Origin of the sequence: Microbacterium sp. Root61 (genome assembly GCF_001427525.1) — a bacterium.
Classification (GTDB): domain Bacteria; phylum Actinomycetota; class Actinomycetes; order Actinomycetales; family Microbacteriaceae; genus Microbacterium.
Map to the genome: position 1 here is coordinate 229,605 of NZ_LMGU01000002.1, position 57,671 is coordinate 287,275.

48 protein-coding genes (2 of these 48 cut by a window edge) are annotated in these 57,671 nt (G+C 70.3%); 27 read left to right on the top strand and 21 right to left on the bottom strand.

What is annotated here, in order from left to right; all coding sequences use genetic code 11:
• Both ASD65_RS17330 and ahcY read left to right on the top strand, forming a co-directional pair.
• Positions 1–549: the 3' portion of an ABC transporter permease gene (locus tag ASD65_RS17330; protein ID WP_056225643.1), read on the top strand. Its footprint begins 675 nt before the window's first position; the window shows 549 of its 1,224 coding nt (coding positions 676–1,224); its start codon lies beyond the left edge, outside the window; the stop codon is at positions 547–549.
• 79 nt (positions 550–628) lie between these two features.
• Positions 629–2,092, top strand: coding sequence for an adenosylhomocysteinase (gene ahcY, locus ASD65_RS17335; protein WP_056225646.1), 1,464 nt, complete (start codon positions 629–631; stop codon positions 2,090–2,092).
• A 24-nt stretch (positions 2,093–2,116) separates the two neighbouring features.
• Here ahcY and ASD65_RS17340 read toward each other — a convergent pair whose 3' ends face one another.
• A complete protein-coding gene (locus ASD65_RS17340; protein ID WP_056225650.1) occupies positions 2,117–2,980 on the bottom strand; it encodes an RDD family protein in 864 nt (287 codons plus the stop codon).
• Between the two features lie 16 nt (positions 2,981–2,996).
• Here ASD65_RS17340 and ASD65_RS17345 point away from each other — a divergent pair, with 16 nt between their 5' ends.
• Genes ASD65_RS17345 through katG form a run of 3 tightly spaced genes read left to right on the top strand, consistent with a single transcriptional unit; the run spans position 2,997 to position 6,812 of the window.
• On the top strand, positions 2,997–3,992 hold the full coding sequence (locus ASD65_RS17345) for a stage II sporulation protein M (RefSeq protein ID WP_056225653.1): 996 nt from the start codon (positions 2,997–2,999) through the stop codon (positions 3,990–3,992).
• A 50-nt stretch (positions 3,993–4,042) separates the two neighbouring features.
• The gene (locus ASD65_RS17350) at positions 4,043–4,486 is read left to right on the top strand and encodes a Fur family transcriptional regulator (protein ID WP_156378975.1); all 444 of its coding nucleotides are present in this window, start codon (positions 4,043–4,045) and stop codon (positions 4,484–4,486) included.
• A 31-nt stretch (positions 4,487–4,517) separates the two neighbouring features.
• Positions 4,518–6,812 carry a catalase/peroxidase HPI gene (gene katG / locus ASD65_RS17355; protein WP_056225656.1) on the top strand — a complete coding sequence of 765 codons (2,295 nt, stop codon included), beginning with the start codon at positions 4,518–4,520 and terminating at the stop codon, positions 6,810–6,812.
• Positions 6,813–6,872: 60 nt separating this feature from the next.
• Here the strand turns inward: katG and aqpZ are convergent, their stop codons facing one another.
• From aqpZ to ASD65_RS17385, 6 genes are all read right to left on the bottom strand, one after another.
• A complete protein-coding gene (gene aqpZ / locus ASD65_RS17360) occupies positions 6,873–7,655 on the bottom strand; it encodes an aquaporin Z (RefSeq protein WP_056225659.1) in 783 nt (260 codons plus the stop codon).
• A gap of 122 nt (positions 7,656–7,777) precedes the next feature.
• On the bottom strand, positions 7,778–9,085 hold the full coding sequence (locus ASD65_RS17365) for a DUF58 domain-containing protein (RefSeq protein WP_056225662.1): 1,308 nt from the start codon (positions 9,083–9,085) through the stop codon (positions 7,778–7,780).
• A 6-nt stretch (positions 9,086–9,091) separates the two neighbouring features.
• Entirely contained in the window at positions 9,092–10,069 is a 978-nt protein-coding gene (locus tag ASD65_RS17370; protein WP_056225665.1) for an AAA family ATPase, read from the bottom strand.
• A complete protein-coding gene (locus ASD65_RS17375; protein ID WP_235566825.1) occupies positions 10,066–11,232 on the bottom strand; it encodes a DUF4350 domain-containing protein in 1,167 nt (388 codons plus the stop codon). Before ASD65_RS17375 ends, ASD65_RS17370 begins: the two co-directional genes overlap by 4 nt.
• The gene (locus ASD65_RS17380; protein ID WP_156378976.1) at positions 11,229–11,894 is read right to left on the bottom strand and encodes a DUF4129 domain-containing protein; all 666 of its coding nucleotides are present in this window, start codon (positions 11,892–11,894) and stop codon (positions 11,229–11,231) included. The genes ASD65_RS17375 and ASD65_RS17380 overlap by 4 nt, the downstream gene beginning before the upstream one ends.
• Positions 11,891–13,231, bottom strand: a complete 1,341-nt coding sequence (locus ASD65_RS17385) for a hypothetical protein (protein ID WP_056225671.1) — start codon at positions 13,229–13,231, stop codon at positions 11,891–11,893. Before ASD65_RS17385 ends, ASD65_RS17380 begins: the two co-directional genes overlap by 4 nt.
• A gap of 155 nt (positions 13,232–13,386) precedes the next feature.
• Between ASD65_RS17385 and mtrA the strand changes: the two genes are divergently transcribed.
• The 5 genes from mtrA to hpf all read left to right on the top strand — a co-directional run bounded on the left by mtrA (position 13,387) and on the right by hpf (position 19,029).
• Positions 13,387–14,067: an MtrAB system response regulator MtrA gene (gene mtrA / locus ASD65_RS17390; RefSeq protein WP_056225674.1), complete on the top strand. Its 681-nt coding sequence runs from the start codon at positions 13,387–13,389 to the stop codon at positions 14,065–14,067.
• Between the two features lie 8 nt (positions 14,068–14,075).
• Positions 14,076–15,782 (top strand): MtrAB system histidine kinase MtrB, encoded by a 1,707-nt coding sequence (gene mtrB, locus ASD65_RS17395; protein WP_056225678.1) that lies wholly within the window; start codon positions 14,076–14,078, stop codon positions 15,780–15,782.
• Positions 15,779–17,482: an LpqB family beta-propeller domain-containing protein gene (locus ASD65_RS17400; protein ID WP_056225681.1), complete on the top strand. Its 1,704-nt coding sequence runs from the start codon at positions 15,779–15,781 to the stop codon at positions 17,480–17,482. The genes mtrB and ASD65_RS17400 overlap by 4 nt, the downstream gene beginning before the upstream one ends.
• A 123-nt stretch (positions 17,483–17,605) precedes the next feature.
• Positions 17,606–18,274, top strand: coding sequence for a ComF family protein (locus ASD65_RS17405; RefSeq protein ID WP_056226428.1), 669 nt, complete (start codon positions 17,606–17,608; stop codon positions 18,272–18,274).
• An 89-nt stretch (positions 18,275–18,363) separates the two neighbouring features.
• Entirely contained in the window at positions 18,364–19,029 is a 666-nt protein-coding gene (gene hpf / locus ASD65_RS17410; RefSeq protein ID WP_056225684.1) for a ribosome hibernation-promoting factor, HPF/YfiA family, read from the top strand.
• A 68-nt stretch (positions 19,030–19,097) separates the two neighbouring features.
• Here hpf and ASD65_RS17415 read toward each other — a convergent pair whose 3' ends face one another.
• The 5 genes from ASD65_RS17415 to ASD65_RS17435 all read right to left on the bottom strand — a co-directional run bounded on the left by ASD65_RS17415 (position 19,098) and on the right by ASD65_RS17435 (position 26,802).
• Positions 19,098–20,411: a hypothetical protein gene (locus ASD65_RS17415; protein ID WP_056225687.1), complete on the bottom strand. Its 1,314-nt coding sequence runs from the start codon at positions 20,409–20,411 to the stop codon at positions 19,098–19,100.
• A gap of 89 nt (positions 20,412–20,500) precedes the next feature.
• Positions 20,501–22,225, bottom strand: a complete 1,725-nt coding sequence (locus ASD65_RS17420) for a DEAD/DEAH box helicase (RefSeq protein ID WP_200948744.1) — start codon at positions 22,223–22,225, stop codon at positions 20,501–20,503.
• A gap of 317 nt (positions 22,226–22,542) precedes the next feature.
• Positions 22,543–25,317 (bottom strand): FtsX-like permease family protein, encoded by a 2,775-nt coding sequence (locus tag ASD65_RS17425; RefSeq protein ID WP_056225694.1) that lies wholly within the window; start codon positions 25,315–25,317, stop codon positions 22,543–22,545.
• Positions 25,318–25,459: 142 nt separating this feature from the next.
• A complete protein-coding gene (locus tag ASD65_RS17430; RefSeq protein ID WP_056225698.1) occupies positions 25,460–26,182 on the bottom strand; it encodes an ABC transporter ATP-binding protein in 723 nt (240 codons plus the stop codon).
• On the bottom strand, positions 26,179–26,802 hold the full coding sequence (locus ASD65_RS17435) for a PadR family transcriptional regulator (RefSeq protein ID WP_056226431.1): 624 nt from the start codon (positions 26,800–26,802) through the stop codon (positions 26,179–26,181). The genes ASD65_RS17430 and ASD65_RS17435 overlap by 4 nt, the downstream gene beginning before the upstream one ends.
• Before the next feature lie 241 nt (positions 26,803–27,043).
• On the opposite strand from ASD65_RS17435, the gene secA reads away from it, so the two are divergent.
• From secA to ASD65_RS17450, 3 genes are all read left to right on the top strand, one after another.
• Positions 27,044–29,860 (top strand): preprotein translocase subunit SecA, encoded by a 2,817-nt coding sequence (gene secA, locus ASD65_RS17440; protein ID WP_056225699.1) that lies wholly within the window; start codon positions 27,044–27,046, stop codon positions 29,858–29,860.
• 45 nt (positions 29,861–29,905) lie between these two features.
• The gene (locus ASD65_RS17445; RefSeq protein WP_056225702.1) at positions 29,906–30,541 is read left to right on the top strand and encodes a hypothetical protein; all 636 of its coding nucleotides are present in this window, start codon (positions 29,906–29,908) and stop codon (positions 30,539–30,541) included.
• A 61-nt stretch (positions 30,542–30,602) separates the two neighbouring features.
• Entirely contained in the window at positions 30,603–31,829 is a 1,227-nt protein-coding gene (locus ASD65_RS17450) for a pyridoxal phosphate-dependent aminotransferase (protein WP_056225705.1), read from the top strand.
• Positions 31,830–31,922: 93 nt separating this feature from the next.
• Here the strand turns inward: ASD65_RS17450 and ASD65_RS17455 are convergent, their stop codons facing one another.
• Entirely contained in the window at positions 31,923–32,363 is a 441-nt protein-coding gene (locus ASD65_RS17455) for an Rv3235 family protein (protein ID WP_056225708.1), read from the bottom strand.
• Positions 32,364–32,492: 129 nt separating this feature from the next.
• On the opposite strand from ASD65_RS17455, the gene ASD65_RS17460 reads away from it, so the two are divergent.
• Positions 32,493–33,095 (top strand): hypothetical protein, encoded by a 603-nt coding sequence (locus ASD65_RS17460; RefSeq protein ID WP_056225711.1) that lies wholly within the window; start codon positions 32,493–32,495, stop codon positions 33,093–33,095.
• A 40-nt stretch (positions 33,096–33,135) separates the two neighbouring features.
• Here the strand turns inward: ASD65_RS17460 and ASD65_RS17465 are convergent, their stop codons facing one another.
• The gene (locus tag ASD65_RS17465; protein WP_056225714.1) at positions 33,136–33,417 is read right to left on the bottom strand and encodes a helix-turn-helix domain-containing protein; all 282 of its coding nucleotides are present in this window, start codon (positions 33,415–33,417) and stop codon (positions 33,136–33,138) included.
• 99 nt (positions 33,418–33,516) lie between these two features.
• Here ASD65_RS17465 and ASD65_RS17470 point away from each other — a divergent pair, with 99 nt between their 5' ends.
• Genes ASD65_RS17470 through ASD65_RS17480 form a run of 3 tightly spaced genes read left to right on the top strand, consistent with a single transcriptional unit; the run spans position 33,517 to position 36,954 of the window.
• Positions 33,517–34,146: an SAF domain-containing protein gene (locus ASD65_RS17470; RefSeq protein ID WP_056225717.1), complete on the top strand. Its 630-nt coding sequence runs from the start codon at positions 33,517–33,519 to the stop codon at positions 34,144–34,146.
• On the top strand, positions 34,143–35,408 hold the full coding sequence (locus ASD65_RS17475; RefSeq protein WP_056225719.1) for an AAA family ATPase: 1,266 nt from the start codon (positions 34,143–34,145) through the stop codon (positions 35,406–35,408). Before ASD65_RS17470 ends, ASD65_RS17475 begins: the two co-directional genes overlap by 4 nt.
• A 52-nt stretch (positions 35,409–35,460) precedes the next feature.
• A complete protein-coding gene (locus ASD65_RS17480; protein ID WP_056225721.1) occupies positions 35,461–36,954 on the top strand; it encodes a sensor histidine kinase in 1,494 nt (497 codons plus the stop codon).
• Positions 36,955–37,015: 61 nt separating this feature from the next.
• Here the strand turns inward: ASD65_RS17480 and ASD65_RS17485 are convergent, their stop codons facing one another.
• Positions 37,016–37,264, bottom strand: a complete 249-nt coding sequence (locus tag ASD65_RS17485) for a WhiB family transcriptional regulator (protein WP_055967481.1) — start codon at positions 37,262–37,264, stop codon at positions 37,016–37,018.
• A gap of 247 nt (positions 37,265–37,511) precedes the next feature.
• Here ASD65_RS17485 and ASD65_RS17490 point away from each other — a divergent pair, with 247 nt between their 5' ends.
• A complete protein-coding gene (locus tag ASD65_RS17490; RefSeq protein ID WP_056225724.1) occupies positions 37,512–37,931 on the top strand; it encodes a hypothetical protein in 420 nt (139 codons plus the stop codon).
• Position 37,932: 1 nt separating this feature from the next.
• On the opposite strand, the gene bcp is transcribed toward ASD65_RS17490, so the two are convergent.
• From bcp to aroA, 3 genes are read right to left on the bottom strand one after another with little or no spacing between them, the layout of a single operon-like run.
• Positions 37,933–38,409 (bottom strand): thioredoxin-dependent thiol peroxidase, encoded by a 477-nt coding sequence (gene bcp, locus ASD65_RS17495; protein ID WP_056225726.1) that lies wholly within the window; start codon positions 38,407–38,409, stop codon positions 37,933–37,935.
• Positions 38,410–38,446: 37 nt separating this feature from the next.
• Positions 38,447–39,508: a ribosome small subunit-dependent GTPase A gene (rsgA, locus tag ASD65_RS17500; protein ID WP_056225729.1), complete on the bottom strand. Its 1,062-nt coding sequence runs from the start codon at positions 39,506–39,508 to the stop codon at positions 38,447–38,449.
• Positions 39,509–39,565: 57 nt separating this feature from the next.
• On the bottom strand, positions 39,566–40,921 hold the full coding sequence (gene aroA / locus ASD65_RS17505) for a 3-phosphoshikimate 1-carboxyvinyltransferase (RefSeq protein ID WP_056225733.1): 1,356 nt from the start codon (positions 40,919–40,921) through the stop codon (positions 39,566–39,568).
• A gap of 55 nt (positions 40,922–40,976) precedes the next feature.
• Here aroA and ASD65_RS17510 point away from each other — a divergent pair, with 55 nt between their 5' ends.
• The 3 genes from ASD65_RS17510 to ASD65_RS17520 form a co-directional block, all read left to right on the top strand.
• A complete protein-coding gene (locus tag ASD65_RS17510) occupies positions 40,977–41,696 on the top strand; it encodes a sigma-70 family RNA polymerase sigma factor (RefSeq protein ID WP_056225737.1) in 720 nt (239 codons plus the stop codon).
• Positions 41,693–41,935: a hypothetical protein gene (locus ASD65_RS17515; RefSeq protein WP_056225739.1), complete on the top strand. Its 243-nt coding sequence runs from the start codon at positions 41,693–41,695 to the stop codon at positions 41,933–41,935. Before ASD65_RS17510 ends, ASD65_RS17515 begins: the two co-directional genes overlap by 4 nt.
• 245 nt (positions 41,936–42,180) lie before the next feature.
• A partial coding sequence (locus tag ASD65_RS17520; protein WP_235566826.1) for an HNH endonuclease signature motif containing protein occupies positions 42,181–43,404 on the top strand: 1,224 nt, incomplete at its 3' end.
• 370 nt (positions 43,405–43,774) lie between these two features.
• On the opposite strand, the gene ASD65_RS17525 is transcribed toward ASD65_RS17520, so the two are convergent.
• Positions 43,775–44,680: a diacylglycerol kinase gene (locus ASD65_RS17525; protein WP_056225742.1), complete on the bottom strand. Its 906-nt coding sequence runs from the start codon at positions 44,678–44,680 to the stop codon at positions 43,775–43,777.
• Entirely contained in the window at positions 44,677–46,350 is a 1,674-nt protein-coding gene (locus ASD65_RS17530; RefSeq protein ID WP_082561979.1) for an FAD-binding oxidoreductase, read from the bottom strand. The genes ASD65_RS17525 and ASD65_RS17530 overlap by 4 nt, the downstream gene beginning before the upstream one ends.
• Positions 46,351–46,384: 34 nt before the next feature.
• Here ASD65_RS17530 and ASD65_RS17535 point away from each other — a divergent pair, with 34 nt between their 5' ends.
• From ASD65_RS17535 to ASD65_RS17550, 4 genes are all read left to right on the top strand, one after another.
• A complete protein-coding gene (locus ASD65_RS17535) occupies positions 46,385–46,960 on the top strand; it encodes a TetR/AcrR family transcriptional regulator (RefSeq protein WP_056225749.1) in 576 nt (191 codons plus the stop codon).
• Positions 46,957–48,501, top strand: coding sequence for a glycerol-3-phosphate dehydrogenase/oxidase (locus ASD65_RS17540; RefSeq protein WP_056226436.1), 1,545 nt, complete (start codon positions 46,957–46,959; stop codon positions 48,499–48,501). The genes ASD65_RS17535 and ASD65_RS17540 overlap by 4 nt, the downstream gene beginning before the upstream one ends.
• Before the next feature lie 29 nt (positions 48,502–48,530).
• The gene (locus tag ASD65_RS17545) at positions 48,531–49,832 is read left to right on the top strand and encodes a GNAT family N-acetyltransferase (protein WP_056225752.1); all 1,302 of its coding nucleotides are present in this window, start codon (positions 48,531–48,533) and stop codon (positions 49,830–49,832) included.
• A gap of 88 nt (positions 49,833–49,920) precedes the next feature.
• Positions 49,921–51,213: an APC family permease gene (locus ASD65_RS17550; RefSeq protein WP_082561996.1), complete on the top strand. Its 1,293-nt coding sequence runs from the start codon at positions 49,921–49,923 to the stop codon at positions 51,211–51,213.
• A gap of 58 nt (positions 51,214–51,271) precedes the next feature.
• On the opposite strand, the gene ASD65_RS17555 is transcribed toward ASD65_RS17550, so the two are convergent.
• Positions 51,272–54,979 (bottom strand): multifunctional oxoglutarate decarboxylase/oxoglutarate dehydrogenase thiamine pyrophosphate-binding subunit/dihydrolipoyllysine-residue succinyltransferase subunit, encoded by a 3,708-nt coding sequence (locus tag ASD65_RS17555; RefSeq protein ID WP_082561980.1) that lies wholly within the window; start codon positions 54,977–54,979, stop codon positions 51,272–51,274.
• 156 nt (positions 54,980–55,135) lie between these two features.
• Between ASD65_RS17555 and ASD65_RS17560 the strand changes: the two genes are divergently transcribed.
• Positions 55,136–56,593 (top strand): GuaB1 family IMP dehydrogenase-related protein, encoded by a 1,458-nt coding sequence (locus tag ASD65_RS17560; protein ID WP_056225756.1) that lies wholly within the window; start codon positions 55,136–55,138, stop codon positions 56,591–56,593.
• 24 nt (positions 56,594–56,617) lie between these two features.
• A protein-coding gene (locus tag ASD65_RS17565; RefSeq protein WP_056225759.1) for an amidohydrolase crosses the window boundary here: on the top strand, positions 56,618–57,671 show its 5' portion. Its footprint extends 596 nt past the window's final position; 1,054 of the gene's 1,650 nt are visible here — the first part of the coding sequence; it begins with the start codon at positions 56,618–56,620; its stop codon lies off the right edge, out of view.

Here is a 57,671-nt window from a genome sequence, read left to right on the forward strand (position 1 = left end):
TCGACCGAGGTGTGGGTCTCGCCGGCGGATGCCGACACGATCGGGCCGCTGCTGGGCCAGGACCTGCGCGCCGGTCTCTCCGAGGGGTACGAGGTGACGGTCAATCGAAGCGACTTCGCCGCGCAGATGCAGGGTGATCCGATGCTGATCTTCACCCTGATCACCGGTGCGATCGCCGGCATCGTGCTGCTGCTGGGCGGACTGAGCCTGGTGAACATTCAGCTGGTGGCGATGCGGCAGCGGATCCGCGAGATCGGGGTGCGCCGCAGCTTCGGCGCGACCGGCGGGCGGATCTTCTTCTCCGTGATGCTGGAGAGCGTCGTGGCGACAGTGGTGGCGGGTGTTGTGGGCATCATCGCGATCGTCGTGCTGATGCAGCAGAAGTTCGTCGTCAACGCCCTCGCGCCGGGACTCTCGGACGTGCCGCCGTTCCCGTTCTCCGCCGCGATGACCGGGCTGATCGCCGCCGCGGCGGTCGGCGCGATCGCGGGGCTGATCCCCGCGATGGTGGCCGTGCGGGTGAAGCCGATCGACGCGATCCGGTTCTGAGGCGGGCTCGCCCGGCGGCCGGCTTCCGGTCCCGGGCGACGCCGCCGCAGGGGATCGGCGGGCGTGGAAGAATGGCCGGATGCCTCTCACCGTCAGCACTTCCGCCGCGCTCGACTTCGCCGTCGCCGACCTCCAGCTCGCCGAAGCGGGTCGCCACCAGATCCGCCTCGCCGAGAACGAGATGCCCGGGCTCATGGCCCTGCGCGAGGAGTTCGGGCCGTCGCAGCCGCTGCAGGGCGCGCGCATCGCGGGCTCGCTGCACATGACGGTGCAGACCGCCGTGCTGATCGAGACCCTCGTCGCGCTCGGCGCGCGGGTGCGCTGGGCCAGCTGCAACATCTTCTCCACGCAGGACGAGGCCGCCGCCGCGATCGTGGTCGGCGCCGGCACGCCGGAGGCACCGCAGGGCGTCCCCGTGTTCGCCTGGAAGGGCGAGTCGCTCGAGGAGTACTGGGAGTGCGCCGACCGCATCTTCGACTGGACCGGCACGGGCTTCGACGGCCCGAACCTGATCCTCGACGACGGCGGCGATGCCACGCTGCTCGTGCACAAGGGCGTCGAGTTCGAGGCCGCCGGCGCTGTGCCCGACGCCACGGCGGACGACAGTCACGAGTACGCGGTCATCCTGGACCTGCTTCGTGCGAGCCTCGCGGCCGACCCGCAGCGCTGGACGCGCATGGCGCAGGGACTGCTCGGTGTCACCGAGGAGACCACCACCGGTGTGCACCGCCTCTATGAGCTCGCGGCATCCGCCGATCTGCTCTTCCCCGCGATCAACGTCAACGACTCGGTCACCAAGTCGAAGTTCGACAACAAGTACGGCATCCGCCACTCGCTGCCGGACGGCCTGAACCGCGCCACCGACGTGCTGATCGGCGGCAAGGTCGTGTTCGTCGTCGGCTACGGCGACGTGGGCAAGGGCGCCGCCGAGGCCCTGCGTGGCCAGGGCGCTCGCGTCATCGTCGGCGAGGTCGACCCGATCTGCGCGCTGCAGGCGGCCATGGACGGCTTCCAGGTCGCAACGCTGGACTCCGTCATCGGCGATGTCGACATCGTCGTGACCGGCACCGGCAACAAGGACGTCGTCACCGTCGCGCACCTGCAGGGAATGAAGCACCTCGCGATCGTCGCCAACGTCGGCCACTTCGACAACGAGATCGACATGGCCGGTCTCGCCGCGCTCGAGGGCGCCGTCTCCGTCGAGATCAAGCCGCAGGTGCACGAGTGGCGGATGCCGAGCGGCCGCAGCGTCCTCGTGCTCAGCGAGGGACGCCTGATGAACCTCGGCAACGCGACGGGGCATCCCTCGTTCGTGATGAGCGCCTCCTTCACCAACCAGGTCCTCGCGCAGCTCGAGCTGTTCACGAACCTCGAGGCCTACCCGGTCGGCGTGTACGTGCTGCCCAAGGCACTCGATGAGAAGGTCGCCCGCCTGCACCTTCCCGCGCTCGGCGTGCAGCTGACGCAGCTCACCCCCGCGCAGGCGTCGTACATCGGCGTGCCGGTGGACGGCCCGTACAAGCTGGATCACTACCGCTACTGACGTACACCGAGCGGATGCGGCTGGTCAGCGCTGCGGGAACCCTCGGGGTGCGCCGGTGTCGACCGAGGTGAGGCGCGCCACGCGCTGCGCCTCGAGCTGCAGCGCGTGCAGCTCGCGGTCGCGCCGCACCGCGGCGACGCCGCGCAGCAGCGTCTCCGGGTCGACCGCCGGTACGGGCGCGACGAACGGCGCGGCCTCGGCGGCCAAGGACGCGGCGATCCGCTGCCGTGCAGCGGGCTGCATGTTCTCGGCCTGCTGCACGAACTGGGCGATGCGCCGGGCGAGCCGGTCGGGAAGACGTGCCACGTCGGCGACGGCGACCCACCCGGCCAGCACAGGCGGGGCCGGCGGCGCGGGAGCGGGCAGTCGAGGGGCGCGCGTGCGCTCGGAGTAGGTGCCGGCCAGCACATCGCCGAGGCGCTGGGCGCGCGGGGTGAAGGCGCCGACGATGGCCGCGACGGAGCCGAAGGTCAGCCAGATCTCGAGCACGCCGACGAACGCCCGGATGAACGCCTGGCGGAAGCCTGCGGCGCCACCGTCGGCACGGACGATGCGCCCGCCGGTGGCGAGCTTGCCGAGGCTGCGTCCGCGGGTGGCCGTCTCGACCGTGGTGGGGATGACGACGGCGACCAGGACGAACATCGCCACCGACAGGAGGGGGAACAGCTCGGACATCAGGATGTTCTGACCCATTAGCCAGGAGGCGACGAGTCCGAGGATCACGAAGACCGCGACACCGGCCGCCACATCGATGGCGGCGCCGAGGGCGCGGAGGAAATAGCCGAGCGGCTGGACGTCCAGAGCGACGGCTTCGCCGGTGAGCACCTCGTCCTGGTGGATCTCGACGCGACGCACCTCGAGTGTGGGCTGGGGCGCGTCCAGGGGCATGGGTACAGTAAATCAAATGGATCTCGACGCTCTCACCGCCGCGCGGCGGGACGAGTGGGCCCGGCTCCACGAACTCAGCCGTACGCGTCGCCTCACCGGCGACGAGGTCGACGAGCTGGTGGCGCGCTACCGCTCGGCCTCCGCGGATCTGGCTGACATCAAGACGTCCGCCGGGCGGACGGTCCAGGGCGACCATGTCTCCACCCTCCTGTCCCGCGCACGCCTGCGGCTGACGGGCAGCAGCGAGAACGTGGTGCGTCAGGTGCCGCGCTTCTTCGCCTACCAGCTGCCCGCGGCGCTGTACCGCCTCCGCTGGACGACGCTCGTGATCGCGATCGCATTCATCGCGGTGGGGAGCCTGGTCGCGTTCTGGATCTCGGGGGACCCTGCCCTGGTCGCGACGCTCGGTTCCGAGGCGCAGCTCGAGGAGTACGCCGAGAACAACTTCACCGACTACTACAGCGAGAATCCCGCCGCCGTGTTCGCGGGCACGGTGTGGACCAACAACGCCTGGATCGCCGCGCAGTGCGTGCTGTTCGGCATCACCGGGTTCTGGCCGGTGATGGTGCTGGTGCAGAACGCCATCGGGGTGGGCACGGCCGCGGCGATCATGCTCGCGCACGGACGCGGCGACGTGTTCCTGCTCTACATCCTCCCGCACGGCCTGCTCGAACTCACCAGCATCTTCGTGGCCGGCGCGGCCGGGCTGCACATCTTCTGGGCCTGGGTCGCCCCGGGCAGGCGCACGCGCGGCGAGTCGCTCGCAGCCGCTGGACGATCGCTCGCGACGGTCGCGATCGGCCTCGTGTTCGCACTCGCGCTGTCCGGCATCGTCGAGGGCTTCGTCACGGCACAGCCCTGGCCGTGGCCGGTGAAGATCGGCATCGGCGCGTTGGCGTTGGCGGCGTTCCTGGTCTACATGCTGGTCGTCGGCGGACGCGCTGCACGCCGTGGGGAGACCGGCGACCTGACCGAGTACGAGTCGGGAACCCCCACTCTCGTCGCGGGCTGAGGCGCTGCATCCGCCAGTTTGAGTCATTCAAAACAAGCTAGGATGAGAGCATGACGTCCGGCCGCGCTCTGCCCCTCGAGGGGATGGATGCCGCCGAGCGGATCCGCGCCGCCGGGCTCCGGGTGACCGACTCGCGCAGGGCAGTCGTGGAGGCACTGCACCAGCGCCCGCACGCGAGCGCCGACGAGCTGTACCGCACCGTCGCGCTGTCGGTTCCGCAGACCAGTCTGCAGTCCGTCTACAACGCGCTCGCCGACTTCGTGGATGCCGGACTCGTGCGTCGCATCGAGCCCGCCGGCCGACCCGGTCTGTTCGAGCTGCGCGTGGATGACAACCACCACCACGTCGTCTGCTCCCGGTGCGGCGCGGTCCAGGACGTCGACTGCGCCCACGGCGCGGCCCCCTGCCTGGATCCCGCCGACACCCACGGCTTCACGATCACTGTCGCGGAAGTGACGTTCTGGGGCGTGTGCCCCACCTGCGCCGCCTCCTGACTCCCAGCCCACCTGAAACGGAAGGAAGACCATGACCGACACCAACGACAGCGTGCCTCCCATCGGCGAGCCCGCCAACGACATCGATCAGTCGACGCTCGTCATCGAGACCGATGAGGCCGAGGCCGAGGCCCAGTCCGGGAAGTGCCCCGTCATCCACGCGCAGCCGCACCCCACCGCCGGGTCGGCCAACAATGTCTGGTGGCCGAACCAGCTGAACCTCAAGGTGCTCGCCAAGCACACCGCTGCGTCCAACCCGCTCCGCTCGGACTTCGACTATGCGGCCGCGTTCGAGAGCCTCGATCTGGATGCCCTGAAGAAGGACATCGAGGAGACCCTCACCACGTCGCAGGCCTGGTGGCCCGCCGACTTCGGTCACTACGGTCCGCTCATCGTCCGCATGGCGTGGCACGGTGCGGGCACCTACCGCGTCATGGACGGCCGCGGCGGCGCCGGCAGCGGTCAGCAGCGCTTCGCGCCGCTGAACAGCTGGCCCGACAACGTCAACCTCGACAAGGCCCGCCGTCTGCTCTGGCCGGTCAAGAAGAAGTACGGCCAGAGCATCTCCTGGGCCGACCTCATGATCCTCGCCGGCAACGTCGCGCTCGAGTCGATGGGCTTCAAGACCTTCGGCTTCGGCGGCGGCCGCGCCGATGTGTGGGAGCCCGACGAGGATGTGTACTGGGGACCCGAGACCACGTGGCTCGACGACCAGCGCTACACGGGCGACCGCGACCTGGAGAAGCCCCTCGCGGCCGTCCAGATGGGCCTCATCTATGTCAACCCCGAAGGCCCCAACGGCAACCCGGACCCGCTGGCCTCGGCCCGCGACATCCGCGAGACGTTCGCCCGCATGGCGATGGACGACGAAGAGACCGTCGCACTGATCGCCGGCGGCCACACCTTCGGCAAGACCCACGGCGCGGGACCTGCCGACAACGTCGGCGACAACCCCGAAGCCGCTCCCCTCGAGGAGCAGGGTCTCGGCTGGAAGAGCTCGTACGGCACCGGCCACGGTGACGACACGATCTCCAGCGGTCTGGAGGTCACCTGGACCTACCACCCGACCCGCTGGGACAACGAGTTCTTCCACATCCTGTTCGCGTACGACTGGGAGCTGTTCCAGAGCCCGGCCGGAGCGCACCAGTGGCGCCCCAAGGGCGGCGCGGGCTCGGACATGGTGCCGATGGCCCACGACCCGGCGACCCGCCGCGAGCCGCGCATGCTCACCAGCGACATCGCGCTGCGCGAGGACCCGATCTACGGTCCGATCTCGCGCAAGTTCGCCGACGACCCGGACGCGTTCGCCGATGCGTTCGCCCGCGCGTGGTTCAAGCTGACGCACCGCGACATGGGTCCCATCGACCGCTACCTCGGCCCCGAGGTGCCCGCTGAGGAGCTCCTCTGGCAGGACCCGGTGCCGGCCGTCGATCACGACCTGATCGACGCGGCCGACGCGGCAGCGCTCAAGGAGCAGATCCTCGCCACGGGCCTGACCGGCCCGCAGCTGGTCTCGACCACGTGGGCCGCGGCATCCACCTTCCGCGGCAGCGACAAGCGCGGCGGCGTCAACGGCGCCCGCATCCGTCTCGCTCCGCAGCGGGACTGGGCCGTCAACAAGCCGGCCGAGCTGGCCAAGGTGATCGCAGTGCTCGAGGGCGTCAAGGCGTCCTTCGACGCGGCACAGGCCGGCGGCAAGAAGGTCTCGTTGGCCGACCTGATCGTCCTCGCGGGCAACGCGGGTGTCGAGCAGGCCGCCAAGGCCGCCGGTGTCGATGTCGAGGTGCCGTTCCACGCGGGCCGCACCGACGCATCGCAGGAGCAGACGGATGTCGAGTCCTTCGGCTACCTGGAGCCGGCCGCCGACGGATTCCGCAACTACCTCGGCGCCGCGGCGATGTCCTCACCGCTGCCCGCCGAGCACCTGCTAATCGACAAGGCGAACCTGCTCACGCTGACCGCGCCGGAGATGACAGTGCTGATCGGTGGACTGCGCGTCCTCGGCGCCAACTGGGACGACTCGTCCTACGGCGTGCTGACCGATCGTCCGGGCGTCCTGACGAACGACTTCTTCGTGAACCTGCTCGACCTGGGCACCACGTGGAAGCCGCTGGATCCGGGATCGCACGCGTTCCGCGCGACGGATGACGCGACTGGCGCCGCCCTCGGCACCGGCACGCGCGTCGACCTGCTGTTCGGCTCCAACTCGGAGCTGCGCGCCGTCGCCGAGGTGTACGCGAGCGACGACGCGAACGAGAAGTTCGTCCGCGACTTCGTCGCCGCGTGGGGCAAGGTCACGGAGCTGGACCGCTTCGACCTCGTCTGACGCTCACACATGCAGAACGCCCCGCCTCGAAAGAGGCGGGGCGTTCTGTCGTACCGGGTACTACTTGGTGCGGGCCTCGGCCTGCAGCGGCTGAGCCGGGGTCGGCTCGAACAGTCCGCGGTGCAGGAGGCCGGCCAGCAGACCGCCGACGAGCGGGAACAGGATGAAGACCCAGAGCTGCGCCAGCGCATCGCCGCCGCCGTAGATCGCGGTCGCGATCGAACGGGCCGGGTTGACCGACGTGTTGTCGATCGGGATGGAGGCGAGGTGGATGAACGTCAGCGTGAGGCCGATCGAGATGCCTGCGAAGCCGGTCGCGCCGCGCCGCGCGTGGGTGACTCCGAGGATCACGAGGATGAAGACCGCCGTGAAGAGGATTTCCGCGATGATCGCCGATCCGAGACCGAAACCGCCGGGCGAGTGCTCGCCGTAGCCGTTGCTCGCGAATCCGCTGTCCTGCGCGTTGGCGAGCCAGCCGTCGGTACCGAAGAGGCCGATCAGGACGATCAGGGTCGTACCGACGGCGCCACCGACGATCTGGGCGACCAGGTAGCCCGGGACGTCCTTCCAGGCGAACCTGCCTGCGGCGGCAAGACCGAAGGTCACGGCGGGGTTGAAGTGGCCGCCCGAGATCGGGCCCCACGCGTAGATACCGGCCATCAGGGTGAGGCCGAACGCGAGGGCGACGCCCACGAATCCGACACCGAGAGAGGTCCCGTTCGCGCTGGCTCCGAAATCTGAGGCGAAGAGGGCTGTGCTGATCGATCCGAAAACGAGGACGAACGTGCCGAGTGCTTCGGCGACGAGCTTGTTCGCCGTGCTCGGGGTGGTGTTATCCGACATCGCGGACTCCTTTCATCGTCGCGACTGTATCGCCACGATTGCGCTGTGCGGACGCTATGAGTCGTGTGTCCTGAGAATTCCCTCAGAGTTGGCGTGTCGTGCCGCCGCCGGCCATGCGCGGATCAGAGGCGTCCGGCGGCCTTCAGAGCGATGTAGCGGTCGGCGATGCGGGGAGGCAGCGACTCGGGCGTGTCGGCGATGGCTTCGCCCCCGGCGCGCCCGATCGCGGCGGCCAGGAGCGCGGCATCGCGGAGCGTGCGCTCGGCGGATGCCGCGCGGTACACCTCGTCGGAGGTGGTGCGCTGTGCGGCGATCTCGTGCAGCGCCGTATCGGTCGCGCTGCCCACCAGCACGTGCGCGCGGCGGGTGAGCTGCGGCAGCGATCCGAGCAGCCCGCGGGCCGAGTCCGCCGCGTCCTGTGCGGTCAGGAGAACGACCAGCGATGGGCGGGAGGTGAGCGCGCGCACCTGGGCGAACGCGGCATCCCAATCCGTGTCGATCAGCTGCGGCTCGACGGGCGCCATCGCGTCCACGAGCGCCGGCAGGAGGGCGGCGCCGTCGACGCCGGTGACCCGCGCGCGCACGACGCGATCGAACATCACGAGATGCACGTGGTCGCCGGCGCGGGTCGCGAGGGCGGAGAGGAGGAGCGCGGCCTCCATCGCGGCATCCAGACGCACGGCGTCGCCTACGCGCGCGGCGGAGGTGCGGCCGGTGTCGATGAGGATCACGACGTGCCGGTCGCGCTCGGGGCGCCAGGTGCGCAGCATCGTGCTGCCGGCCCGCGCGCTCGCCCGCCAGTCGATCGAGCGCACGTCGTCCCCGCGCACGTACTCGCGCAGCGAATCGAACTCGGTGCCCTGCCCGCGCACCTGCACGCTGGTGTTGCCGTCCAGCTCGCGCAGCCGCGCCAGGCGGGAGGGGAGATGGCGGCGGGAGGCGAACGGCGGCAGGACGCGGATCGCCCCGGGTGCGACGATCCGGGCCTGGCGACCGGCCAGGCGGAGTGGACCGTCGGAGCGGATCACCACGAAGTCGCTGGACAGTTCGCCGCGCCGCCGCGGGAGCAGCGGGACCGTCACACGACGGTTCTCGCCGGCCGGCACGTCGAGGGGGATGCGTGCGGGCGCTGCTCCGGCGGTGGGCTGCCAGGCATCGCGCAGCAAGCCGTGCAGGCGGCGGTGCGTCGGGTTGTGCACCCGCACGATCGTCTCCACCCGCTCGCCCAGCCTGGCGCGGCGCGGGATCGACCGCTCGATCCGCATCTGGCGCGGGTCGGCGGCCGCCGCTGCGTCGGCGAGTGCGACGCCCAGGCACACGAGCAGCCACGCCAGCGCGGTCAGCCATGCATCCGCACCCGCGAGGGAGAGCAGGATGACGGGCACCACGCCGAGACCGACGAGGAGGGGAAGACGACCGGTGAGGTACACGACGACCTAGATGGGCACGCGGGTCTGCTGCAGCACCGAGCCGAGGACCGCGTCGACCGAGACGCCCTCGAGCTCCGCCTCCGTGCGCAGCCGGATGCGGTGGCGCCACGCCGGCACGACCATGGTCTGCACATGGTCGGGCGTGATCGCCGGGTAGCCGCCGAGCCACGCCCAGGCCTTCGCCGCCGCGAGCAGCGCGGTCGCGGCGCGCGGGCTCACACCGAGCTGCACCGACGGGCTCTGCCGGGTGGCGCGGGCGAGATCGACCACGTATGCGAGCACGTCGTCGGCGACGGTGACGGATGCTGCGGCCCGGCGTGCGGCGCGGATGTCGTCGGCCGTCACCACGCGCTCGAGGCCCCGCAGCTCGCGCGGGTCGAAGCCGGTGGCGTGGCGACGCAGCACGGCGATCTCGGCCTCGCGGGTCGGCACCTCGATGAGCAGCTTGAGCAGGAACCGGTCCAGCTGCGCCTCAGGGAGCGAGTAGGTGCCCTCGTGCTCGATCGGGTTCTGGGTGGCAGCGACCAGGAACGGGTCGGGCAGCTCCCGCGTCACACCGTCAGTGGAGACCTGGTGCTCCTCCATCGCCTCGAGCAGCGCCGCCTGGGTCTTGGGCGGCGTGCGGTTGATCTCGTCGGCCAGCACGATGTTGGTGAAGACCGGTCCCTCACGGAACTCGAACTCGCCGGTCCGTGCGTCGTAGACGAGCGAGCCGGACACATCGCCCGGCATCAGGTCTGGCGTGAACTGGATGCGCTTCGTGTCCAGGCCCAGCGCCCGGCTGAACGAGCGCACCAGGAGGGTCTTGGCTACACCGGGCACGCCCTCCAGTAGCACGTGGCCGCCGGCGAGGAGGGCGATGAGTAGTCCCGTGACGGCACCGTCCTGTCCGATGACGGCCTTGCCGACCTCGATGCGGACGCGATTCATCGCCTCCCGCAGTGCGGCGTCGTCGGGCAGGGCGGGGGAGCCGGGCTCGGTCATGGACGGTTCCTTTCCGGCCGGACGGCGTTGCGCACGGCGGTCTCGAGTTCGTGCAGGCGGTCGCTGAGCGCGACCAGCTGGGCGTCGGTGGTGGGCAGGTCATCGAGGAGGATGCCGCGCACCACGCGCGGATCGGCACCCACCCGGTCGGCGGCGGCATCGGCGATCTCACCGGCGGAGGCGACCGGACCGAGTCCCAGCATCCGTGCGATCCGCTCCAGCGTGCCGATCCGCAGCTGATCCGCGGCGTGCACGGCATCGCGGGCGCGGGCGTACAGGCGCGCGCGTCCCTCGGTCGTCTCGGACGCCCGCACGGTGACGGGGAGCCGCTCGGCCACGAGCGGGCCGAACCGGCGGCCCTTCCAGATCGCGGCCGCCAGCGCGGCACCCAGCAGGAGCACGATCGCGGGGCTGACCCACGGCGGGGTGAGCTCTCCGAGCGAAGCGGCGCCCTCCACGGGATCGACGTCGCCGAGACCGGGCACGTACCAGACGAGACGGGGCCGGCTGCCGAGCAGTCCGACGCCGAGGGCCGCGTTGCCCTCTTCGGCGAGGTGCTCGTTCGTGAGGACCGCGCGCCCGTCCACGGCCGCGCTGCCGTCGCCGAGGAGCAGCCCGAATGCCTCGTCGACGGGGTAGCAGCCCTTCGTGCCGTCGCCCGGGAGGAATACCGTGCCGATCGTGGCCGGGCCGGCGCGATCCGCGACCTCCGCGGAGCACGACGGGTCGACGCCCCCGAGCGGGGCGGCACCGCCGGGCAGCGCGTCGGGGAACAGCAGGCGCAGCCCCCGCGCACGCGGGTCGATGAGCACGACATCGGTCGCGGCATCCATCACCGTTTCCAGAGCGTCGTCGGACAGCAGGGGACTGTCGGCGAGAGCCAGGGTCGCCGGCCCCGCCGCAAGGGCCTCCAGCACGGCCTCGCGGTCGCGGACGACCTCGACCTCGATGCCCTGGTCGCGCAGGATCTGCGCCAGTGCGCGCGTGCCCTGCGGCCCGGCGGAGTCGGGGTCGAGCACATCGCGCTGAGCCCATTGGCCGGCGCCGGACAGCAGGGCCCCGGCGACGCCCACGACGACGAGCGCGACCACGATCGCCGCCCAGCCGAGCAGGCCGCGACGGCGCGAGGGCGGGCGGACCGGATCCGCGATGGTGACCGTCACAGGGGCGCCGCCTCGAGCAGAGCCTGGGCGACGGAGGTCTGGGAGCGGACGGCATCGTCGACGGTCACGACGCGGCGGTACAGCTCAGGCGTTCCGGGACGTCGCAGGTAGCGCACGTCGTCGAAGGCGCTCGCCGCCTCATCCAGATCGACAGCGGATGCCGGGAAGGCTCGGCCGGCGGCGCGGGCGAAGGCGTGCACGGTCGCGCCCGGTGGGGCTTCGACGGCGCCGCGCTCGTCGAGACCGCGGGCCAGCGCCCGGAACCGCAGCACGATCGCCGCATCCCATTCGTCACGGGAGGCGTGGGATGCCGCAGCGCGGCGCAGTTCGTCGGCGGTGCGCCGCTCGGCCGTGCCGAACAGCTCCGCCGTGGCGACGCGCGATCGGCGGAGTGCGCGCGGGCGACCCCAGATCAACAGGGCGACGACGATGATGACGATCACGACGACGGCGGCCACGACGGCCAGGATCGGCGCCCAGCCGCCGGACAGCTGGGTGCCGAACAGGCTCGCGAGGAAGTCGCCGATCGCCCGCGCGATCAGGTCCAGCGGCGTCGGCTGGGCCGCCGTGTAGACGGGGTCGGACAGCTCCTGCTCTGCCCAACGACGGGCCTCGTCGCCGTCGGGTGTCGGAAGCGGCACGGACGCCAGCACGCGGCTCACGCCCACGGCGACTCGGGGTCGATGCCGTCGGTGCCGGGCGCGGTCCAGCGCGTCGGCGTGGGCGGAGCGTCCGTGCTCGGCGCGGCGGGCGGTGCAGGTGGTGCGGGTGGGTACGCAGGCGCGGGCGGACCGTAGCCGGGCGGGGGAGCGGCATAGCCGGGGGCCGGCGGGGGATAGCCGGGACCGGGCTGCGGGTAGCCCGGTGCGGGGGCATACCCCGGCGCGGGCGGATAGCCGGTGTACGCGGGCGGGTAGGTCGGATACGGCGGGGGCACCGGCGTGCCGAGGCGGGGGGCGAGCTCGCGTCCGACGTGCTCGCGGTACGGATCGGGCAGGCTCGTGGCCCCGGCATCCCGCTTCTCCACGTACGCGAGCAGGTCGAGGTCGAGGCCTTCGCGCCGCATGCGGCAGTCGATGTAGATGAGGGAGGTGGCCGTGGCCTGGACTACGACGGCGACGGCCTGGATTGCGAACGTGATGATCTGGGTCAGCAGGGCGCCGATGAGGATCGCGATGAGCGTACCCGGCTCCGGGTCGCCGGTCGGCGAGATCACCGTGGTGAGGCCGCTGGAGAGCAGGGACAGCGGGATGCTGACAGCCTGCGCGATGGCGCCGAACAGGAAGGAGATCAGCACGATGATGCCCAGTGCGGGCCAGAAGCGTCCGCGGATGAGGCGCCAGGCGCGGGCGATCGCGCCGAAGATCGTGGCGTGCTCGATGATGATCGTCGCCGGCACGAGCAGGAGCTTCGTGGAGATCCAGAGGGTCAGCGGGATGGCGGTCAGGATGACTACCACCGTCAGCCCGATCGCCACGGGCAGTGCCGCGAACCCGATCGCCACCAGGGCGCCGACGACCACGGCGACCAGCAGCACGACGGCGAGCGTCAGCAGCAGCGAATAGCCGATCAGCCGCCACACGACCGGCTTGACCCGCTGCCAGATCATCCGCAGCGTGAGCTTCTCGGCCACGACGGCGTGCGCGACCTCGCTCACCACGACACCTTGCACGAGAGTGCTGAGCACTCCGGTCAGCAGTCCCAGGACGAACCCGGTGACCGCGGTCAGCGCGATGGAACCGGCCATGATGGCCTCGAACTCGTCCGAGCCGGGGCGGACCGTGTCGAGCCGGGAGAACGTCAGCCAGGCGACGCCGCCGATGCCGACGATCATCAGGGTGTACGCCAGCGCCTGGATGCCGAGCGCGAACCCGAGCAGGACCCGTGGGTTGTGCCGCAGCGCGACGAACGAGCGTCCCAGGATGGTGCCGAACGTGAGCGGATGGAGGGGGATGATCCCGGGACGGGATGCCGGTGTCCAGGCCGGATACGCGGTCACGGGGCCTCCTCGTGCTCAGACTCGTCACTATCGTGTCACACGCCACCGAACAAGCTGAGCGTGTGTCCAGCCCTGGTCGATTACTCTGTGGAGAACGCACGGGGGAAGCGCGCACCGCTGCGACCCCGGCACGACGCAAAGGACGACGCGTTCATATGACTTCACGCATTCTGGTTGTCGACGACGACACCGCCCTCGCAGAGATGATCGGCATCGTCCTGCGCACCGAGGGATTCGAGACGGTGTTCTGTGCCGACGGCGCCAAGGCGGTCGACATCTGGCGCTCCGAGCGACCCGATCTGATCCTGCTGGATCTGATGCTGCCGGGCATGGACGGCATCGAGATCTGCACGCGGATCCGCGCGGAATCCGGCATCCCGATCATCATGCTGACCGCGCGCACCGACACGGCCGACGTCGTCCGCGGCCTCGAGGTCGGCGCCGACGACTACATCGTCAAGCCCTTCAACCCGAAGGAGCTGGTCGCCCGCATCCGCACCCGTCTGCGTCCGTCCGCGCAGCCGGCGAGCGAGGTGCTGCGCATCGGCGATCTCACCGTGGACGTCGCGGCCCATGAGGTGCGACGCGGCGATGACGCGATCGCCCTGACGCCGCTCGAGTTCGAGCTGCTCGTCGCGCTCGCCGCCAAGCCGCAGCAGGTCTTCTCCCGCGAGATGCTGCTCGAGCAGGTGTGGGGCTACCACTACAAGGCCGACACGCGCCTCGTCAACGTGCACGTCCAGCGGCTGCGCGCCAAGGTCGAGCTCGACCCCGACAACCCCAAGATCGTCACCACGGTCCGCGGCGTGGGCTACCGCGCCGGCGCCGTGGTCTAGAGCACGCCATGGGTCCGGCGACGGCGGCGGTCGCGGCATCCCGTCCGAAGATGGCGGTTTGGCGCGATTGGCGTTCCTGGCCGGAGAACCTCGCGTCGCTGTGGCGCCGATCGCTGCGGTTCCGCACGATCCTCATCACGTTGGCGCTCACCGCGCTGGCGATCCTGGTGGCGTGCATCTGGATGGCGGTGACCATTCAGAACGACCTGTTCACGTCGCGCCGGGATCAGGTGCTGGACGACTCGCAGCGTGCGACCCAGGCGGCCCAGCTGCAGTTGGACAACGCGGCGGTGCAGGGCGATGCCGCCCAGACCCAGCTGCTGTGGTCCAGTGTGCAGCGCACGCTCGGCGAGCGCTCCTCGACGAACTCGATCGCCGCGTTCCGCATCGACCAGACGCCGTCCGCGATCGCTCCGCAGAACTTCACCTCGGGGGCGCTGGAGAGCGTCGACCTCATCTCGGAGTCGCTGCGCAGCGCCGTGCGCGACGACGCGTCCAAGCAGTGGTGGCAATCGGTGGCGCTGCCGCTGTCGGACGGCGGCGTCGAGCCGGGCATCGTTGTCGGTCAGCAGCTGCAGCTGCCGAGCGTCGGCCCTTACGAGCTGTACTTCGCCTACGACCTCGGGAGCGCCCCGCAGACCCTCGGCTTCATCCAAGGCACCCTGTGGGTGGTCGGGATCGGGCTCATCCTGCTCATCGGCGCCATCGCCTGGTTCGTGCTGCGCTCGGTCACGACGCCGATCGGCGAGGCGGCCGAGACCAGTGCGCGCCTGGCGGCGGGCGATCTCGGCGTGCGGCTCCCGGTGCGCGGCGAGGACGAGTTCGCCACGCTGGGCCGTTCGTTCAACGCGATGGCCGACAGCCTGGAGTCGCAGATCAAGGAGCTCGCCGACCTATCGCTCGTGCAGCAGCGCTTCGTTTCGGACGTCTCGCACGAACTGCGCACGCCGCTGACGACCATCCGGCTCGCGGCCGACATGATCAACGACCACCGCGACGACTTCGAGCCCGGCACGGCGCGCGCCGCGGAGCTGCTGAACGCCCAGGTGCAGCGGTTCGAGACGCTGCTGACCGACCTGCTCGAGATCAGCCGCTACGACGCCGGCTCGGTGCAGCTCGAGCTGGAGCCCACGAGCCTGGCACATCTCGCGGAGGACGTCATCGGATCGATGCAGCAGCTCGCCGATCAGCACCACACCGACGTGCGGCTCGTCGCTCCGGGCGGGTACTCCCCGGTGGAGATGGACCCCCGGCGCGTGCGCCGCGTGGTGCGCAACCTGCTCGGCAATGCGATCGAGCACGGCGAGGGGCGGCCGATCGTGGTGACCGTGGACAGCGACCAGCAGAGCGTCGCGATCGGCGTGCGCGACTACGGGCTCGGCATGAAGCCCGACGACGTGGACCGGGTGTTCGACCGCTTCTGGCGCGCCGACCCTTCGCGCAAGCGCACCATCGGCGGCACGGGGCTGGGGCTCTCGATCTCCCTCGGTGACGCACGCCTGCACGGCGGTGAACTCGCGGTGTGGTCGGAGCTCGGACGCGGCACGCACTTCGTGCTGACCCTGCCGCGTCAGAACGGCCGGATCGAGGGCGCCTCGCCCATCCCGGCGGATCCCGGCGAGGACGACATCTCCGCGGTCGACGCGCTGGGTCTGACCCAGCCGATCATCGTGCCGAAGGATGCCTCGTCCACGTCGAAGGGGGGTCGCACATGAGCGTCCGCCGCAGTCTCGTGGCCGTGGTGATGGCCGCGGCGGTGCTCGTGCTGGCGGCCTGCACGGGGCTGCCCACCAGCGGCCAGGTGTACGCCGGGCGGGACGCGGCCGAGCAGGTCGAATCGCCCGACTTCTCGTTCATCCCGGACCGTCCCCAGCCGGGCGCGACGCCCGAGCAGATCGTCGACGGATTCATCCGCGCCGGTTCGGGGCCCGCGGGCGAATGGGCCAGGGCGAACCTCTTCCTCGCTCCGGGCGCCGAGTGGGACCCCTGGGCGACCGTCACCGTCGACGTACAGGGCTCGCGCGAGGTCGTCGAGGTCGAACCGGCGACGGCCTCGCCCGACGACACGCACAGCACCGTCACAGCCGAGATCACCCCCGTCGCGAACGTCGACAACCGGGGGGTGTACAGCCCGTCCGAGTCGGTCGTCGCCTCGACGCTCCCGTTCCAGCTGGAGAAGCAGCCGGACGGCGAATGGCGCATCACCGAGGCCCCCGACGGCGTGGTGCTGGATCAGAACCTCTTCACCACCGTCTACCGGCACTACTCGCTGATGTTCTTCGATCCGACGTGGCAGTTCCTCGTCCCCGACGTGCGGTGGTTCCCCCGGGTGAAAGTCGCCAGCACGATCGCGACCCAGCTCGCGGCGGGGCCGGCGGAGTGGCTGACCGGCGCCGTGGGGTCCGGCTTCACCGACGGCACCCTGGTCACTTCATCGGTGGTCACCTCGAACGTCGCGGATGTGGCCCTGAGCGTCGACGCGCAGACCCTGGACACCGAGACCATCGACCGCATGCAGACGCAGCTCACCGCGAGTCTGGCCGCCGCCGGGGTCTCCGAGGTGCGGATGTCGGCCGATGGGGTGCCGCTGACCGCCTCGATCGTCCCGGTCCGCTCGACCACGGTCGCCGCGGCTCCGCTCGTGCTGACCGAGACCGACTTCGGCTTCCTCGGCGGCGACGCGCTCGTCCCGATCCCGGGGCTGTCCGATGCGATGATGTCGGTCACGCCCGCGCCCGTGTCAGCCCAGATGTCCCCAGACCGCGACTTCGCGGCGGTGCGGCTCGAGGGTGGCGGGGTGTCTCGCGTCGAGGCGCGCGGCGACGTCGTGCCGCTGGACACGCGCGCCGGACTCATCGATCCCACCGTGGATGCGTTCGGCTACACGTGGAGCGTGCCCAGAGACAGCCCCTCGGGGTTGTCGGCGTACGACCCGACCGGCGTGCACATCGACTTCCCGACGGCGTGGTCCAACGCGACGCAGATCTCCGCGATGGCCCTCTCCCGCGACGGGACCCGCCTGGTCGCGCTGCTGACCGGCGGCGGGCGCACCTCGGTGTGGGTCGCGGCGGTCGTGCGCAACGCCGACGGGGTGCCGCAGAGCGTCGGCGTGCCGATCGTGCTCAGCGAGTCGCTGGCCGCAGCAGGCGGGGTCGCGTGGCTCGACGGTGCGACGGTCGGCGTGCTCGGATCGTCCGGCAGTGAGCCCATCGTGCTGGAGCAGCCGATCGGCGGACCTTCGATCGAGACGGACGCTCCGGCCAGCTCGGCCACCATCGCCGGGTCGAACCAGGCCACCACCGTGCGGCTGCGCGGATCCGACGACACGCTGTACGTCAAGCGCGGGACGAACTGGCAGCCGTTGGCCACCGGCATCCGTCTCCTCGCCACCCAGCAGGGCACGCCGCAGCAGTAGCGCCGTGCTCGGGTGGGTATGTCCGGTTCGCCGACTCCTGCACAGACCACGGCGGGGAGCGAGTGATCCACGGATGCCGCGGCCCCCGGCTGCGGGCGCGTCATGCTCGGCGAGCATCGGTCCATGTCGCTTCCCGTCCTCGTCCGCGAGGCCCTTGCCGATGCCCTCGTGCTCGCGTTCCCTGTCGACTGCGCGGGGTGCGGCGCGGAGGACGTCGCGCTGTGCGCGCCCTGCCGGACCGCTCTGGCGCCCCGCGTGACCTCGCGCGTCCTGGAGCCCGGGCTGGCGGTGCTCAGCGGTGTCACCTTCGACGGCGTCTGCGCACGCGTGATCCGCTCCCTCAAGGAGGACGGCCGGCTCGGCCTGGCGCGTGACCTGGCTCCGCTGCTGCGCGCCGCCGTCGACGCCGCCGACGCGGGCGACGCAGTCCTGGTGCCGATACCGACCTCCCGTGCGGCGTTCCGGCGCCGGGGCTACCGCGTCGTGGATACGGTCGCCCGGCGCGCGGACCTGCCCGGCGCGCGGCTGCTGCTGCCGGCCCGGCGCACGTCCGACCAGCGCGCGCTCGGGCGCGAGCAACGCCGCAGCAATGTCTCGGGCAGCCTGCGGGCGACGGATGCGGCGGGTCTGCGCGTGGTGATCCTGGACGACGTCGTCACGACCGGAGCGACGCTTCTCGAGGCTGCGCGTGCCCTGCGGGCGGGTGGTGCGACGGTTGTGGGGGCGGCCACGATCGCCTCCACACCGCGCCGAACAAGGCCGGCGGATGACTCATTGGAAACTGGTAGGTGACAGGGCGGTGTCCGGTGGCTAGCGTGGAGAGGACAAGGCGACTCGTGGTCCGCCCTTGACCGGGTGGACCCGGAACAAGGAGGTCAAGGATGGATACCAGCATCGTCGGCGTGGGCGTGGGGATCACTGATCGTTTCCGCTCGGTGGTCGAAGAGAAGGCCGCCCGTATCGAACTCCTCGCGCCTCGGGCGCAGACCCTCGAGGTCAAGGTCACCCATCGCGCGTACCACAACGGTCGCGTCGAAGACGAGACGGTCGAGCTCACGCTCACCGGCAAGGGCCCCGTGGTCCGGGCCGAGGCCGTCGACGGCGACAAGTTCGCCGCTCTCGACCTCGCGGTCGACAAGATGACGGAGCAGCTCCGTCGTGCCAAGGACAAGCGGGTCGACGCGCGCAACCACCCGCGGGGGGCCAAGTTCGAGAAGGGGAGCGGCCAGCTCGAGGGCATCGACATCCGCCCGGCCAGCGCCGAGGTACTGCACGCCGTGCGGACCGGCGAAGTCCCCATCGTCACCGGTCCCGAGGACGAAGAGGCGTACACACCGGTCGTCATCCGCACCAAGAACTTCGACGCCGAATGGATGCCGGTGGAGGAGGCCGTCGACCGCATGGAGCTCGTCGGCCACGACTTCTTCCTCTTCATCGATGCCCGCACCGATCACCCGAGCGTCGTGTACCGCCGCAAGGGCTGGGACTACGGCGTGATCTCGCTGACGGCGCTCGCACCGCCGCTGGTCGAGGAGCTCGCCTCCTAGACCGGGACATCCGATAGACGGACGAACGCCCCCGGGATGCCGAGCATCCCGGGGGCGTTCGCGTCGATTCAGTCGAAGAAGTCGCCGAGGAGGCTGCCGATGACGAGGCCGCCGAGGATGCCGGTCATGGCATCGTTGCCGCCACGACCGCGTGCAGGGCCGCCGGTCCACCCACCCGGGTCCTGCGGGCGGGACGAGTCGATATCGCGCTGAGCGAGCTGCAGGGCCTCGCTGGCGAGCATCCCTGCGCGACGCGCCATCTGCAGGGATTCCTCGAGGGAGTCTTCGCCGGTGGGAAGACGCTCGATGTCGGCCCGCAGTCGCTCGGCCTCGGCCAGGCGGGTACGGGCGTCGGCGCCGATCCAGCCGCGGTGCCCGGCGATCACGCTGCGTGCGACTGCCAGCTGCCGGTCGGCGTCATCGACGGCGTGACGGATCTGGTCGGGAGTGGGCAGCGGGCGCGCCTCGCGCTCGCGGGCCTTGGCGATCGCGGCATCCAGTGCGCTGTTGGCCTCGCGCAGCTGGGTGAGCTCGGCGAACGGGTCGGGCTTGACCCCTGCTCCGGGGAGTGCGGCGAGGGCCTGCTCGAGCGCGGTGACGGCGGCGCTGACAGCGGGGGTGCGCGGTGCCGTCCGGGCGGCGACGATGTCCTGACGCGAGTCGGCCACCACATCGGCGAGCGTGGACTGCGCGCGCAGCGCCTCGACCTCGAAGTCGTCGACGGCGTCGAACAGCGACGCGGCGCGCCGCACCGCCTCGGTGGAAGTCTCCAGGGCCAGCAGCGCCTGCTCGCGCTGACCGGCCTCGCGGCGTCGCTCCGACACGTCGGCACCATGCTCGGCGAAGTCGAGCAGCTGCTCGGCCTCGTCGGCGTTGGCGGCGATCTGGTGCACGGCATCCGTGCTGTATCGCTCGGATACGCGCGCGATGACGGAACGGGCCTCCGGAAGGCGGGTGCGCAGCCGGGCGGCGTCGGTGCGGACGCCGGCAAGGATCTCGGGCGCGCGGCGCACGGTCGCGATCCGGCTCTCCAGGGCTGACGTGCGGTCCTCGAGCAGGTCGGTCGCCCACTCGCACAGCTGCACGATCCGCGCGTTGCGGGTGCGCAGCTCCTCGCGGGTGTCGGGGATCTCGTCGTGGTTCAGCTGGTGGAGGTGGAACGCCTCGGCCATGTGGGTGCGCACGGCGTCGAGCGCCGAGCGTACTTCCGCTGTGGCATCCCGTCCGAGTTCCGCCTCGGCGAAGATGAGCTCGTCGGCCGTCAGGCGGATCCGCTCGTCGGCCTGGACCAGAGCGGACTGCGCGCGACGATCCAGATCCGCGTCAGCGGCATCCTGCTGCGCTTGCTCTTCTTTGCGTCGTTTGCCCCAGAATCCAGCCATGTCTCGATCCTAGGAGGACCGACGGGCTCCGCCGTGCCTCGTTCGCTGAGGGCGCGGCCGGACGGCCGCACTCTCAGCGAATCCCAAGCTCAGTCGCGGTCGCCGGATTTGTGGCGCGGCTTGCGTGCGAAGTCGGAGCCCGAGCGGCTCGGGCCGCCGGTGTCCAGGCGCATCTGGATCAGCTGACCCGAGATGCGCGTGCCCGACAGCTTGTCGAGGGTCTCGCGCGACAAGTCTGCCGGCAGCTCGACGAGCGAGAAGTCCGGACGGATCTGGATCGCACCGAAGTCGCCCCGGCTGAGACCGCCCTCGTTGGCGAGCGCGCCGACGATCTGGCGCGGTTCGACGCGGTGGCGCTTGCCGACGGCGAGGCGGTACGTGGCCATGTTGGCGTTGCTCGTGCGCGGACGGCGCTCGGGGCGCTCGCCGCGGTCGTCGCGGTCGAAGCGACCCGGGCGCTCGCCACGGTCGCCGCGGTCGTCGAAACCGCGCGCCGGGCGTGCGGGCTCGGGCTCGAGCAGCAGCGGGGACTCGCCCTGCGCCACGACGGCCAGGGCGGCCGCGACATCGACCTCGGGCACGTCATGGTTGCGGACGTAGTGCGCGATGACGTCGCGGAAGCCGTCGATGCGCTCGGTCTGACCGAGCGCCGCCGTGATGCGGTCGTCGAAGCGCGCGAGGCGCGTGACGTTGACGTCCTCCGCCGTGGGCAGCTGCATCAGCGTGAGCTGCTGACGGGTGGCGCGCTCGATCGCGTTGACGAGCCCGCGCTCGCGCGGCGTCACGAAGCTGATCGCGTCGCCGGTGCGCCCGGCACGGCCGGTGCGGCCGATGCGGTGCACGTACGACTCGGTGTCGGTCGGGATGTCGAAGTTGACCACGTGCGAGATGCGCTCGACGTCGAGGCCTCGGGCCGCGACATCCGTGGCCACCAGGATGTCCAGCTTGCCGGACTTCAGCTGGTTGACCGTCTTCTCGCGGACGGGCTGAGCGACGTCGCCGTTGATGGCGGCAGCGGAGTAGCCGCGGGCGCGCAGCTTCTCGGCGACCTCTTCGGTGGCGCTCTTGGTGCGGGCGAAGACGATCATGCCCTCGAAGTTCTCGACCTCGAGGATGCGCGTGAGCGCGTCGATCTTCTGCTGGTACGAGACGATCAGGTACCGCTGGGTGATCGTCGCGGAGGTCGTCGTCTTGGTCTTGACCGTGATCTCTTCGGGATCGTTCAGGTACTTCTGCGAGATCCGGCGGATGGCGGCCGGCATCGTCGCGGAGAACAGTGCGACCTGCTTGGTCGAGGGGGTGTCGGCGAGGATCGTCTCGACGTCCTCGGCGAAGCCCATCTTGAGCATCTCGTCGGCCTCGTCGAGCACGAGGAACTTGAGCTCGGACAGGTCCAGCGTGCCCTTGTCGAGGTGGTCCATGATGCGACCGGGGGTGCCGACGACGATGTGCACGCCGCGACGGAGGGCCGACAGCTGCGTGCCGTACCCCTGTCCGCCGTAGACGGGGAGGACGTGGACGCCCTTGACGTGCGCGGCGTACTTCTCGAACGCCTCGCAGACCTGCAGTGCGAGCTCGCGCGTGGGGGCGAGGACCAGGGCCTGCGGCGTCTTCTGCGAGACGTCGAGGCGGTCCAGGATCGGGAGCGCGAACGCGGCCGTCTTGCCGGTACCGGTCTGGGCGAGTCCGACGACGTCGCGTCCGGCCAGAAGCGTGGGAATGGTGGCGGCCTGAATGGCCGAAGGGGTCTCGTACCCGACGTCGCTGAGTGCCTTGAGCACCGCGTCGCCCAATCCGAGGTCGGAGAACGTCATCGCGGCGGGCTCTACAGGAGCCTCGACCGGGGCGGAAACATCGTCAGAAGACACAGTTCAGGATAGTCCGTACCGCCTGAGAGGAGACAGGATGCGCCGGCCCCGGGCGTTTCCGACCGCCCGAGGCGAGGCATACGTCGACCGCGGCGTCCTCCCGCGGTCAGCCCGCGAGGTTCTGCGCGATCAGTCCGGTGAGATCGATCGGCTCGGTCGGAGGCAAGCTGATCGCGGCGGGGTCGACGGCGGGCACGGAGCGGTTCATGGTGTGTCCTTTCGAGGGGTCCTGCTTGTATATGTCCGGCACATCCCGATTCGTCTCATGTGATCGCTGTTCGGCGAGTGAGCTCGGGATGCCGCGGCGGGACGAGCCACGACACCGTTGCGATCGCCAGCGGCAGGCCGACGGCGAGAGCTGCGAGCACGGCCCACGGGATGTCGGCGACCCGGAGGTCGTGCCCGGATTGGATCGCGAAACCGATCGGCGGCAGGATGCCGGCCGCGGTGCCGGCCAGGGTTCCGAACCCGGCGATCACCAGACCCTGCCAGAACCCGATGCGTCGGCGCAGCCCCGGAGTCCCGCCCACGGCGGTGAGCGTCGCATCGTCGGGGCGGCGTTCGTAGCGCGCGAGTCCCAGCGCGACCGCACTCGCGCCGAGCACCAGCACGGCGACGGCGCCCAGCAGCGGCACCATCCAGGCGGCATCGCTCGGAGGCCCGGACTCGTACCGGGGAGCGAGCGCCCAATCGGCGCTCACCGCGTTCGAGGCCTGCTCCATCAGCCGGTCGAGGTCGACGGTGGAGGGCTGTGCGCTGAATGAACCGATGACTTTGTCCGGTTGGGCCACGACACCCAACCGAGAGGCCGTCTCGGGGGAGATCGCGATGGAGATCGGCTGCCGGGGGAGGTCGACCACGACGGTGTCGAGCTCTTCGGTCCACAGCGGGGCGCTGATGTCGGGCAGCCCCCAGTCGTCGGGGCGTTTGTCGGGGTCCCAGATGTTGTCGGGCGCCCGACCCTCGCTGACATCGGCGACCGTCCAGGCGGCGACGTCGATCGTGCCGTCGGTGACGAACCGCGGGTCGGCGACGAGCGCGGCGCCCTCGCGATAGGCCGCCAAGTCGCCGGGCGACAGCGTCGTTCCGAGCGCGGTCTCCAGGTCGCGCAGCGCGACGACGGAGAGGGGGTTCTGCGGGCTCTGGCCCATCGTCGAGAAGCTGTTGACGACGCTCGGGTCGAGCAGGTGCTCCGCGGGGAGCAGTGCCATCACGTACTCGGCCTGGCGAGCATCTGCGGCGCCGCCGTTGAACCAGGCGTTCAGTTGGCGACCGGTCACTGCCACGCGATCGGCTCCTGCCGCGTCCGCGAGGTCCACGGCCGCATCGGCGGCCAGAGCCGCATTCGCCGCCGTCACGGCCTCCGTTCCGGTGGGCTCGATATCGATCGCGAGGCTGCCGAGCGGTGCCTGATAGAACCATTCGCGTGCGGTGTTCGCCGTCTGCATCGACAGCTGTCCGATCGCGAACACGCCGATGAAGACCGTCGCCGCGATCGCCGCGAAGGCCGGCACGGTGCGCGAAGCGTTCGCCGCGGCATCCCGCGAGGCGATCTTGGCCGACAGGCCGAGCTTCGAGAGGCCGCGCGCGGTCCACCAGAGCAGCCAGGCGCCCGAGATGAGGATGCCGATCTGCACCAGGATCGGCCCGATCACGATTCCGAACGGCGGGATGGCGCGCAGAGGCGAGTCGGACGCGACATCGTCCATCGTGGTCATTGCCGCGGCGGCGATGCCGGAGATGAGTGTCAGGCCGACCCCGACGAGCAGCAGCAGCGATCCCCAGATCGGACGCGATGCGCGAGGGGTCTGCGGGCGCCGGGCGCCGCGGAGGGCGCTGATCGTGTCGCTGCGCGTCACCGACCGCGCCGGAACGAGCGCCGAAGCCGTCCCCACCAGCACGGCGAAGGCGAACACGCCGGCAAGCAGCGCCCACGGGACGTGGAACCCCCAGAACTGGGTCGCGCTGCCGGATGCGGTCAGCTGCATCACGAGCGCCGCGATCCCGATGCCGGCAGCTACGCCGATGCCTCCGCCGACGATGCCGAGCACGGTTCCCTGCAGGGCGATCGTGCGCGAGAGATCGCGGGGCCGCGCGCCGACGCTTGCGGCCACGGCGAGCGAGCGCTGCTGGCGCCTGGCCGACACCGCGAACGCGGCACCCGCGAGCATCACCGCCACGTAGGCGGCGAAGACACCGGCGACGGCGAGCACTGTGACGGTCGCCCAGATGCTGTTCAGCCAGGCATCCCGAGCGCTGGCCGCTTCGACCGTCGTGACGGCCGGTGGATCCAGGACGACCTCGCGCGAATACGCCACGACGCCCTCCTCGTTCAGCCCAACGACGTCGTCCCAGCCGAGCGCGAGCGTGGGGAGATACCACCGGCGCTCGCCGTCGACCAGGGCGGGATCGGGGAGGAACACCGCGGCCGCGGAGTCGGGCAGCGTTGCGGCAGCCAGTGTTCCGACGACGGTGAAGCGCGTCCCCGCGTCGGCGAGCGACAGGGTGCCGCCGATGTCGATTCCGAGTCGCTCGAGCGCAGCATCGGTGACCATCGCCTCACGCGGACCGTCGGGCCGCTCGCCGTCGAGAAGATCGAACCGGCCGGCCAAGCGCGGATCCCATGTCTGGCCGCCCCATGCTTCGAGCGAGGCCGTGCCGCCGAGCGTTTCCGCGAAGACCTGGCCGTGGGTGATCTCGAGGGTCTCGGTGCCCCGCGGAAGGACGCCGAGAGGATCGTCGAGCGGGCTGCCCTCGGGGGGTGCACCCGCCGCACCGTCCTCGTCGAACGGGTAGCCGCTCCATTCCGGCTGCGTCGGCGCCTGCCAGAATCCGGCGCCCGGAACACCCGCCGGCGCCACCCACGCCTGCGTCTGGCCGAGTTCGACGGTGACCTGCTCCTCGGCCGTGCCGACGGAGCTCATCGCCCAGACGGAGTAGGCGCTCATCGCGGCGATGGGGAGCGCGACGAGCATCACCACGAGCGCGCTCGCTCCTTTCGCGCGCCAGGTCTGCCGACGCGCCAGTCGAACTGCCACTCGCCATCGCGACCATCCGCCGCGCCGACGCGGGGCACCGGTCGGTCGTTGCTCCGTGACGACTTCCGCCGCCTCCTGGACCCCAGTCATCGCGCGCTCGCCGGCGCGGAGCCAAGCGAGGCTCGGGCATCCGTCCGACCGATCACCGCGAGCTCCCGGCCAACAGCGTGTCGACGCCGTCGCGCCGCGATTCGTCGACGATGCGACCGTCGCGCAGGAACACGATGCGGTCGGCGAACGCGGCGTGGCGGGCCTCGTGGGTGACGAGGATGCCGGCGGCTCCGGCATCCACCCGGGCGCGCAGCATCTTCAGCACCATCTCGCCGGTCACGGAGTCCAGCGCGCCGGTCGGCTCGTCGGCCAGGATCAGGCGTCGCCCACCGACCACGGCGCGGGCGATCGCGACGCGCTGCTGCTGACCGCCCGACAGATCGTCGGGGTACGAGTCCGCCTTCTCCGCCAGCCCCACCGAGGCGAGGGCATCTCGGCCCGCGCGGCGGGCGACGCGCGGGCGGAACCCGTCCAGTTCGAGCGGCAGCGTCACATTCTCGATCGCGGTGAGCGTCGGGATCAGGTTGAAGTCCTGAAAGACGAAGCCCAGCGAGCGTCGTCGCAACTGTGCGAGCTGTGTCGAGGACTGCTCGCTGAGGTGCGCGCCCTCGATCACGACCTCACCGGTGGTAGGTATCGCGAGGCCGCCCGCGATCGACAGGAGCGTCGACTTGCCCGATCCCGAGGGGCCCATGACGGCCACGAGTTCGCCCTGGCGCACCTCGAAGTCCACACCCGAGAGGGCGGAGACCGCGGTGGCTCCCGTGCCGTACTGCTGCGTGACGCCGATGAGACGCAGCACCGTGTCAGTCATCGCACGGTCCCCGACGGCAGAGGCGCCGGGGGCGCGTCCTTCGCAGGTCGGCCCCGCTTGGGCTTCTCGGTCGACAGCTGGAGCGTCATCGCGTGCTCGGGATGCAGGGCCAGGCGCTGTTCGGTGTGGTCCAGCCAGCGCACCTCGGCCTCGGCCTGGAAGATCATCGAGTCCACGACGAGCGACCAGGCGAGCTCCTCCGGCCCGTCCGGGTTCGCCCCCGCGTACTTCGCACGGTTGAGCGCCTGCAGCTGCGCGAGGGAGGAGCGGCGCTGGGTCTGGATGATCTCCGAGACATCGATGCCTGGGAGGGTTGCGGCGACCGCGAGCTTGATCGCGAGCTCGTCCCTCGTGCCGGACGAACGCTCGACGGGGGAGCCGAGCCAGTCCCGCACCTCGGCGGAACCGGCATCCGTGATCTCGTAGTAGACGTGCCCGCGCTCGTCGGTGTCGCCCTTGCGAACGAGCCCGTCGCGCTCGAGGCGATCGAGAGTGTTGTAGATCTGCCCCACGTTCAGCGGCCAGGTCGACCCGGTGCGACGGTCGAACTCCGCGCGCAGCTGGTAGCCGTAGCAGGGACCCTGGTCGAGGATCGCCAGCAGGCTCTGTCGTACCGACATCAGTTCTCCCACCCACTCGATTGCATACCGAGTATCTAGTTTCTCAGTATATGCATACTGAGCAATGGGGGAGGGATGCCGGAGGCCTGACATGCATCCGCGCCTATCCCCAAGCGTGTTTCCACAGCCCACTCAAAGGTCACGGGCGGATAACATAGAAAAAGTGCCTGTCGCCCGACGGCGCGGCACCGACGCCAGGTTCGTGAACCCGACGTCGCACCCGACAGATGGAGAACATCCCGTGGCAAATCCTCTCGAGAAACTGCTCCGCGCCGGTGAGGGCCGAATCCTCCGGCGCCTGCAGCAGGTCGTGAAGGCGGTCAACGCCCTCGAAGAGGACTACACGCAGCTCACCGACGAGGAGCTGCGCGGCGAGACCGCCGAACTGCGCGCACGTCACGAAGCCGGCGAGACGCTGGACCAGCTGCTGCCCGAGGCATTCGCGGCTGTGCGCGAGGCCGCCAAGCGCACGCTCGGCCAGCGCCCGTACGACGTCCAGCTCATGGGCGGCGCGGCCCTGCACTTCGGCAACATCGCCGAGATGAAGACCGGTGAGGGCAAGACCCTCGTCGCGACTCTGCCGTCCTACCTCAACGCGATCGCAGGCAAGGGCGTGCACGTCGTCACGGTCAACGACTTCCTCGCGACCTACCAGTCCGAGCTCATGGGTCGTATCTTCCGCACCCTCGGCATGACCACCGGCGTGATCGTGGCGGGGCAGACGCCCGAGGTGCGCCGCGAGCAGTACAACGCCGACATCACGTACGGCACGAACAACGAGTTCGGCTTCGACTACCTGCGCGACAACATGGCGTGGCGCAAGGAGGACCTCGTGCAGCGCGGTCACTTCTACGCCGTGGTCGACGAGGTCGACTCGATCCTCATCGACGAGGCCCGCACGCCGCTCATCATCTCGGGGCCGTCGTCGGGCGAGGCGAACCGCTGGTTCGTCGAGTTCGCCAAGATCGCGAAGACCCTCGAGGCCGGAGTCGACTACGAGGTCGACGAGAAGAAGCGCACCATCGGTGTGCTCGAGCCCGGTATCGAGAAGGTCGAGGACTACCTCGGCATCGACAACCTGTACGAATCCGCGAACACGCCGCTGATCTCGTTCCTGAACAACTCGATCAAGGCCCTCGCCCTGTTCAAGCGCGACACCGACTACGTCGTGATGAACGACGAGGTCATGATCGTCGACGAGCACACCGGCCGCATCCTGGTCGGCCGTCGCTACAACGAGGGCATCCACCAGGCGATCGAGGCCAAGGAGGCGGTTCCGGTCAAGGCCGAGAACCAGACCCTCGCCACGGTCACGTTGCAGAACTACTTCCGCCTGTACGAGAAGCTCTCGGGCATGACCGGTACCGCCGAGACCGAGGCGGCCGAGTTCATGTCGACCTACGACCTCGGCGTCGTGCCGATCCCGACCAACCGGCCGATGATCCGCAAGGACCAGTCCGACCTCGTCTACAAGAACGAGCAGGCGAAGTTCGCGCAGGTCGTGGAGGACATCGCCAAGCGCCACGAGACCGGTCAGCCGGTGCTCGTCGGCACGGTGAGCGTCGAGAAGAGCGAGTACCTGTCGCGCCTGCTCGCCAAGAAGGGCATCAAGCACGAGGTCCTGAACGCGAAGAACCACGCCCGCGAGGCGGAGATCGTCGCCCGGGCCGGACGCCTCGGTGCGGTGACCGTCGCGACCAACATGGCCGGTCGCGGTACGGACATCATGCTCGGCGGCAACGCGGAGTTCCTCGCCGTGCAGGACATGAAGGCCAAGAACCTCGATCCCGTCGAGACGCCCGAGGCGTACGAGGCGGAATGGGATGACGTCTACAAGGCCAAGCGCGATCATGTCGCCGAGGAGGCCACCAAGGTCGTCGAGGCGGGCGGGCTCTACGTGCTCGGCACCGAGCGGCACGAGTCGCGTCGCATCGACAACCAGCTGCGAGGCCGCTCCGGCCGTCAGGGCGACCCCGGCGAGAGCCGCTTCTACCTGTCGCTGACCGACGACCTGATGCGTCTGTTCCAGTCGGGCGCCGCGGAGGCCATCCTCTCGCGCACCAACTTCCCCGACGACGTCGCGATCGAGTCCTCCATGGTCTCGCGCGCCATCAAGAGCGCGCAGTCGCAGGTCGAGGGACGCAACGCCGAGATCCGCAAGAACGTCCTGAAGTACGACGACGTCCTGAACCGCCAGCGCGAGGCGATCTACTCCGACCGCCGCCACATCCTCGAGGGCGATGACATCGCCGGTCGCGTGCAGCACTTCATCGAGGACGCGATCAACGCCGTCATCGACGACCACACCGGCAGCGGCCACACCGAGAGCTGGGACTTCGACGCGCTCTGGACCGAGCTGAAGACCCTCTACCCGGTCAGCGTCACGATCGACGAGGTCGTCTCCGAGGCCGGCACGAAGGGCCGCATCACGGCGGACGGGCTGAAGCGCGAGATCCTCTCCGACGCCCGGATCGCCTACGAGAAGCGCGAAGAGACCCTCGGCGCCGCAGCCACCCGCGAGCTCGAGCGTCGCGTCGTGCTGCAGGTGCTGGACCGCCGCTGGCGCGACCACCTGTACGAGATGGACTACCTCAAGGACGGCATCGGCCTGCGCGCCATGGCCCAGCGCGACCCGCTGATCGAGTACCAGCGCGAGGGCTACCAGATGTTCCAGGCGATGATGGGGCAGATCAAGGAAGAGTCCGTCGGCTACCTGTACAACCTCGAGGTCGAGGTGCGTCGCGCCGAGGGCGAGGAGATCACCCAGGTCGAGGCCAAGGGGCTCGGTGCCGCGCCGGTCGAGGAGCAGAAGCTCGAGTACTCCGCGGCCAATGACGCGGGCGAGGTCGAGGTCCGCAACGACCGAGGTCAGGTGCAGCAGGCCGCCACGCGTCTGCGGCAGGCCGCCGCGGCCGCCGCGCAGGCTCCGGCAGCGGATGCCCCGCCGGCCGAGGCGCCGCGTGGTGCCTTCGGTCAGCGCACGGAGCCGGCCGAGCCCGCCGACGGTGCGGCTCCGCTCAACCGCGCGCAGCGTCGGGCGGCCGAGAAGGGCAAGTAGCCCCCACCTCTCGCGCAGGCGGGGCGCGCCTCCTACCCTGAGTGCATGGGCGCATCCGACGTGCTCGAATACCGGCTTCCGACCGGGCGCATCGTGGTGGTGACCGCGGTGGCGGTGTTCGTCGCCACCGTGGTGCTGACACTGCTCGTGCCCTCTCGCGACTTCCCGACGATGATCCCGCTGGCGCTGTTCGGCGGGTGGGTGGCGTGGGTCTTCTGGACCCTGCCCTGCATCGAGCTGTCGCGGTCGACGGTGGTGGTGCGCAACTCGCTGCACACAGTGACCATTCCGCTCGCTGCCATCGTGCAGGTCACCGGCGGCAAGCGCCTGACGATCCGCACCGCCGATCGGCGCACCTATATCCCGGCGGCGGCCGCCGGACCCGGCAGCTTCCTGTGGGGCGCCGTGCGCCGCACGGAGGCCTTCGGCGGCTACATCGTGCCGGTCACGCGCGTGGACGCGCTGCGGCTCGACATGGAGCGCGAGCGCACACCGGCCAGCATCATCGCCCGGATGATCCAGAAGCGCATCGACGAGCTGCCGGAGGAGGAGCGCCGTACCGCGCGCAACCCCGACGGCACCGTGCGCGAGATCGCCCCGCCGGTCCTGAACATGACAGTGATCGTCGGGAGCATCGTCGTGTCGGTGGTGTCGGTGTCGCTCTTCTTCGTGCTGCTGTAGTCGGGGCGCGCGGGCCACCGCGTGGCGATTGGCAGTCTCGGCCCGGGGATATCCTGAACCGATGAGCACCGTGCGCACGCTGGATCAGTCGTCGAAGTTGAAGGATGTCCTCTACGAGATTCGTGGACAGGCCCTCGTCGAGGCCGTCCGGCTCGAGGCCGAGGGTCACAAGATCCTCAAGCTCAACACGGGCAACCCCGCCGCCTTCGGGTTCGAGGCGCCGTTCCAGATCGTGCGCGACATGATCGAGGCGATCCCGTACGCGCACGGCTACAGCGAGAGCCGCGGCATCATGTCGGCCCGCCGCGCGATCGTGTCCCGCTACGAGGAGACCCCGGGGTTCCCGAAGGTCGACCCGGACGACGTCTTCCTCGGCAACGGCGTCTCCGAGCTGATCACCATGACCATGCAGGCGCTGCTGGACGAGGGCGACGAGGTGCTGATCCCGGCGCCGGACTACCCGTTGTGGACCGCGATGACGAGCCTCGGCGGCGGCACGCCGGTGCACTACGTGTGCGACGAGCTGGACGGCTGGCAGCCCGACCTCGAGGACATCCGCTCGAAGATCACCCCGCGCACCAAGGCGATCGTGGTCATCAACCCGAACAATCCCACCGGCGCGGTGTACTCCCGCGAGATCCTCGAGGGCATCGTCCAGGTCGCGCGCGAGCACTCGCTCCTCCTGCTCGCCGACGAGATCTACGACCGGATCCTGTTCGACGAGGCCGAGCACATCCCGCTGGCCACTCTCGCGCCCGACCTGCTCTGCCTGACCTTCAACGGCCTCTCCAAGACCTACCGCGTCGCGGGGTACCGCTCCGGGTGGCTGGTGATCACTGGACCTCAGGGGCACGCCAAGGGCTTCCTCGAGGGCATCAACCTCCTGGCATCCACGCGTCTCTGCCCGAACGTCCCCGCGCAGCACGCGGTGCAGGCGGCGCTGTCGGGCGTGCAGTCCGTCGACGCGTTGATCGGGCCGTCCGGTCGTCTGCATGAGCAGCGGGATGCCGCGTGGCTGGGCCTGGAGGCCATTCCCGGTGTCTCGTGCGTCAAGCCGCAGGGCGCGCTCTACGCGTTCCCGCGCTTCGATCCGGAGGTCTACGAGATCCGCGACGACGCGAAGCTGGTCTACGACTTCCTCGTCGCCGAGAAGGTGCTGCTCGTGCAGGGCACCGGCTTCAACTGGGCGACGCCCGACCACGTGCGCATCGTCACGCTCCCCGAGGCGCGCGTGCTGACCGAGGCGATCGAGCGGCTCGGCAACTTCCTGTCGTCGTACAAGCAGTAGGAGCGGCGGCGCTCGAACGGTCGACGCCGCCACTGGTGGGGTGACGATCGGATCAGCCACATCGTTGGGGCCGACCCGCTCGCCGGTCTGCGGTCAGAGCAGGGCGAGGGACGTGGCGCGCCAGCGCCGGTCCATGCCCTCGAGGCGGATCGCGACGGCGCGCGTGCGCGCAGGACCCGACACGATCACGACGGATTCGATCACGCCGTCCGTCGGCGCCGAGTAGTGCACCGACATGATGGCGTGGACGGGCCTGCTCGCGGGGACGCCCCGCGCGCTGCGGGCCCTCGTCGCGAGGTTCGCGCGGGTCACGAGCTTGCGGTACGGCTCCTCGGCCATCCACCGGGCGAGCTGGTCGACCTCGCGCACCCCGGAGAGCACTTCGAGCACTCCGCGGGTCAGGTTGCGCAGGAGCGACTCGGGGTCGGGAAGCGCATCGGAGGAGGTGCGTTGAGGCGCGAAGAACTCGGAGAGCTCTCGCGCATCCGCAGATGCGTGGAGGGTACGGGCGGTGCCCGCAGGCTGCGTTGCCATCGGTGCCTATCTCGACAGGGGGGAATGTCTTGCAGAGAGTAGAACACAAGGTCAACTCACAGAAAACACGGATTCGGGGCCTGTGGATAACTTGTGATCGAGTCGTGATGATTGCCCTACTCTCGCGGGGTGCGCTGGGATCGTTTCTTCGAGGACCTCGAGGATCAGCTCTCCTCGGAGTGGGAGGCGGAGCGTGCCGCGCTCGAAACCGAGGCCGAGCGCCTGCGGCTTTCCCGGGTGGCGCTGCGCGAGCGACTCAGGGCGCTGGCGCAGCGCGATCGCTCGACGACGCCTCCGTCGTTCGAGCTGTCAGACGGCACCGTCGTCGCCGCGGAGGTCAGCGGTGTCGGGGCCGATTGGGTGGTGCTGGAGCCGGCGGCCCGCTCCGGCGGCATCCTCGTTCCGTTGGTCGCGATCTGGACGCTGGGGATGCCGCACGCCGACCTTCTGCAGACCGCCCGCCCATCCGGGCCGGCGTCGGCCCTGTCGGATCGACTCACGTTCGGCTTCGTGCTGCGCGATCTCGTGCGCAGGCGCTCTCCCGTGACGGTGCACCTCGTCGGTGGCCGGATTCTCACCGGCACGATCGACCGGGCCGGCGCCGACCACTTCGACATCGCGCTGCACGACCCCGGGACTCCCCGTCGTGCCGAAGCGGTGACCGGTCATCGCGTGGTGCCGTTCAGCGCCGTCTCCGCGGTGCGGATCGACTCGACCGCGGGCATCGTCTGACGCGGATCGTCCGGTTGCCGAACCTCCGGCAGAGCGAGCGTCAGTCCGGATTGCGGACGATACCCGAACCCCACAGTTCGGGGAAGCTGGCGGCGTTCGACTGACGCCACAGCGCCATGCGGCGGGCCTCTTCGGCCTGGTCTTCGAGGTAGCCGGCCAGGCTCGCCTCCTCGATCCGCCACTGCGCGGGCGACCCGATGCGCGCGCCGCGCAGTCGACCCTCCAGGACGAGCTCCACGACCTCGTCGACGGTCACGCTGAGAACCTCGGCCACCTGGGCCGGGGCGAGCAGGCGCATGGCCGACGTCGGGGTTTCGTGCATGCCACCATTATGGTCCGCAGGCGTCGTGGGAGGCCGGACGGCACGCATGCTGTGGATAACGCGGACCGTGTTTTCGCGGTCTGAGCGACGATGGTGGGCATGACCGCCGCAACCGCCAACCGGACTCGACCGCGCGCCTTCTGGAGCGATGCGCGATTCGTCCTCGGTATCCTCCTCGTCGTCGCCTCGATCGCCGGTGTGTGGTTCGTCGTGACCGCCGCCCGCCAGACCGTGCCGGTGTTCGCCGCCGCCCGGACGATCGTCGCGGGGACCGCGTTGTCCGGTGACGACCTGAGGGTCGTGGAGGTCGCGCTCGGCCAGATGGGCGACGCGTATCTGGCTCCGGAATCCCTCGAAGAGGGGCTCGTGGCGACCCGCACGATCCCGTCCGGCGAATTGGTGCCGCAGAGTGCGGTCGGCGACGCGTCGGCCGCCACGGTCACCACGGTCGTGCTGCGCAGCGCCGTCGACGTGCCCGGATCGGTGGAGCCGGGCTCCGTCGTCGAGGTGTGGTCCGCACCGCTGATCGAACGCGGCAGGTACGACACCCCGCGCATCCTCGTGGCCGATGCCACCGTGGTCTCGGTGACCCGCGACGACTCGATGATCGGCGGCGGATCCGCCGCCCTCGAGGTCGTGATCCCGCGAGCGGATGTCGCGGCCACCCTCGCGGCGATGTCCGACGAGTCCGCACTGTCGGTCGTGCCGAGCGCCGGAGCCGGACGATGAAGTTCGTCGTCGCCGTCGATGAGCCGCGCGCCGCGTTCCTCGCGGGAGAGCTCGCACGCGAGGGGCAGGAGGTGCTCGCGGTGGTCGCGGCATCCGCGCTGTCCGCGTTCTCGGGGGACTCCATGCTCGGCGACGACGCGCACGAGCTCGTCGCCGCTCTCACGGACGCCGATGTCGTCGTGCTGGAGGTCACACGACGGTCGCTGACCGCGGCCGCGGTGTCGCTCTGCGATCGGGTCGGCGCGCGCATCCTGCCGTTGTGCGGGACGGGCGCGGACGAGCGCCTCGCCGCGAACTTCGGACTGGATGCGGCGCTGGCGCTCGAGGTCGAGCCGTGGCGCATCGTCGAGGCGGCCGCCGCGACGCCTCGTCTGGGCACGGTGGTGGCGATCGAGCCGGCGCGCGCTCCGGTGATCGCGGTCTGGGGTCCTGCGGGGTCCCCGGGCCGCTCGACGCTGGCGATCGAGCTGGCGGTGGAGCTCGCGCGCGGCGGTCGCCGCACGGCTTTGGTGGATGCCGACACCCACGCTCCTTCGATCGCGCTGGCGCTCGGGCTGGTGGACGAAGGACCCGGCTTCGCGGCGGCGTGCCGGCAAGCCGAGTTCGGCGGGCTCGATGCGCGTGAGCTCACGCGCATCAGCACACCGCTGGGACACGGCGGTGTCGAGGTGCTCACCGGTATCAACCGCCCGTCGCGCTGGCCGGAGCTGAGCGAGGCCCGGGTGACCGCGGCGCTGCAGGTCTGCCGGGGGTGGGTCGATCACACGGTGGTCGATGTCGCCGCGCCGCTGGAGCGCGACGAGGAGATCGTGAGCGACCTGGTCGGACCGCGCCGCAACGCCGCGACGCTGGCGGCCCTGAGCGCGGCCGATCTGGTGGTGGCCGTCGTCGCCGCCGACCCGATCGGGGTGTCCCGGTTCCTTCGGGGGTACGCCGAGCTGCGGTCCGTGATCGGCGCGACGCCGGTGGCAGTGATCGCCAACCGCCTCCGCCCCGGCGCCCTCGGCATCGACGCACGCGGACAGGTGCGTCGGGCGCTCGACAGATTCGGCGGCATTCAGGACATCTGGTTCGCACCGATGGACCCGCGCTCGGTGGATGCCGCGCTGCTGGCGGGACGCCCCATCGCCGAGGTCGCGCCGCGGTCGCCGCTCACCCTCGCCGTGCGCCGGTTCGTGGGGGAGGCGGTCGCTCCTCCGGTGGCCGACCCGCGCCGCGCTCCGCGGGGCATCGCGCGACGACGCGCGCTGCTCGCGTCGTAGCGGCTGCGAGGCGCAGCGGCGGGTGGGTGACGCGCTGATCTAGGCTGGTGCGATGTCGACTCTCAGCGATCTCGTCTATGCCCAGGGGCGCTCGAGTCAGGCCGATGTGGAGTGGCTGCACCGCCTCGCCGGCGACGGCCAACTCCTAGCCGATCTCGCCTTCGCCGACATCGTGATCTGGGTGCCGACATCCGATGATTCGTTCGTCGCCGTCGCCCACACGCGCCCGAGCGGCGCGGCCACCCTCTTCTATCGCGACATCGTCGGCGACCGCGTGCGGCCGCAGTGGCGCACCCAGGTGCGTGAGGCCTTCCAGTCCGCGCGGATCGTCGATTCGGCCTCCCCGGACTGGTTCGAGGAGACCCCCACGCGCGTGCGCGCCGTACCGATCGTGCGCGAGCACCCCCGCGCCGACGAGCCGCTCCAGCCGATCGGCGTGCTGACCCGCCACACCAATCTGGGGGAGACGCGCACGCCGTCGCGTCAGCAGATCACCTTCAACGACTGCGCCGACGATCTGTTCGGCATGGCCGCCTCAGGCGACTTCCCGGACATGTCGGCGCCGACGTCTCCCCGTCGCGGGGCGCCGCGCGCATCCGATGGCCTCATCCGGCTGGATGTCGATGGGATCACGACTTTCGCCAGCCCCAATGCGCTCTCCGCGTTCAACCGGATGGGCTTCGACGACGAGCTCGAGGGCGAATCGCTCGTCGAGGTGACCACGCGCATCCTGCCCGCGAAGCGGCAGTTCGACGAATCCCTCCCGCTCGTGGTGACCGGCCGCGCCCCGTGGCGCACCGACATCGAGGCGCGGGGCGTCTCCGTCTCGCTGCGCACGATCCCGCTGCGCGATCACGGCAAGCGGATCGGCGCCATCGTGCTGTGCCGCGACGTCACCGAGATCCGCCACCAGGAGCAGGAGCTCATCACCAAGGATGCGACGATCCGCGAGATCCACCACCGCGTCAAGAACAACCTGCAGACGGTCGCCTCGCTGCTGCGCATCCAGGCCCGGCGGTCGCACTCCGAAGAGGCGCGCGAAGCCCTCACTCAGGCGATGCGGCGCGTCTCGGCCATCGCGGTGGTGCACGACACCCTCTCGGAGGGACTGGCGCAGAACGTCGACTTCGACGATGTCTTCGCGCGTGTGCTCAAGCTCGTCGCCGAGGTCGCGGCCGCGCCGACGACGCAGGCGCACACCCGGTCGATCGGCAAGTTCGGCACGCTCCCCAGCGAGTACGCGACACCGCTCGCCCTCGCGCTCACCGAGCTCGTGACCAACGCGGTCGAGCACGGCCTCGCAGGCAAGGAGGGCGACGTCGAGATCATCGCCGACCGCACCGACGAGCGACTCGAAGTGCGAGTGCGCGACAACGGCGTGGGGCTCCCCGAAGGCCAGGTCGGCCGCGGGCTGGGCACGCAGATCGTCCGCACCCTCATCCAGGGCGAGCTCAGCGGCACGATCGACTGGCACACCATCATGGGCAGCGGCACCGAGGTCACGATCGAGATCCCGCTGCGCTACATCGATCGCGTGCGGGACTGATCGCACAAACGAGAAACGCGCTCCACCCCGGAAGGGGAGGAGCGCGTCTTCGTGCTGAGGGTCAGGAGGCGCGACGAGCGCGGGCTGCGCGGCGCTTGAGGGCGCGGCGCTCGTCCTCGGACAGGCCACCCCACACGCCGGAGTCCTGACCGGTCTCGAGGGCGTACTGCAGGCAGACCTCGGTGACGGTGCAACGTGCACATACCGATTTGGCCTTCTCGATCTGATCGACCGCCGGTCCGGTGTTCCCCACGGGGAAGAACAACTCGGGGTCAACGGTGAGGCAGGCGGATTTGTCGCGCCAATCCATGGTGATGCTCCTTGATACGAAGTCGGTGAAAATCCAGAGGCGGATTCGGGTCCGATACCCTGTGGGGATATGCGAGCGAACGCTCGCCCCACTTCGCTGTGGGAGCACATGGCTTTTACAATCGTTCCATAGCGCGTGAACGTTATCAAGAGGTTTCCGGCGGGTATCTTCGCGGATTTCTGAGCATTCGCCTTGCGTCTGGAGCAGTTCGCTCCCAGTCGCCGCCTATCGGAGGAGATCGTTTAGAATGTCAACCAATTCGGCCGCACGTGTCGCAGCTTTCATCGTCGGGGCCGAAGGCATCGGGATCGCCGCGCTCGTCGTTTCGCAGGTTCTGGCGCTGTCCAGCGGCGATGTCGAGGCGCTCGAAACGGCTATCGCTCTGATCGTTCTCACGGCCGTCGGGGCCGCCGCCGTCCTCGCCTTCGCCGTCGCGGTGGCACGGGGCCTCTCGTGGGGTCGCTCCGGCGCGATCGTCACGCAGCTGCTGATCCTCGCCGTCGCACTCGGTGCAGCGACCGGCGCCTACGCGCATCCCCTCATCGGGGCCGTGCTCGCGGTGCCGGCCGTCGCGGGCCTCGTGTTCCTGTTCCTGGCCGCGCGGCGCCCGAGCGATCGGTCGACGCCGGACGAGGCATCCGGAACCGCCGAAGGCCCCGCACGCTGAATCAGCTGTCGGCGCCGAGCATCTTCCGCAGGCGCTGCACGTGGCCGGTGGCCTTGACGTTGTAGAGCGCGTCGGCGATCGTGCCGTCCTCGTCGATGATGAACGTCGAGCGGATGACGCCCTGCACGGTCTTGCCGTAGTTGAGCTTCTCGCCCCAGGTGCCGTACTGCTCGTGCACCGCGTGATCCGGGTCGCTGAGCAGGGTGAAGGTGAGTCCGTCGCGCTCGCGGAACTCGCGGAGCTTCTCCGGGGTGTCGCGCGAGACCCCGATCACCGTGTACCCGAGGCCGCCGAGCGAGGCGATGCTGTCGCGGAAGTCGCACGCCTGCGTGGTGCAGCCGGGCGTCATGGCCGCCGGGTAGAAGTACAGGATGACGCGCTGCCCGCGCAGGTCGTGCAGCGAGACGGGGGTGCCGTCCTGGTCGGACAGGGTGAAGTCGGGAGCGGTCTGGCCGGGCTCGAGTCGCACAGTGGTCATGAGACCAGCCTAGGCTCGCGCGGCGCCGAGCGCGGGGTCAGGAGTCGTCGCGGGGCTTGCGGTCGCTGAAGGTGGCCAGCAGGCGCTGCAGCGAGTCGAGGCGCTCGGCGCCGCGCGGACCGAGGCGTCCGTCGGCCGCGGCCTCGATGAGGGCGCAGTCGGGGGCGTCCGGCAGGTGCGTGCAGCCGCGCGGGCAGTCCTCGGCGACCTTGGCGAGGTCGGTGAACGCGTCGATGATGCGGGCCGGGTTGACATGGCCAAGGCCGAACGAGCGCACCCCGGGGGTGTCGATCACCCACCCGGTGCCGTCGGCGCCGACGTAGCGGAGCGTGACGGTCGAGGAGGAGGTGTGCCGGCCGCGCCCCGTGACGACGTTGACGTGCCCGGTGGCGCGCTCGGCGCTCGGCACGAGCTGGTTGACCAGCGTGGACTTACCGACGCCGGAGTGGCCGACGAAGACCGTGGAGTGGCCGACCAGCGCGGCGCCGATACGCTCGAGCGGCATCTCGTCCAGTGCGCTCGTGAACACTTCGAGGCCGAGACCCTCGAAGTGGCGGAGGAACTCGGTCGGGTCGGCCAGGTCGGTCTTGGTCACCACGAGCAGGGGGCGGATGCCGGCATCCAGCGCCGCGACGAGGTAGCGGTCGACGAGCCGGGCGCGGGGCTCGGGGTCGGCGGCGGCCACGACGATCAGCATCTGGTCGGCGTTGGCGACGATGATGCGCTCGACCTGGTCGGTGTCGTCGGCGCTGCGGCGCAGCAGCGATGTGCGCTCCTCGATGCCGACGATGCGGGCCAGGCTACCCTCGTCGCCGGAGGTGTCGCCGACCACGCGGGCACGGTCGCCGTTGACGATCGCGACCTTGCGCAGTTCGCGGGCGCGGGTGGCCAGCACGCGACGCTCGTCAGGAGTGTCCTCGTCCAGCAGCACCGTGTAGCGACCGCGGTCCACGGCGAGCACACGCGCGATCTGCGCGTCGGCGTGCGCGGGGCGACGCTTGGTGCGCGGGCGGTTGGCCTTGGGATTGGGACGGAAGCGGATGTCGGCTTCGTCGAACTCGTCGTCGTCGTCCTCGTCGTCGGGGCCGAGCCAGCTCACGCTCCGCGCCTTCCGCGGGTGAGGCTCACCCGTCGTGCAGCGACCGTGCGGGTCGCCTCACGCAACGGCATCCTCCGTCGTCCCGTTCAGCATCTTCTTCCAGAGCTGGGGGAATTCCGGCATGGTCTTGGCCGTGGTGCCGATGTCGTCGATGTCGACCTCGGGAACGGCCAGGCCGATGATCGCACCCGTCGTGGCCATGCGGTGGTCGTGGTGCGCGTGCCAGGTGCCGCCGTGCAGCGGACGCGGCACGATGCGGATTCCGTCCTCGAGCTCGTGGGCTTCGCCGCCGAGGCCGCGGAGCTCCTTGACGAGCGCCGCGATGCGGTCGGTCTCGTGGCCGCGGATGTGCCCGATGCCGTACAGCGTGGTCGGAGCGTCGGCGAAGGCGGCGAGGGCGAAGATGGTCGGCGTCAGCTCTCCGGCTGCGGACAGGTCGAGGTCGACGCCGGAGATCTTGGCACCGGCGGTGACGGTCAGTGCGCCGCCGCGACGGGCGACGCGGGCGCCCATGAGGGAGAGGATGTCGCCGAGCATCGCACCGGGCTGAGTGGAGTGCACCGGCCAGCCCGTGATCGACACGGCGCCGCCGGCGACCATGGCGGCCGCGAGGAACGGCGCGGCATTGGACAGATCCGGCTCGATCGCGATGTCCTTGGCGCGGATGGGTCCTGCCGGCACCACCCACTCGCCGACGGACGGTCGTTCGACGCGCACACCACGGTGGGCGAGTGCTTCGATCGTCATGTCGATGTGCGGCTGGCTGGGCAGCCGCTCGCCGGAGTGGATGAGGCGGAGCCCGACGTCGTAGCGGGGCGCCGCGAGCAGCAGCCCGGAGACGAACTGGCTCGATGCGCTGGCGTCGATCGTGATCTCGCCGCCGCGCGTGTGGCCACGGCCGCGGACGGTGAAGGGGAGGGCCCAGTGCCCGCCGTCGTCGATGTCGACGCCCACGTCGCGGAGAGCCTTGATCATCGCGCCCATGGGGCGGTGCAGGGCGCTCTCGTGCGCGGTGAGGGTGACATCGCCACGGGCGAACCCGGCGAGCCCCGCGACGAAGCGCATGACGGTGCCGGCCTGACCGCAGTCGATCTCGGTGCCACCGGCCAGCGGCCAGATGGGGGTGACGATCAGGTCGTCGCCGAACCCCGTCGTGCCGGGGACCTGCTGGATCTCCACACCCAGCGAGCGCAGGGCATCGACCATGCGCGCGGAGTCGTCGGAGTGCAGCGGTCCGGTCAGACGGCTGGTGCCGTCTGCGAGGGCGGCGAGGATCAATTCGCGGTTGGTCAGCGACTTGGATCCGGGCACGGTGACGGTCGCGCGGAGCGGCCCATCAGCCACGGGGGCGCGCCATTTTCCGCGCGGAGGGGCGTCCTGCGCACGTGCGGGGGAATACCGGTCGGCAGTCATCGGGTTCTACCCTACTGAACCCACGTGACAACCGAACTTTTCCGAGAGGAGCAGGATGATCTCCACGCTCGACCGCCCGGCCGTGTATGCCGAGGCCTCGGACGTAGACTTGCGCCTGATGAACGACCAGGCTCAGACCACAGTCGATGTGCGCAACCAGTTCGAAGAGCAGGCGCTGCCCTTCATGGACCAGTTGTATGCCGCCGCCATGCGCATGACGCGCAACCCGGCGGACGCCGCCGACCTCGTACAGGAGACCTTCGTGAAGGCCTTCGCGTCGTGGAAGACGTTCACCCAGGGGACCAACCTCAAGGCGTGGTTGTACCGGATCCTGACGAACACCTACATCAACACGTATCGCAAGAAGCAGCGCGAGCCGTATCAGGGCACCATCGACGAGCTCGAAGACTGGCAGCTGGGCGGTGCGGAGTCCACCACGGCCACCAGCACCCGTTCGGCCGAGGCGGAGGCGATCGATCGGATGCCGGCATCCGTCGTGAAAGACGCCTTGCAGTCGATCCCGGAGGACTTCCGGTTGGCGGTGTACTTCGCAGATGTCGAAGGATTCGCCTACCAGGAGATCGCCGACATCATGAAGACCCCCATCGGCACGGTCATGAGCCGTCTGCATCGTGGCAGACGAATGCTCCGCGAGCTGTTGTCGGACTATGCAAGAGAACGCGGCATCTCCACTCCTGAGGCTTCGGCACAGGACGAGAGCACTCCCGCGACCAAGACCCGTGGCACCACTGCCGCGACGAGGAGCAAGAAATGACCGACTGCGGCTGCGAGAAAGCGCGACGCGATCTGGAGGAGTACCTCCGTCACGAGGTCTGCACGACCTCACAGAAGGACATCGCGGACCATTTGGAGAACTGCGCGACCTGCCGGGATGAGGCGCTCGTCTCCACGACGCTCACCGAGGTCGTCGCGCGGGCCTGCAAGGAGTCCGCGCCCGAAGAGCTGCGCGACCAGGTGCTGGCCCGTCTGCGGGCCGTCCAGACCACGCACTGAGCGTCGGGGCGCTGGGGCTTCGGTTCTCGCTTGGGCGATCTGGGGCTGTTCGTCCGTTGGGGTGGATCCGTCGTGTGACGGATGACCTCGGGGCGCTCGTCGCGTGATGGGCGACTTCCTGGCGGTCGGGGCGATCGCGAGCTTTCGCGGTCGGTTTCGAGCCGGTTCTGCGTTCCTGTTCTCCGGGCGTGATCGGGCTAGCGACGGCCGGTCGCAATGTCGGAGGTATGTTCTAATGTCGAGGTATGTCCAGTACCGTTGCCGACGAGGGTCTCCCTCCGGACGATGACGGCTGGGTGCCTCCGTTCCCGGACGCGTTGGACCTCGTCGTCGAGGTTGAGGGGATGCTCGCGGTGTTCGCGGCGCACCGGTACGTGCGTGTCGACGCGCTGCGTCAAGAGGCGCTCGCGGACGCGGCCTCCCACGGGCATCAGCTCACCGATGTGATCGAACGTTCCGTCCGTCTTGAGCTGGCGGCGGCACTGTCGATCACCGAGTCGGCCGCGGGGTTGCTCGTCGCGCACGCGGACGCCCTGGTGCACCGGTACCCGGGGGTCCTCGATTCGCTCGAGGGTGCGCGGATGAGTGCGCGGCACGCCACCGAACTGGTCGACCTGGTGGACACGGTCGAACCGGAGCTGCGCGGGCAGGTGCTCGAGCCGGCGATCGGGTTGGCGGAGACGCACGCGTTCGGGACGTTCCGTCGGAAGTTGCGGATGCTGGTGGACAGCGTCCGGGCAGCCACCCTCGCGGAGCGGCACGAGCAGGCCCTGCAGCAGCGGCGGGTGGTGGTCACGCCGGCGGAGGATGGGATGGCGTGGTTCATGCTGTTCGGTCCCGCGGTCGAGGTACACGCCATCCACGGCCGTCTCACCGCGATCGGGAAGGTGATCGCCGCCCAGGACGGTGAGACCCGCACGTTGGATCAGTTGCGGGCGGACGTGTGCGGTGACCTCCTGATCGATGGCACCACCGAAGCGACACCCGCCGAGTCGCGCGGTATCCGCGCGACCGTCGTGGTCACCGTCCCGGTCCTGAGCTTGCTCGACTCCGATGGGCAATCGCACGGCGCGAGCGTCGAAGGTGTCGGGCCCATCCCGCTCGCGCGTGCCCGGGAGTTGTGTGGGTCCGCGGAGGGGTGGATGCGGGTGCTGACCCACCCGGAGACGGGGGTGGTGCTGTCGGTGGGGCGGGAGAGGTATCGGCCGCCGCCGGAGTTGCGGCGCCTGGTGCGGTGGCGGGCGGAGCGATGTATGGCGCCGGGATGCGGTATCCCGGCGGCGCGTTGCGAGATCGATCACACGGTGGCATGGGAACACGGCGGCACCACCGAACTGAGCAACCTCGCCCCGCTGTGCAAAGGACACCACACGATCAAGCACCACGGCCGGTGGCGCGTGCACCAGATCGCCGACAGCGGCGGCGCCCTGGAATGGACCTCACCCACCGGACGCCACTACCGCGTCGATNGACAGCGATCAACTCTGCCTTGACGTCGGCGGTCAGCTCACACGATCAAGCACCACGGCCGGTGGCGCGTGCACCAGATCGCCGACAGCGGCGGCGCCCTGGAATGGACCTCACCCACCGGACGCCACTACCGCGTCGATCCCGAACGGAAAGTTCCCACGTTCACGCCATCCAGAACCGATCGCGACACTGCCATGCCGCCGTTCTGAGTCGATACCGGATCGGCCCCGGGAAGGAGGAGCGTGTTCACTCCGTCGACAACGTTTGGCGGTCCCATCGCAGTTCTGTCGATCAGTGAGGCGCCAATAGCGGCTCAGCCCGACGCACACCTCTCCTAGGCATCCGGCACCAGGCGTCCAGTTCAGAAGGTCAGGCGTCCGGCGTGAAGAGGGTGAGCGCGCCGGGATCGATCTCGATCGCGAGCGGCAGCGCGCCGATCGGGTCGCCATCCGCGTAGGCGGTCACGCCAGGGGCGGACAGGCGGATGCTGCGCACGCGATAGGTAGATACCTCGTCGATCGTGGTGTGCGTGCCCTTGTAGACGCGGGGCAGCAGGCGCAGCAGCCGAAGCCGTCCGGCGGGGCGGACGAGGGTGACATCCAGCAGCCCGTCGCTCGGATCAGCGTCCGGGCAGATCGGGATGCCGCCCCCATAGCTGCTGCCGTTCCCCACCGTCGCCATGATGAGGTCGCCGACCACGCGCGCGGGGGTGCCGTCGGCCAGCACCATGTCGATCTCGTACGGGATGCCGCGCAGCGTCAGGAACTCGATGAGGATCGCGATGTTGTATCGCGAACCGCCGCGCGGCCACCGCATCGCGTTGGCGCGGTCGTTCACGCGCGAATCGAAGCCGCTGGCCAGCACCGAACCGAAATGCGCGGTCGTGCCGTCCTGACGTGTGACGCGCGCAAGGTCGATCTGGCGCGTGCGACCCGCCGCGACCGTGTCGGCCGCGGCCAGGACATCCAGTTCCTTCAAGCCGACCGCGGAGGCCATGTCATTGCCGGTCCCGGCGGGGATGATCCCCAACGGAATGCCGGTGCCGGCGAGCTCCTGGATCGCGAGATGCACGGTGCCGTCTCCGCCGGCGACGACGACGGCATCCGTCCCCAGACCGATCGCGGCGCGCAGCAGGTCGGTCGACTCCTCGGCACTGCCCCCGCTGACGATCGCGGTCCGCACCCCGTGCTCCCGCAGCCGCTCGGCGGCCTGCGGCGCGGCGTGGGTGTGCGCGCCCGAGCGCGCCGCCGGGTTCACGAGAAGCGTGACGTTCATCCATCCTCCGCGGCGCGCACCAGCGCGCCGGGATTCATGATGCCCTGGGGATCCAGCGTCGCCTTGACGGCGCGCAGCACGGCGACTCCGAGCGGGCCGATCTCCTCCTCGAAATACGGGCGGTGATCGCGGCCGACGGCATGGTGGTGGGTGATCGTGCCCCCTGCGTTCAGGATCGCGTGGGACGCGGCATCCTTCGCTCGCCCCCACTGCGCGGCGGGATCGGTGGTGAGGGCCGCCACCACCGTGAAGTACAGCGAGGCGCCGGCCGGATAGACGTGCGAGATGTGGCACATCACGATCGGCTTCGTACCGTCCGCGGTCAGCGACGCGGTGAGCGCCTCGGTGACGGACGACTTCAACCCCTCGAGTCCCGCCCACGTCGTCGCGGTCTCCAGCGTCTCGGCGAGTACGCCGAGGTCCAGGAGTGTGTCGCGCAGCGCAGGGGCGTTGAAGCGTCCCCGCTCCCACGACTGCGCGGGATCCGCGCCACGGGACTTCGCACCGCGGGCAGCGAAAACCGCTTCTGTCGCGGCCAGAGTGTGCTTCGCGTCCGAACCCTCGAAGGTGGCGATGGCGAGACATCCGCGCATCCGCGTGAAGTGCGCGCCCATCGCCGCGTTGACCTTCGTCTCGCTCTCGTCGCTCAGTCGCAGAACGGTAGGGCGGATGCCGAGCTGTGTGAGTTCACGCAGTGCTGCGGCGCCCGACGCGAAGTCGGGGAAGGTCCACGCGCAGTACTCGGTGACGGCGGGAACGGGACGGATGCGGACCGTCACCTCGGTGAGGACGCCGAAGGCGCCTTCCGAGCCGAGGAACAGCTCGCGCAGGTCGGGGCCCGCGGCGCTCGCCGGTGCGCGGCCGAGATCGAGGTCGCCGACCGGGGTCGCGACACGCAGCGCGTGCACGAGATCGTCGAACCGGCCGTATCCGCGCGAAGCCTGGCCGCTCGACCGGGTCGCGGCGAAACCGCCGATCGAGGCGAACCGGAAGCTCTGCGGGAAGTGCCCGAGGGTGTAGCCCCGAGCGCCGAGCAGCTCCTCGGCCTGGGGACCGGTGGTTCCGGCGCCGAAGGTCGCGAGCAGGCTGGTCTCGTCGAGGTCCCACAGGGCGGCCGTGCGCTCCAGGTCCAGCGCGATGACGCTCGAGTGCGCTCCTGCGTCGGGGGCTACTCCGCCCACGACGCTGGTTCCGCCGCCGAACGGCACGACGGCGATCCCGCGCTCGCTGCAGGCCCGCAGCAGCTCAATGGTCTGATCGTGGTCGGCGGGGGAGACGACCGCATCGGGTGCGACCTGCGGGTCGGTGAGTCGGCGGGCGAGCAGGTCGGGAGTGCTCTTGCCGCCGAGGCACAACGCCCGTGCGGCATCGTCGCGGGTGGCGTGCTCGACGCCGACGATCGCCCCGAGGGCGGTGAGGTCGGCGTCGGAGAGACGGGATGCCGTGAGCCGGAGTTCGGCGCGCGGGCGGCGCGGCACGGGATGCGCCTTGCCCGGCAGGATCGTCGCGAGCAGGGTCTTGGCGCCCGCGGGCAGATGGGCTGCCGAGGCGGCATCACCCCAGATGTCCCACGTCATGCGCGGGCGGGGGAGCGGTATCGCGAGGGGCTCCCGATGAGGGGCGGTCGAGGGGGTTCGGCCGAGTTCTTCGGTGGGCTCCGTCGCATCCATCGCGACAGTATGACACATTCTGTATGTTTGTCACATGGTCGATGGTGTTCCGGATACGCAGACGGCGATTCTCGATGCGGCGCTCGAGGAGGTGCTCTCGCACGGCATTCGGCGCACGAGCGTGTCGGACATCGCTCGGCGCGCCGGTGTGGCGCGCCAGACGCTGTACCGGTACTGGCCCGACGCGCAGTCCGTCTTCGCCGCGTTGGTGACCCGCGAGCTCCTGGCGGTGCTGCCGGGGTCCGAGCGTGACGCCGCCACGCTCGACGAGCTCGTCGAGGTGCTGGTGTCCACCACCAGTCACATGCGTCGTATGGCCCTGGTCGATCGCCTGCGCGACACCGACCCGGAGCTGTTCGCGCACTACATCCTGGATCGGCTGGGGACGAGCCAGCGCGCGATCCACGCCGAGCTCGCGCGGCGGATCGCGCACGGGCAGCAGGCCGGATATGTCCGCGCCGGTGATCCGGCACAGCTCGCGGCCGTGGTGCTGCTCACCGCGCAGGCCTCGGTGCAGTCCGCGCCGCTGGTCGCCGAATGGATCGACGACGACGGCTGGAGCGCCGAGCTCGAACACCTGCTGCGCGGCTACCTGGGGTGCCGGTCATGACCCGCACCATGGGGCGCACGCCCTTCTCCTCGGCCCTGAACGCGACCCGGCGCACCCGGGAGCTCGAGGCGCTGGGTGATGCGCCCGACATCGACGTGCTCGTGATCGGGGGCGGCGTCACCGGCGCGGGGATCGCCCTGGATGCCGCCAGCCGCGGCTTGCGCACCGTGCTGGTCGAACGTCACGACCTCGCCTTCGGCACCAGCCGGTGGAGCTCCAAGCTCGTGCACGGCGGCCTCCGCTACCTCGCCTCAGGGCAGTTCGGCATCGCGCACGAGAGCGCGGCCGAGCGTCATCTGCTCATGACGCGGATCGCGCCGCACCTCACCCGGCCCCTGGCGCAGGTCATGCCGCTGTACGCTCCCGGTCACATGTCGCGAGGGGTATACATCGGCGCGGGCTTCGCCCTGGGCGACGGACTGCGCCGCATCGTCGGCACCCCGGACGCGGTCCTGCACGCCCCCGGCCCCATCGGCCGCAACGAGACCCTGCGGCTCGTGCCAGCCGTCCGGCCGGAGGAACTGCGCGGGGGAATGCGCGGGTGGGACGGGCAGCTCATCGACGACGCGCGGCTCGTCGTGGCGATCGCGCGCACCGCCGCCGGGTACGGGGCATCCGTCCTCACCCGTGTGGAGGCCACGCAGGTCTCCGGGTACGGAGCCGTTCTGCGCGACACGCTCACCGGCACCGAGCTCACCGTGCGGGCCCGCGCCGTGCTGAACGCCACCGGCGTGTGGGCGGGCGAGGTCGATCCCGACGTGCATCTGCGACCCAGCCGCGGCACGCACCTCGTCGTCGATGCCGCACGCCTCGGGGGCGTGGACGTCTCGCTCACCGTTCCGGTACCCGGATCGAGCAGCCGCTTCGTCTTCACCGTGCCGGCCCTGCACGGTCGCGCCTACATCGGGCTCACCGATGTGCCGGCCGACGGACCGCTGCCGGACGTGCCGCACGCCACCGATGCCGAGATCGACATGCTGCTCGAGACGGTGAACACGATGCTGGCCGAACCGCTGCAGCGCAGCGATGTGATCTCGACGTTCGCCGGGCTCCGCCCGCTGCTCACCGACGCGCGGGGGAGCGAGGACGCCACCAGCGACCTGTCCCGGCGCCACGCGATCCTGGAGTCCTCCACCGGCGTGCTGAGCGTCGTCGGCGGCAAGCTCACGACCTACCGCCGCATGGCGCAGGACGGCGTGGACGAAGCCGTCCGGCTCCGGCTCGGCGGCACCGATGCCGTGGCCGCGAGCGTGACCCGCTCGCTGCCCCTCGTCGGCGCGTGGCCCCGCGCGCGCCTCGACGAGATCGCCGCGCCGGCCCGTCTCGTGCGCCGGTACGGGGCCGAGGCGCCGTTCCTGGCGCGCCTGCCCGAGGGGTCGGATGCCGCGCGCGGCGTCACCGGGCGCGAGCTCGCGTGGGGCGTGCGGGTGGAAGGGGCCCTCACCGTGGACGACCTCCTGGACCGTCGCACCCGGCTCGGCCTCGTCGCGGCCGACCGCGACGCGTCGGTGGACGCGGCGACGGAGGCCCTCGCGCCGTAGAGGTCGACGGCACGTTTTAGGCTGGACGCATGGCCGATATCGACGCGCGGGCGCTCCCGCAGGACCCTTACTCCACTGCCGCCCTCGCTGAGGCCGGACTCGAGTATCGGCTGATCCCAGCCGACGGCGACGGCTTCCCGCACTTCCTGCAGGCGGTGAACCGTGGATTCCTCGGCGAGGAATCCACGTCCGAGCAGGTCGAGGCGTCGCGGACGGCGATCGGGTTCCGCCGTATGACCGGCATCTTCGACCGCTCGGGTCTGCAGCCCCTCGGTCCGGTCGCGACCGTCGATTCCTGGATCACGCAGCTGACCCTGCCGGGTCGGCAGACGATCCCGATGTGGGCGATCAGCGGCGTCACCGTCTCTCCCACCCACCGGCGCAAGGGCATCGCCCGTGCGATGCTCGAGGGCGAGCTGCGCACGGCGGCGGCGGCCGGCATCCCGATCGCCGGTCTGACGGTGTCCGAGGCGACGATCTACCACCGCTTCGGCTTCTCGCCCGCGACGTATGCGACGGACTGGAGCATCGAGACGAAGCGGGCGCGCTGGATCGGGCCGCGGCCCGATGGTCGGCTCGACTTCCTGGACCGGGAGGCGCTGCCCGATGAGCTGAGCGCTCTGCACGAGCGTGTCCGCAATGCGCGCCCGGGCGAGGTGGCCGGATGGCCGGGGCTGTGGCAGCGCCAGGCGGGGACCACCCCCGGCGCCGAAGGCGGGCGCAAGGTGCGGGCCGTGCGCTATGCGGACGCCTCCGGCACCACGCGCGGCATCGCCGTCTACCGGATCACCGAGCACGACGCCGACTTCACCAAGAACACGCTCAATCTTCAGCAGCTGATCACCGAGACCCCTGATGCCTACGCGGCCCTGTGGCGCTTCGTGCTCGAGCACGACCTCGTCGAGGTCGTGAAGGCTCCGCTGCGCTCGGTCGACGAGCCGTTGCGGTGGATGATCTCCGACCAGCGCGGCGCGAGCGTGACCACGAGCGACCACGGCTGGCTCCGCATCCTGGACGTCGTGACGACCCTGCAGGCACGCAGCTACTCGGCATCCGGCACGTTCGTGCTCCGCGTCGAGGACGCGCTCGGCTTCGCCGACGGCACCTGGCGCATCGACATCGACGCCGCGGGCGCGGCGACGGTGACGGCGACGGATGCCGCCCCCGACCTGTCGATGACGGTCAACGAGCTGGGCTCGATCCTGCTCGGGGGAGTGCGCGCGGTCACGCTGTTCGCAGCCGGTCGCGTGCACGGAGATCGGGATGCCGCGACCGCTCTGGATGCGAGCTTCGCCTCGGCCGACACCCCGTATCTCGGACTCTGGTACTGACCCGCGCCGATTGGCAGTCCGCCGTCGTGGCGTGGCGGCTGCCGTGGTCGTCGATGTCGCCGGCACCCGGCAGACTTCGAGGGTGAGCATGAAGGCGGATGCGGTCGCCACCGCGGTGGATGAGCACCACGGTTCGATCGGGGTGGTGCAGGGCACGGCGATGTACATCGCCGCCGTCCTCGGCACCGGTCTGCTCGTGCTGCCCGGCGTCGCCGCGGCCGCGGCGGGTCCGGCCTCGATCGTCGCGGTCATCGCGGTGCTGATCCTGTCCGTGCCGCTCGCGGGGACGTTCGGTGCGCTCGCGGCCCGGTATCCCGATCCCGGAGGTGTGGCCAGCTATGTGCGGCGCGCCATGGGCCCGACGGCGGCGCGCATGACCGGCTACTGGTTCTACTTCGGCGTCTGCGCGGGCACCCCCGTGGTCGCCGTGCTCGGCGCCGAGTACGTGGTCGCGGTCGCCGGCATCGACCGGGCGGCCGTGCCCATCCTTGCGCTCACGATCATCGCGCTGCCCTACGGCGCGAACCTCCTGGGCGTCCGTGTCGCCGGGTGGGCGCAGTTCGTCCTCACCGGCCTGCTCCTCGCCCTCGTCGTGGGCGTCGTGGCGCTCGCGCTGCCCGCGGTCGACCCGGTGCGCTTCACGCCCTTCCTGCCCCATGGCTGGGCCGGCGTCGGCACGGCCATCAGCCTGTTCGTCTGGGCCTTCGCCGGGTGGGAGGTCGGCACGCACATCTCGGGCGAGTTCCGCAATCCCCGCCGCGTCATCCCGATCGCGACCACCATTGCGCTGGTGCTGACCGGTGCCTCGTACCTGCTGCTGCAGATCGCGACGGTCGGCGTGCTGGGCGCATCCGCCGGAGACGACGTTGTCCCGCTCCTCACTCTGGTCTCCACGCTCGCGCCGGGTGTCGGCCCTATCGCGGTCGGCATCGTGGCGGCCATCGTCTCGCTCGGAGTGCTCAACGCCTACCTCGCCGCGTTCGGCAAGCTCGGGGCATCCCTCGCCCGCAACGGCGATCTGCCGCGCTGGTTCGAGCGCGGCGCCGACGCCGGCATGGTGCCGCGCCGTGCGCTCACCCTGACGCTCGCGGTCGGCCTCGTCTACTTCGCGGTCATGGTGTGGACCGGCCTGGACCTCGAGCCTTTCATCCTGATCCACACCAGCAACATGGTGGCCATCTACGCGGTCGGCATGATCGCGGCGGTGCTGATCCTGCCGCGCTGGAGTGCGGGGTGGTGGATGGCGGTGATCGCCGCGGTGCTCTCTGCCGGACTCCTGATCCTCGCCGGCGGCAATCTGCTGCCCAGCATCCTCCTGGCCGCGATCGCGGTCGGCGTCACCGTGTGGCGACGCCTCCGGGCGCGCCGGCGCACCCCGTAGACGAGAAATCCCGCGGGAGTGCCTGAGGCGCTCCCGCGGGATATCGGTCCGCTCTCCGCTACAGCGTGATGGCGGCCTTCATGATCTCGGCGTGCTCGCGTGCGTGCACCTTGGGCGAGCCGGTGGCCGGGGACGCCGATGCGGTGCGCGACACCAGACGGATCGTGCGGTCCTGCAGGTGCTTGACGACCTCCAGCGCGATGAACGGCCAGGCGCCTTGGTTCTCGGGCTCGTCCTGCACCCAGACCAGTTCGGCGTTCGGGTACCGTGCGAGCACGGCGTTCAGCTCGTCGATCGGCGCCGGGTAGAACTGCTCGAGCCGCACGAGGGCGATCTCGGGGTTCGGGTTCTTGTCGAGCTCCGAGCGCAGGTCCCAGTGGATCTTGCCGGCGTGCAGCAGGACGCGCTTCACCGCCGACGCCTCGATGGTGCGGTCATCGTCCAGCACCGGCTCGAACTTGCCGCCGAGGAAGTCCTCCACGGGGCTCGTCGCGCCGCGCAGACGCAGCATCGCCTTCGGGGTGAAGACCACGAGCGGACGACGCGGACGCGCGTAGGCCTGACGGCGCAGCAGGTGGAAGTACGACGCGGGCGTCGACGGACGCGCGATCGTCATGTTGTCCTGTGCGCACATCTGCAGGTAGCGCTCGATGCGGGCCGACGAGTGGTCCGGGCCCTGGCCTTCATAGCCGTGGGGGAGCAGGAGCACGACGCTGGACTGCTGGCCCCACTTCTGGTCGGCCGCCGAGATGTACTCGTCGATGACCGACTGGGCGCCGTTGGCGAAGTCGCCGAACTGGCCCTCCCACAGCACGAGCGCGTCCGCCCGCTCCACCGAGTAGCCGTACTCGAAGCCCATCGCGGCGTACTCGCTGAGCAGCGAGTCGTAGACCCAGAAACGTCCCTGGTTCTCGCTGAGGTTCGCGAGCGGGATCCACTCCTGGCCGTTCGCACGGTCGTGCAGCACGGCGTGACGCTGCACGAACGTGCCGCGGCGGCTGTCCTGGCCGGCGAGGCGCACGGCGGTGCCTTCCAGCAGCAGCGATCCGAAGGCCAGCAGCTCGCCGAAGGCCCAGTCCACGTTGCCGTTGCGGCTCATGTCCAGGCGCTTCTCCAGGAGCTGCTGCAGCTTCGTGTGCACCGTGAAGCCCTCGGGCTTGTTCACGAACGCGTCGCCGATCAGCTGGACGACGTCCCCGCTGACGGCGGTCGTCTCGGGCTCACCGGTGACAGGTTCGTCGGTCGCGCCCTCCGGCACGACCGGCGACGCGCCGGTCTCGGCCGCATGCGTCTCGGCGAACGCGATCTCGAGACGGCCCTGGAAGTCGCGCTTGGCCTGCTCGTACTCGTCCTCGGTGATGTCACCGCGTCCGACGAGGGACTCGGTGTACAGACGGCGAACCGAGCGCTTCGCCTCGATGAGGTTCGTCATGAGCGGTTGCGTCATCGACGGGTCGTCGCCCTCGTTGTGACCGCGGCGGCGGTAGCAGACGAGGTCGATGACGACGTCGCGGTGGAAACGCTCGCGGTACGCGGATGCCAGCTGCGCGACGCGCACCACGGCCTCCGGGTCATCGCCGTTCACGTGGAAGATGGGCGCCTGGATGGTCTTGGCGACATCCGTGGCGTACACCGAGGTGCGGGCATCCTGCGGCACCGTCGTGAAGCCGACCTGGTTGTTGACCACGACGTGGATGGTGCCGCCGGTGCGGTAGCCGCGCAACTGCGACATCTGGAGCGTCTCGACGACGACACCCTGTCCCGCGAACGCCGCGTCGCCGTGCACGAGGATCGGGAGCCACGCGAACGTGCCGATGGGCTTGCGGTCCTGCTTGGCGCGGACGATGCCCTCCAGGACGCCGTCGACGGTCTCCAGGTGCGACGGGTTGGCCGCGAGGAGCACGGGGAGCTCCTCGCCGCGGTCGTCGACGAAGGTGCCCTCGGTGCCGAGGTGGTACTTCACGTCGCCGGAGCCGCTCTTGGAGCCGACCGCGACGGAACCCTCGAACTCGCGGAACACCTGACCGTAGGTCTTGCCCGCGATGTTGGTGAGGACATTCAGACGTCCACGGTGCGCCATGCCGATGGCGGCGCCGTCCAGGCCCGCGAGGGCTGCGCCCTGCAGGATCTCATCGAGCAGCGGGATCAGGGACTCGCCGCCCTCGAGGCTGAAGCGCTTCTGCCCGACGTACTTGGTCTGCAGGAAGGTCTCGAACGCCTCGCCCTCGTTGAGCTTGCTCAGGATGCGGAGCTGCTCGTCGTGACCGGGCTTCTGGTACTTGACCTCGACGTTGGCCTGGAACCAGCGACGCTGCTCGGGGTCCTGGATGTGCATGTACTCGATGCCGATGGTGCGGCAGTACGAGTCGCGCAGGACGCCGAGGATGTCGCGCAGCTTCATCTGGCGCTTGCCGCCGAAGCCGCCCGTGACGAATTCACGGTCGAGATCCCAGAACGTGAGGCCGTGCTCTTCGATCTCGAGGTCGGGGTGTGTGCGCTGCACGTACTCGAGGGGGTCGATGTCGGCCATCAGGTGTCCGCGGACGCGGAACGAGTTGATGAGCTCCTGCACGCGGGCGGTCTTGTCGACGCGCTCGGCCAGGTCGACGTTGATGTCGGCGGCCCAGTGGATGGGCGCGTACGGGATGCGCAGCGCCGCGAAGATGCCGTCGTAGAAGCCGCGCTGCCCGATGAGCAGCTCGTGCACCTTCTTGAGGAACTCGCCCGAGCCGGCACCCTGGATGACGCGGTGGTCGTAGGTGCTGGTCAGCGTGATGGTCTTGCCGATGGCCAGCTCGTTCAGCGTCTTCTCGCTGGCGCCCTGGAACTCCGCCGGGTACTCGAGGGCGCCGGCGCCGACGATGCAGCCCTGACCCTTCATCAGACGCGGCACGGAGTGGACCGTGCCGATGCCGCCCGGGTTGGTGAGCGAGATCGTGGTGCCCTGGAAGTCGGCGGCCGTGAGCTTGTTGGCACGGGCACGCACGATGAGGTCTTCGTAGGACGTGAGGAACTCGCCGAACGTCAGCGTGTCGGCGCGCTTGATGCTGGGGACCAGCAGCGCGCGCGATCCGTCGGGCTTGGGGACGTCGATCGCGATGCCGAGGTTGACGTGCGCGGGAGCGACGACGGACGGCTTGCCGTCGACCTCGGCGTAGAACACGTTCTGGCTCGGGAACTCCTTGAGCGCCTGGATGAGGGCCCAGCCGATCAGGTGCGTGAAGCTGACCTTGCCGCCGCGGGTGCGGGACATGTGGTTGTTGATCACGATCCGGTTGTCGATCATGAGCTTCGCCGGAACCGTGCGCACGCTGGTCGCGGTCGGGACGGTCAAGGATTCGTCCATGTTCGCGGCCAGGGTCTTGCTCATGCCGCGCAGCGGGGTGACGGCGTCGGCATCGGCGTCGCCGGTGTCGGCGGCCGCCGGCGGAATCACCTTCGGGGCCTGCGCCGGGATGGGCTGCGGCGCCGCCGGCTTGGCGGTCGTGCGCGCCACGGGCTGGGCGCCGATGACCGGGATCGGTGCGGTCACCGGGTGGGCATCGGATGCCGCAGGCGGTGTCGTCGCGGCGGCTGTCGGCGGTGCCGACTGATCGGCCGGGGCCGTCACCTTCACGGGCTGATATGCCTCGAGAATCGGCCACCAGGCCTTGTCGACGGAGTTCTTGTCTGTCGTGAACTGCTCGTAGAGTTCATCGACGAGCCATTCATTGGCACCGAACTCTCCTTCGCTCGAAGTCCCGACGCCCGGCACCTGGCTCGACACGCTCGATCGCCTGCTTTCATCAATGAAGAATTGGGGAGAATACGCGTGTTGCGGATCGACGACGCGCACGACTGTTAAGCCTAACCCAGTTTGACCGGTCCTCCCCGGCGCCGAGGGACCTCACCACGGATGATCTCGAATGGTTACCTTTACTAGGTGGAGTTCTACGGAAATCAGCCCGATGTCGATCTGACCTACTCGGACGTGTTTCTCGTGCCGCGACGATCGTCGGTCACGAGTCGTCTCGACGTCGACCTGTCGCCGGGTGACGGCAGTACGGCGACCATCCCGCTGGTCTCCTCCAACATGAACTCGGTCACGGGCGCGCGGCTCGCGGCGACCCTCGCCCGGCGCGGCGGCCTCGGTGTGCTGCCGCAGGACATGCCGCTCCAGGAGTTGGACGCCGCCATCCGCTGGGTCAAGGCGCAGCCCGTGCCGTGGGACACCCCGATCGTCCTTCCCCCGGAGGCGACGGTCGCCGACGCCGCGCGACTGCTGCCCGCGACCGAGGGCCACGGCATCGTGGTGGCAGACGCGACCGGCGACAAGCTCTCGATCGAGGACGTCCACGGCGTGGTGCCGGCGATGCGCCTGGGCTCCGCCCTGCCCGATGCGCGGCTGGGCGACCTCGCCCGTGGGCGCGTGGCGTCCATCGACGCTGACGACGTGCAGGACGCCCGACACGCGTTCGACCTGATCGTCGCCGCCGAGACCGAGATCGTGTGCGTCCTGCACCACGGTTTCGTGGTCGGCACCCTGTCGCGCCGCAGCGCGTTGCGCACCACCCTCTACCGTCCCGCCGTCGACGCGTCCGGGCGACTCATCGTCGCCGCCGCGGTCGGCATCAACGGCGACGTCGCCTCGAAGGCCCGCGCGCTGGCGGCCGCGGGCGTGGACGTCCTGGTCATCGACACCGCGCACGGACATCAGGAGGGGATGCTGCGCGCCCTGCGCGAGGTATCCGCCCTCGACCTCGGGATCCCGCTCGCCGCCGGCAACATCGTCACCGCGGAGGGCGTGCACGACCTCGTCGCCGCGGGCGCCGACATCCTCAAAGTCGGCGTCGGACCGGGCGCCATGTGCACCACCCGCATGATGACCGCGGTCGGGCGGCCGCAGTTCTCCGCCGTCCTGGAGACGGCCGAGGCCGCCCGGGTGATGGGCGCCCACGTGTGGGCCGACGGCGGAGTGCGCTACCCGCGCGACGTCGCGCTCGCGCTCGCCGCGGGCGCGGCATCCGTCATGATCGGCTCGTGGTTCGCCGGCACGATCGAAGCGCCCGGTGAGCTGCAGGTCGACGCCAGCGGGCGGGCCTACAAGGAATCGTGGGGGATGGCCTCGACCAAGGCCGTGCACGAGCGCTTCGGACGCCTCGATCCGTACGCACTGGCGCGCAAGGAGCTGTTCGCCGAGGGGATCTCGTCGTCGAAGATCTACCTGGACCCGCTGCGTCCCGGCATCGAGGACCTGCTCGACATGATCACCTCGGGCGTGCGCTCGTCGTTCACCTATGCCGGCGCCGCCACGGTCGCCGAGTTCCACGAGCGTGCCCGCGTCGGGCTGCAGTCCGCCGCGGGGTACGAAGAGGGCAAGGCGCTGCCCGTCAGCTGGTGACCCGGTCCGCCCTAGGCTGACCGCATGACAGAGGCTCAGCAGTTCGCGGATCGCGTGTTCTTCGGCTCGGTGCTGACGATGGAGGATGCCGCGCCCACGGCGTCGGCCGTCGCGGTGCGGTCCGGCCGGATCCTGGCGGTCGGCGAACGGGCCGAGATCGAGGCGCTGGTCGGCCCGGACACGAAGGTCGATGAGCTCGGCACGAGCGTGCTGCTGCCCGGGTTCATCGAGGCGCACGGGCATCCTCTCGCCGAGTCGGTGCTGCTGAGCCCGAGCATCCTCGACATCCGTCCGGTCGTGGTCGCCGATGCGGCCGACGTGCTCGCACGCCTGGCCGACGCCATCCGCGGCTCGGGGCCGGAGGGGGTGTACGCCAACGGCTGGGACCCGCTGCTGCAGGTCGGGCTGCCGGAGCCCACCCGCGCCTGGCTCAACGGCCTCGCCGATGACCGGCCGGTCGCGATCCTGCACAACTCCGGTCATACGGCCTACTTCAACGACGCGGCGGCGGCCGCGTGCGGTCTCACCCGCGACACTCCCGACCCGGTCGGGGCATCGTACGGGCACGACGCGAACGGCGACCTCGACGGCAGCGCCAAGGAAGCCGCAGCGGTGATGACCGTCTTCGGTCCGGCGATGAGGATCACGCCGGCGGACTCGCTGGAGCAGCTGCGCGCCGAATCCGAACGACTCAACGCCGCCGGGATCACCACGGCCGCGGAGATGGGGTTCGCCGAGTCATCGCGCCCCGCGCTCACCGCCGCCGCGGCGGCCGGGGCGCTGACCGTGCGCATCCGCATCTACGAGATGTCCGACCCGCAGCTGCGCAGCCTCTCGCACCCCGGGCACGGCGACGAGCTGGTGCGCCAGGTGGGCATCAAGCTGTGGGCCGACGGCTCGCCGTGGGTCGGCAACATCGCCGCATCCTTCCCGTACCTCGACACTCCGGCCACCCGCTCGATCGGACTCGAGCCGCACCACCGCGGACCCGCCAACTACACGACCGCGCAGATCGAGGAGATATCCGACGCCTACTTCGCCGACGGCTGGCAGCTGGCCTGCCACGTCCACGGCGACG

Excerpts from the sequence above, each read along its gene's own strand:
- ASD65_RS17340 (WP_056225650.1), bottom strand. The coding sequence starts at position 2,980 with ATGCCCCTGGACGCGCCCCAGCCCACACTCGAGGTGCGTCGCGTCGAG.
- ASD65_RS17345 (WP_056225653.1), top strand. The coding sequence starts at position 2,997 with ATGGATCTCGACGCTCTCACCGCCGCGCGGCGGGACGAGTGGGCCCGG.
- aqpZ (WP_056225659.1), bottom strand. The coding sequence starts at position 7,655 with ATGTCGGATAACACCACCCCGAGCACGGCGAACAAGCTCGTCGCCGAA.
- ASD65_RS17540 (WP_056226436.1), top strand. The coding sequence starts at position 46,957 with ATGACCCGCACCATGGGGCGCACGCCCTTCTCCTCGGCCCTGAACGCG.
- hpf (WP_056225684.1), top strand. The coding sequence starts at position 18,364 with ATGGATACCAGCATCGTCGGCGTGGGCGTGGGGATCACTGATCGTTTC.
- bcp (WP_056225726.1), bottom strand. The coding sequence starts at position 38,409 with ATGACCACTGTGCGACTCGAGCCCGGCCAGACCGCTCCCGACTTCACC.
- ASD65_RS17455 (WP_056225708.1), bottom strand. The coding sequence starts at position 32,363 with ATGGCAACGCAGCCTGCGGGCACCGCCCGTACCCTCCACGCATCTGCG.
- ASD65_RS17525 (WP_056225742.1), bottom strand. The coding sequence starts at position 44,680 with ATGAACGTCACGCTTCTCGTGAACCCGGCGGCGCGCTCGGGCGCGCAC.
- ASD65_RS17420 (WP_200948744.1), bottom strand. The coding sequence starts at position 22,225 with ATGACGTTCTCCGACCTCGGATTGGGCGACGCGGTGCTCAAGGCACTC.
- ASD65_RS17485 (WP_055967481.1), bottom strand. The coding sequence starts at position 37,264 with ATGGATTGGCGCGACAAATCCGCCTGCCTCACCGTTGACCCCGAGTTG.
- ahcY (WP_056225646.1), top strand. The coding sequence starts at position 629 with ATGCCTCTCACCGTCAGCACTTCCGCCGCGCTCGACTTCGCCGTCGCC.
- ASD65_RS17435 (WP_056226431.1), bottom strand. The coding sequence starts at position 26,802 with ATGTCGGTACGACAGAGCCTGCTGGCGATCCTCGACCAGGGTCCCTGC.
- ASD65_RS17510 (WP_056225737.1), top strand. The coding sequence starts at position 40,977 with ATGATCTCCACGCTCGACCGCCCGGCCGTGTATGCCGAGGCCTCGGAC.
- ASD65_RS17470 (WP_056225717.1), top strand. The coding sequence starts at position 33,517 with ATGACCGCCGCAACCGCCAACCGGACTCGACCGCGCGCCTTCTGGAGC.
- ASD65_RS17490 (WP_056225724.1), top strand. The coding sequence starts at position 37,512 with ATGTCAACCAATTCGGCCGCACGTGTCGCAGCTTTCATCGTCGGGGCC.
- mtrA (WP_056225674.1), top strand. The coding sequence starts at position 13,387 with ATGACTTCACGCATTCTGGTTGTCGACGACGACACCGCCCTCGCAGAG.
- ASD65_RS17530 (WP_082561979.1), bottom strand. The coding sequence starts at position 46,350 with ATGGATGCGACGGAGCCCACCGAAGAACTCGGCCGAACCCCCTCGACC.
- ASD65_RS17545 (WP_056225752.1), top strand. The coding sequence starts at position 48,531 with ATGGCCGATATCGACGCGCGGGCGCTCCCGCAGGACCCTTACTCCACT.
- ASD65_RS17430 (WP_056225698.1), bottom strand. The coding sequence starts at position 26,182 with ATGACTGACACGGTGCTGCGTCTCATCGGCGTCACGCAGCAGTACGGC.
- mtrB (WP_056225678.1), top strand. The coding sequence starts at position 14,076 with ATGGGTCCGGCGACGGCGGCGGTCGCGGCATCCCGTCCGAAGATGGCG.
- ASD65_RS17445 (WP_056225702.1), top strand. The coding sequence starts at position 29,906 with ATGGGCGCATCCGACGTGCTCGAATACCGGCTTCCGACCGGGCGCATC.
- aroA (WP_056225733.1), bottom strand. The coding sequence starts at position 40,921 with ATGACTGCCGACCGGTATTCCCCCGCACGTGCGCAGGACGCCCCTCCG.
- ASD65_RS17465 (WP_056225714.1), bottom strand. The coding sequence starts at position 33,417 with ATGCACGAAACCCCGACGTCGGCCATGCGCCTGCTCGCCCCGGCCCAG.
- ASD65_RS17550 (WP_082561996.1), top strand. The coding sequence starts at position 49,921 with ATGAAGGCGGATGCGGTCGCCACCGCGGTGGATGAGCACCACGGTTCG.
- ASD65_RS17350 (WP_156378975.1), top strand. The coding sequence starts at position 4,043 with ATGACGTCCGGCCGCGCTCTGCCCCTCGAGGGGATGGATGCCGCCGAG.
- ASD65_RS17515 (WP_056225739.1), top strand. The coding sequence starts at position 41,693 with ATGACCGACTGCGGCTGCGAGAAAGCGCGACGCGATCTGGAGGAGTAC.
- ASD65_RS17480 (WP_056225721.1), top strand. The coding sequence starts at position 35,461 with ATGTCGACTCTCAGCGATCTCGTCTATGCCCAGGGGCGCTCGAGTCAG.
- ASD65_RS17415 (WP_056225687.1), bottom strand. The coding sequence starts at position 20,411 with ATGGCTGGATTCTGGGGCAAACGACGCAAAGAAGAGCAAGCGCAGCAG.
- ASD65_RS17405 (WP_056226428.1), top strand. The coding sequence starts at position 17,606 with ATGTCGCTTCCCGTCCTCGTCCGCGAGGCCCTTGCCGATGCCCTCGTG.
- ASD65_RS17535 (WP_056225749.1), top strand. The coding sequence starts at position 46,385 with ATGGTCGATGGTGTTCCGGATACGCAGACGGCGATTCTCGATGCGGCG.
- ASD65_RS17475 (WP_056225719.1), top strand. The coding sequence starts at position 34,143 with ATGAAGTTCGTCGTCGCCGTCGATGAGCCGCGCGCCGCGTTCCTCGCG.
- ASD65_RS17450 (WP_056225705.1), top strand. The coding sequence starts at position 30,603 with ATGAGCACCGTGCGCACGCTGGATCAGTCGTCGAAGTTGAAGGATGTC.
- ASD65_RS17370 (WP_056225665.1), bottom strand. The coding sequence starts at position 10,069 with ATGACCGAGCCCGGCTCCCCCGCCCTGCCCGACGACGCCGCACTGCGG.
- katG (WP_056225656.1), top strand. The coding sequence starts at position 4,518 with ATGACCGACACCAACGACAGCGTGCCTCCCATCGGCGAGCCCGCCAAC.
- ASD65_RS17400 (WP_056225681.1), top strand. The coding sequence starts at position 15,779 with ATGAGCGTCCGCCGCAGTCTCGTGGCCGTGGTGATGGCCGCGGCGGTG.